Consider the following 57,443-nt stretch of genomic DNA (forward strand, 5'->3'; position numbering starts at 1 on the left):
TGCGCAGCAGCGCGATGTGCCAGTCGGGATCCCTGCCGATGTTGAACAGCACGACCAGTGTCACCGTGAAGGCGGCCTGACCCGCCGTGAAGGAGACGGCGGCCGGGGCCACACCGGCGACGAACACGGCGAGCGGCAGCAGCAGCCACAGCGCGGTGCCGTGGTGGCCGATGACCTGCAGCAGTCCCGTACCGACGAGCGAGCCCGCGATGGTGCCGGCGAGGGCACGGATCGCGTTCTGTCCCGTGCTGAGCGCGTTCGACCGCAGCACCGACAGCGTGCCGAGCAGCACCCAGAACGAACGCTGCACGCCCGTCAGGTCGGCCAGGGCGACGGCGATGCCGAGCCCCAGGGCGCCGCGCAGGCTGTTGTGCAGCCAGACCGAGTGCCGCTGGAGATGGGCGGCGGCCCGCTCCCAGGCGGCGGCAAGCGGCTCGGTCAGTGCCCAGGGCTCGCTGCCGAGCAGCCGTTCGCGCCAGCTCCGCCGCTCCGCCGCCGCGGCCACCTGGACGTTGCAGGCGATCTGCAGGGTCGCGAACCCCAGCTCCTGCGCGCGGAAGGACACGTCCAGGGTCCCGAGGAAGGCACGGACCTCGGACTCGGTGCCGGGCGGGTGGTGCACGGGCAGCCGGGTGGTGGCGCCGCGCTCCAGGTCCCGCAGGGACTTGCGGAGATCGCTCACGGCGGCGGGCAGCGCGTCCGGTGCGGCACGTGGCTCGGTGAGCAGGGCGGCGGCCAGGTCGAGGGCCGTGGCGGCGGCCCGCAGCACGGCGTGCGCCTCCGCTTCGCAGTCAGGGCAGTCGGCGGCGGGCTGTGCGCAGTGCCCCACGATGGCGGTGAGCCAGGTCAGCTCGTCGACCAGGCGGACGACGGCGCGCGAGCCGACCGACAGACCGGTGGGCCGGTAGGGAGTCGCGTCGAAGGCGGAGCGCAGTTCCGAGGCCGCCGCGGCGGTCTGCGCGCCGAGCCGGTCGTAGTGCCGCTTCGTCGGTGCCTCCGGCACCCCGGCCGACCGGGCGACACGGGCCCGCAGCTGCGCCGCCGCCGCACGGCACACCCGTGCGGCCGGCGCGCTGAGCGGGTCCGCGACCGGCCGGGGCCACAGCAAGGAGATCGCGAGCAGGGCGGCCAGCGCCGCGAGCCCCGCCCCGGCCAGCCGGACCGGAAGCTGGGACAACGGCACAGGCGAGGTCACGGGAAGGACGAACGCCAGCAGCAGCGCGGTCGTCGCGCCCGCCAGCACGGAGCTGACGACACCCGAGAACAGGATCAGGAAGCCGATCACCACCATGACGGCCACCGCGAGCCAGGTCACCCCGGCCACCAGCGTGCCCAGGCAGATCAGCACCGCCCAGGCCGCCGCCAGACCGAGCTGCGCCCGCAGCCGCTGCACCATCGGGCCGGAGAAATCGACCAGCAGCAGCATCGAGAAGGACCCGAAGGCGGCGAAGGTCGCCATCTGGGAGGAACCGATCACCTGGTTGCACAGCGCGAACAGGGCGGGCATGACCAGGGCGGCACGCCCGGCCCGACGGGTCGCCGCGAGATCCGGATCGTGCGCGCGCAGCCATGTCATGAGCCTCGTCGGCCGGGCGCCGCCCAGTGTTCCCATAGGCTCGCGCACCTCCTGCGGCCGGCCCGCCCGCCTGCCCCGTAGACGCCAGTATCGGCCACACGCTCGACGGACACCCGGTGTGCCGTGCCGGACCGCCGGGCCAGGGACCGTGCGCACCGACCGCCACGGCGGCCCCGGAAACAGCGTGCCGGGCCGTCCGCCCAGCCGGTGCACCGGCCGCTTTGCCCGCTGTCGTCGGTGCTTTCGGGCGCCGTATTTTCCGCCCGTCGCCGTCCGTACGTCCCGGCGCTGTACGTTCCCGCCCGTCATCGCCTCTACCTTTGATCTTGGCCAGTGTTCCGGCCTTCAGGCGGGATGGTGAAGGCCATCTCAAAATAGGTGTGACCCGCACTGAAGCACGGGTCAGCACTGTTTACCTCAGCCCACGGGGCGTTTCTGCCGCTCGATGTACTGCTGTACGACGGTCAGGGGCGCCCCGCCGCAGCTTCCGGCGAAATAGGAGCCGGACCAGAAGTGTCCGCCCCACAGGTACCGGCGTACGTGCGCGTCGTACTCCTTGCGCAACAGGCGGGCGGAGACGCCCTTGAGGGAGTTGACCAGCTTGGAGAGCTGGACCTTCGGCGGGTAATGCACGAGCAGGTGTACGTGATCCTCCTCTCCGTTGAACTGTTTCAGGTCGGCCTCGAAGTCCGTACAGACCTCTCGCATGATCTCTTCGCAGCGCGTCAGCATGGCGTCCGTCATGGCCTTGCGCCGGTACTTGGTGACGAACACCAAATGCACGTGCAGGTTGTAGACGACGTGACGTCCGGTGCGTACGTCAGGGTTGGGATTCCAGCGTGGTGACATAAACCAACAGTGTATAGTGATCGTTATGAGCGAACTCGGCCTGGTGACAAGGCAGTTCGGGCACCGTGCCCGACTGGCGCCCAGCCCCGCCGAGATCCGCATCCTCGATGACCAAGCGCATGCGGCCCGCACCATGTGGAACTGCCTCCACTCCTGGTGGACGATGACACCGAAGAGCGACACGAAGCTGTCTCTCGCCGATGCGGCGATCCGGCAGGCCCGCAAGGACCTCGATTACCTCGCCGTGCTGCCCGCCCAGGCCGCGCAAGCCGTCTTGAAGACATACCTGCGCGCGTGGGTCAACTGCTGGGAAGGACGAGCCGAGGAGCCCGCCTACAAGGGGCGGTTCCGCTCCGTGATGTCCGTGGACATCCCGCAGGGCCGCGACCTGAACATCACGCGGGTGCACCGCCGGTGGGGCATGGCCAGCATTCCCAAGGTCGGCCGGGTCCGTTTCCGCTGGACCAAGGATCTCCCTGTCGGGAAGAGGGCGAACAAGGAGAACCTGATCACCGGCGGCCGCCTCGTCAGGGACGCGTTGGGCTGGCACATCGCCTTCCGCGTGCAGACCCTCGAACGTGCCCCCGAGCCCCACCAGGGGCCGGAGGTCGGCATCGACGCCGGAGTCAACATCCCCCTCGCCCTGTCCAACAAGGACCACCAGGACCACGGCCGCCCGCCGCGCCTGCCGAACGGTGACTCCGACCGCGACAAGTGGCTCACCCCGAAGGAGAAAGCCAAGCTCCTCCGCCTGGAGCAGCAGGCCGCACACCGCAAGACGTTCCGCAAGCGCGGAGAGAAGCCCTCCAGGCGTTTGCAGCACACCTACGACCAGATCAAGCAGCTCCGAGCAAAAGCCACGCGACGAGCCTTGGACTGGCAGCACAAGACCACCACGTATCTCGCCCGCACGTACGGCGTGCTGGTGGTCGAACAGCTCAACATCCTCGGCATGGCCAAGAGCCCGGCCCCCAAGCCCGACCCTGAGCAGCAGGGCGCGTTCCTGCGCAACGGGGCCAGGGCGAAGGCCGGACTCAACCGCTCCATCGCCCAGGAGGCATGGGGGCGGACCGTGACGATGCTGACGTACAAGACCGCCCGGTACGGCGGCCAGCTCGTCAAGGTTCCCGCCCCGCACACCTCCCAGCGGTGCTCAGCCTGCGGATTCACCACCCCCGGCAGCCGAGAGAGCCAGGAACTGTTCGCCTGCAAGAACCCCGACTGCGGCTGGACGGCGAACGCCGACTGGAACGCGGCCCGGAACATCTTGCACCTGTACCGGATCGGCCACGTCACTGTGGAGGTCCCGGCCGCCGGAAGGCGCGGTCGCAGGGCGGGTAAAACCGTCAAGCCTGTCGCCGCAAGGTAGACAGGAATCCCCTTCCTGAGCTTGCGAAGGGAGGGGAGAGCTTCAATTCCCCGTGCTGTACGTTCCCGCCATCGTCCGTACCTCCGCCCGCAGTCCGTTCCCGCCCGCGCAACCGAGACCTCCGCCCGCACGGACCCGCACGGTCGTCAGGACCGTGTTCCGCCGACGGCCCGCATCTTCCGGCCCGCACCCACAGGAGCCCTCCGTGACGTACGACATCAGCGCCCTCCGTGCCGAGTTCCCCGCCCTCGACGCGGGGATCGCCCACTTCGACGGACCCGGCGGCACCCAGACCCCCCGGGCCGTCATCCGGGCCATCGGCGACGCGCTGGCACAGCCCCTCTCCAACCGGGGCCGCCAGACGCCGGGGGAGCGCAACGCGGACGCCCTGGTCACCGGGACCCGTCAGGCCATGGCCGACCTCCTCGGCGCGCAGCCGTCCGGGATCGTCTTCGGGCGCAGTGCCACCCAGCTCACGTACGACTTCTCCCGTACGCTCGCCGCGACCTGGTCGCCCGGGGACGAGGTGGTCGTCACCCGCCTGGACCACGACGCCAACATCCGCCCCTGGGTCCAGGCCGCCGCGCGGGCCGGTGCCACCGTGCGCTGGGCCGACTTCGACCCCGCCACCGGCGAACTGGCCGTGGACGACATCCGTGCCGTGCTCTCCGGGCGCACCCGGCTGGTCGCCGTCACCGCCGCCTCCAACCTGATCGGCACGCGTCCCGCGATCGCCGAGATCTCCCGCCTGGCGCACGACGCCGGGGCACTCACCTACGTCGACGGCGTCCACCACTGCGCCCACTCGCTGGTCGACCTGGCGCGGCTCGGCGCGGACTTCTTCGTGTGCTCGGCCTACAAGTTCCTCGGCCCCCACCACGGGGTCCTCGCCGCCCGGCCGGAACTGCTGGAGAGCCTGCGCCCCGACAAACTGGAACCCTCCACCGACGTGGTCCCGGAGCGGTTCGAACTGGGCACGCTGCCCTATGAGTTCCTCGCGGGCACCAGGGCGGCCGTCGACTTCCTCGCCGGCCTCGACCCGCATGCCGCGGGGTCGCGGCGCGAGCGCCTGGCCGCCGCGTTCGTGGCCCTGGAGGGGCACGAACGGACGCTGCGCGCCCGGATGAACAAGGGGCTGTCCCAGCTCGACGGCGTCACCGTGCACTCCCGGGCCGCGGACCGCACCCCCACCCTGCTGCTGACGTTCGAGGGCCGTAGCACGGCGGACGCCTACCACTTTCTCGCACAGCGCGACGTCCACGCACCGGCGGGATCGTTCTATGCCGTCGAGGCCTCCCGTCGCCTCGGCCTCGGCGACACCGGCGGTCTGCGCATCGGGCTCGCGCCCTACAACGACACGGAGGACGTCGACCGGCTGCTGACCGGGCTGGCCGAGTACCTGGCCGGCTGAGCCGACCCGCGGGGCGCGGGGCGACCGCGGGGGCGCGGGCGGCGTCCAGCGGCGTGGCATGCGAGGACGTGGCAGGCTCGATGGTGAGCCTGCCCGGCGTACAGCGCCGGTGCGCTGGTCGGCCCCGTGTCCCTGGAGGCGGATATGACCGTGAGCCGGATCGGCCTGGTCGTCCACGGCGGACGCGCACAGGCCGCACAAGCCGCCAGGACCGTCCGCGAGTGGTGCGCCGAGCACGATGTGCGCTGTGCGGACATCGATGTGTGGCACGACGGCGGGCGGCACAGTGCCGCCGATGAGATCGCAGCCGCAGGCGATCCCGATCTCATCGTGACCCTGGGCGGCGACGGCACTTTTCTGCGCGGCGCCCGGCTGGCGGCGAAGCACGACGCCCTGATCCTCGGCGTCGACCTCGGCCGGGTCGGCTTCCTCACCGAGGTCCCCGCCCCGGCCGTGCGCTCCGCTTTGGACGCCGTACAGAACGGGCGGATCAACGTGGAGAACCGCATGCTGCTCGCCCTGCGGGCGTCGTGCAGCCTTCAGGTGCCCGTCGGCATGGAGGCCCTGCTGCGGTACGGCCGCGGGCCCCTGCTGCCACCGCCCCGGGTGCGGATCGAGTGCGAGAGCGGGGACGAGTGGGGCGTCGCCCTGGACGTCACCGCGCTGAACGACGTCGTACTGGAGAAGCTCGCCCGGGACCGGCAGGTGTCGGTGGGCGTGTATCTGGCCGGCCGGCTCCTGGCGTCCTACTCCGCCGACGCGCTCCTGGTGGCCACCCCCACGGGCTCGACCGCCTACAGCTTCGCCGCGGGCGGTCCCGTCGTCTCACCGCGCGCGGACGCTCTGATCTTCACGCCGGTCGCCCCGCACATGGCGTTCAACAGGTCGGTCGTCGCCGCGCCCGACGAACCCATCGCGCTGCGCGTGCTCGAACGTTCGGGCCGGGCCGCCGTCAGCATCGACGGTCAACTGCGCGGCGTCCTCGACCCGGGGGACTGGATCGGCGTGTACGCGTCCCCGCGCCGCCTCCGGGCGGTCCGGCTGGGCTCGATGGACTTCTACGGCCGGCTGCGCGACCGCATGAACCTCACCGACGCGCCGGCCGCGCTCGCCGACGGCTCCGCCGCCCCGCTCTGGCCGATCACCTCGCCGCCACCTCGTGACCTCGCACATCTCGCGCTGCCGCGCGTGGCCACGAGCGGCCCGCCCACGATCGGCCCGACGTCCTGACGGTGTGTACCGTGCGCCTGCGATCGCGGAGGCCCGTCGTCCTGACGGTGTGAACCGTCCGCCCGTCTCACCGGCCCGCTGCCGCCGTCGGCTTCGGGCACGGTGACCCGGGAGCGACCACTTTCGGACCCCTGACCACGGGCAGGCCGCCGAGCAATTGCGCACCCTCGCGACGGAGGACGGCACCGGCAGCATCAGCATCACCGTCACCCAGGAGCACCCCCAGCCGTGCTGTGCCCGGCCGTGCGCGTGACGGCCGTGTCCGGCCGAAAAGTGGTGGCACGGGCGGGCGAACGGCAGTCGGGAGCGGCTAATTTGAGCCGTAAACTTGTTCTAGGCATGACAGTTCAGTGAGTGAAGTGTCACTCTGCTGAACGCACCCTCACACCTCTTCCACAGGGCACTGCCGCGAGCGGACCGCACAGTCACCGCTTTTGGCGGTGTCCCGTCCACCCGCGCGCCGCCGGACGGCCGTCCCAGGCCCGACCTGCTCTCCCGGTCTCCATCGAGGCCGACCTCACAGAAGGAGAACGCCCTTGTTCCGGCAGGACCGTCACTCAACCCGTTCCAGATGCACCGCCGCCCTGGTGCTCACCGCCGTGAGCGCCCTGCTCGCGACCGGCGTGCAGGGCACCGCCGCCGTGGCCGCCGACCGCGGCGGCCCGGCGAAGATCAAGGCCGTCCCGCGGGCCGCCGCGGCCCCCGCCCGGCTCTCGGCGGCGAAGCGCGCCGCGCTGCTCAAGAGCGCCGCCGCGTCCGCCGCGTCGACCGCGAAGGCACTCGGCCTCGGCGCCGAGGAGAAACTCGTCGTCAAGGACGTCGTGCAGGACGCCGACGGCACCACCCACACCCGCTACGAGCGGACCTACGCCGGTCTGCCCGTACTCGGCGGCGACCTGGTCGTACACGCCGACGGCGGCCGGCTGACGGTGTCGAAGGCGACCGGGGCGGACCTCGTCGTGCCGACCACCGCGCCGAAGGTCTCCGCCGCCACGGTACGGACGAAGGCACTCGCCGCCGCGGCCGAGGCCCGCACCGTGCGGCCCGGCATCGACGGCAGCCCGCGCCTCGTCGTCTGGGCCGCCGCCGGCAAGCCCGCGCTGGCCTGGGAGACCGTGGTCGACGGCGTCCAGCGCGACGGAACGCCAAGTGAACTCCACGTCGTCAGCGACGCCGCCTCGGGCAAGCGGCTGGACAGCTTCGAAGGCGTCCAGACCGGGACCGGCACCGGGCAGTACAACGGCACGGTGCCGCTCGGCACCACGCTCTCCGGCTCGACGTACCAACTGGTCGACGGCGACCGCGCCGGACACCGCACCTACGACCTGAACCAGGGCACGTCCGGTACCGGCACCCTGTTCACGGACGACAACGATGTCTGGGGTGACGGCACCCAGGGCAATCGTCAGACCGCGGGCGTGGACGTGGCCTACGGAGCCGCCGCGACCTGGGACTACTACAAGGACGTCTACGGCCGCAACGGCATCCGCGACGACGGGGTGGCCGCCTACAGCAGGGCCCACTACGGCAACAACTACGTCAACGCGTTCTGGTCCGACAGCTGCTTCTGCATGACCTACGGCGACGGCTCCGGCAACGCCAACCCGCTGACCGCGCTCGACGTGGCCGCGCACGAGATGAGCCACGGCGTCACCAGCGCGACCGCCGGACTCACCTACTCCGGCGAGTCCGGCGGCCTGAACGAGGCGACTTCGGACATCTTCGCCGCCGCGGTGGAGTTCCACGCCGGCCTCACCGCCGACGTGCCCGACTACATGGTCGGCGAGAAGATCGACATCAACGGCGACGGCACCCCCCTGCGGTACATGGACGAGCCCTCGAAGGACGGCGTGTCCCGCGACTACTGGAGCTCCACGCTCGGCAGCGTCGACGTCCACTACTCCTCGGGCCCGGCGAACCACTTCTTCTACCTGCTGTCCGAGGGCAGCGGCGCGAAGACCGTGAACGGAGTCGCCTACGACAGCCCGACCTACGACGGCCGGCCGGTGGCCGGCATCGGCATCGACAACGCCCAGCGCATCTGGTACCGGGCCCTCACCACGTACATGACGTCGTCCACCGACTACGCGGGCGCCCGCACCGCGACGCTCCAGGCGGCGGGCGACCTGTTCGGTGCCTACAGCCCCACCTACCTCGCCGTGGCCGACGCGTGGGCGGCGATCAACGTGGGCCGGCGGATCGCGCCGGGCGTCAACGTGGCCCCCGTCGGGGACCAGATCAGCGGCGTCGGGCAGCAGGTGTCGCTCCAGGCGGACGCGTTCACCACCAACTCCGGCGCGGGACTGACGTACACGGCGACCGGACTCCCGGACGGCCTGTCCCTCGGCGGCACCGGACTGATCTCCGGCATCCCGACCACGATCGGCACCAGTGACGTGACCCTCACGGTCACCGACGACACGGGCGCGAGCGCCACCGTCTCCTTCAGCTGGCGGGTGGCCGACATCTTCGCCAACGCCACCCGGGTCGACATACCGGACGCGGGCGCGGCGGTGGAGTCCTCCATCACCGTCGCCGGCCGGACCGGCAACGCTTCCGCCACCACCCAGGTCTACGTCAAGATCACGCACACCTACCGGGGCGATCTGACCGTCGACCTGGTCGGTCCCGACGGGACCGTCTATTCGCTGCTCGACCGCAGTGGCGGTGCGGCCGACAACGTGGACCAGACCTTCACCCTCGATGCGTCCGCGCAGCCCGTCGCCGGAACGTGGAAGCTCCGGGTCCAGGACCACGCCTCGATCGACGTGGGCTACCTCGAACAGTGGCAGCTCATCCCCTGATCCTGATCCGTCCCGGACGGAGGCCGTCGCCCCGGGCAGGTGCCCGGGGCGACGGCCGGCGGGAGCGGACGGCCGGCGGGGGCGGGGCCGTGGTGCCCTGGCCGCCACCGGGAGCCCGGCCCGCACGCCGGCGCGGGACCGTGCTTTGGGGGCCGGGCCGCCGTCCCGGGCGTTCCGCGGATCCGGTCGGCGAAGGGATCAGCGCCACTCGTAGCGGCGCCCGGCGACCGCCTTCAGCGTCGTCTCACCGTGTCTCAGCAGGGCACTGCGCACGGTCAGCCGGCGGGTGCGGGTGGCGGTGAGCGCCACCCGCGTCGGCTTGCCGTCCACCCAGTCGATGTCGACGACGGCACCGCCGCGGGCGCGCAGCCCGCGCACCGAGCCGTCCGGCCAGGCGGCGGGCAGCGCGGGGAGGATCTCGACGACGCCGTGCTGGCTCTGCACCAGCATCTCCACCACCCCCGACGTGGCACCGAAGTTGCCGTCGACCTGGAACGGCGGATGGGTGTCCCAGAGGTTGGGCAGCGTCGACGACTTCAGCTGTTCGCCGAGCATCCGGTGGGCGTGGTCGCCGTCGCTCAGCCGCGCCCAGAAGTTGATCTTCCAGGCTTTCGACCAGCCGGTGCCGCCGTCGCCGCGTGCGGTCAGCGACACCTTGGCGGCCTCGGCCCAGGCGGTGCCCGGCTCGATCTGCCGGCCGGGGTGCAGCGCGAACAGATGCGAGACGTGCCGGTGGTCGTCGGCCGGGTCGTCCAGGTCCTCCTTCCACTCCTGCAACTGGCCCCAGGAACCGACGCGCAGGCCGGGGTCCAGAGCGGCCAGGGCCTGTTCGACCCGCTGCCGGAAGGCGGGCGAGTCGCCGAGTATGCCGGCGGCCTCCAGGGTGTTGGTGAGCAGATCGTGCACGATCTGCTGCGACATGGCCGCCCCGACCGTGAAGTCGCCGTGCTCGGGGGAGTAGCTGGGGGTGACCACGAGCCTGCCGTCGCGCGGGTCGGCACGCAGGTTGTCCAGCCAGAACTCGGTGGCCTCCTTCATCGCGGGGTAGGCCGTGCCGCGCAGGTAGTCCGTCGAGCCGCCGAACCGGTAGTGCTCGTAGAGCTGCTGGGTGAGCCAGGCCGCCGCCTCCGGGAACCAGAAGGAGGTCGCCCAGTCGTGGACGCCGGTGAAGCCGTAGGGGTTGGTCTCGTTGTGCACGACCCAGCCGGCCGAGCCGAACATCTCCTGCGCGGTGCGGCGACCGGGCGCGCGCATGGCCTCGACGAAGCGGTCGTACGGGGCGGTCGTCTCGGGGAGGTTGGCGGCCTCGGCGAGCCAGTAGTTCATCTGCAGATTGATGTTGACGTGGTAGTCGGCCGACCAGGGTGGCGTGGTGCTCTGGTTCCAGACGCCCTGGAGGTTGGCGGGCAGCGAACCGGCCCGCGAGGAAGCGATCAGTAGATATCGGCCATATTGGAAGAAAAGTGACTCCAGGGTGCGGTCCGCGGGGCTCGCGCCGCCGGTGTAGGAGCTGAGCAGCCGGTCGGTGGGGACGTCCGGCGGGGACGACTGACCGATGTCGAGTGCGACGCGGCCGAACAGCGCGCTGTGGTCGGCGATGTGCCGGGCCTTCAGCGTGTCGTACGGGTACCCGCTCGCCTGGTCGACGGCGCGGGTGACGGCAGCGTGCGGGTCGGCGCCGCGGTAGCCGGGGTGGGTGTCGGCGTAGTCGGTGCCGGCCGCGAGCACGAACCAGGCGCTGTCGGCTCCGCTGACGGTGACCGTGCCGTCGGCGCCGGACGACACGGTTCCGCCCGAGCTGAGGACCTGGATCTGGGCCTCGAAGCGCAGCCCGTTGTCGGCGAGCGCGCCGCGCACGGTCAGCCGTCCGCCGGACGAGGCGGCCGTGAAGTCCGCGCGGGGCGAGGAGTAGCGCAGCGTGAAGCCCACCTGACCCGGCTGGTCCGCGGACAGCCGCCCCACGATCACGCCGTCCGGGTACGAGGCGAAGAACTCCCGGCGCCGGCGCACCTGCCCGTCGGTGTGGGCGACCGTCGCGACGGCGTTGTCGAGGTCGAGTTCGCGGCGGTAGTCGTTCGCCGCCGGGGTGCCGGGGAGGTCCAGATAGAGGTCGCCGAAGGTCTGGTAGGCGCCGAAGCCGACGCGCGACTGGCCGAGCCGGCCGGCGACGGCCTCCGGTGTGAGCCGTCCTTGGCGGTCGAGGTCGTCCTGGACGGCCTGGATGGCGCCCGGGCGCGGGGTGCGCCAGTCGCCGTGGTCGTAGCCCTGCACGGAGCCCGGGCCGCCCGTCCAGAGGGTCTTCTCGTTGAACTGGAGATGTTCGGAGGTGACGGTGCCGAACACCATGGCGCCCAGCGCGCCGTTGCCGATGGGCAGCGCTTCGCGTTCCCAGTCCGCGGCCGGTGCCGTGTACCACAGCACGGAGGGCGGGACCGGCCGGACAGCCGCTGCCGATACATCCGATGACTCTTGGGGAGCAGCCTGGGCTGAGCCGGTGGCCGCCCCACCCAGCGCTGCGCTTCCGGCCGCTATGGCGCTGGCCTTCAGAGTGGTTCTACGGGAGATGAATCGCGACTCTTCAGACATGCCTGGGAAATTAGAGGTCCGACCATCTCTCGGCAAGGTCCATGACAAGCCGAACAGCTCCCGGGTGGCTGACCGGTGGCCCGTGCCGTCGGCGGGCGGCCGACGGCATCGCGTCGGCCGCCCACCGACGGTCTCCTCGCCTACTGCTTGGGGGTCCCGAAGTCCTGGGTCCAGTAGCTGCCGGGCTGTGAGAGACCGACGCCGATCTCCTTGAAGCCGCAGTTGAGGATGTTGGCCTTGTGGCCGGAGCTGGACATCCAGGCCGACATCACCTGCTCGGGAGTCGAGAAACCGTAGGCGACGTTCTCGCCGTAGGCGCTCCAGGTGTAACCGGCCTTGGTGATGCGGTCGCCGGGGGAGGTCCCGTCGGACCCGGTGTGCGCCATGTTCTTGTGGGCCGCCATGTCGTCACTGTGTGCCTGCGCGGCCTTCGACAGGGTGTCGTTGAGCTTGAGATCCGAGCAACCCGCCTTGCCTCGTTCGGCGTTGACGAGTTTGAGGATGCTGTCCGCGGTCTTGGACCCGCTGTCGGAGGCCGACGGGCTGGGCGAGTCCGAGGCCGACGGGCTCGGTGCGTCCGCGGGCGGGTCGCTCGGGGCGGGCGCGGCCGTCGACGAGCTGGGTTCGGGTGCCGGCTCGCTGGGCGGCTTGGGCTTCCAGTGGTGGTGCCGCGTCGGCTTCGACGGCGGCCCGCCCCAGGGCTTGGGGGCGCCGGTCTGCGACGTGTCCGGTGCGGTGGTCGGCTGCCCGTGCGCACCGCCCGGGGCCTGCGGGGCTCCGGCCGGGGGCCCGCCCGCCGCCGAGCCCTGGCCGTCGGCTCCGGGGGCGGGCCACTGCTGGTTCGCCCCTTGGTTCCAGTCGCGGTGCCAGTTGCTGTTGCTCCACCAACCCGTCGTCGCGGCGTTCGCCGCGTCGCCGGACTGCTGTCCCGAGCCGCCTGGACCCGGCCAGTCGGCGCGGGCCAGGGCGGCGGACGGCACGCCGACCACGCCTACGGCGAGGGCGGCGATGAGTATGCGCCGATATCTGTTGTTCTTGCGGTGGTTCCCCATGCGTGACCTCACTCGGTGATCGCCGGGCGCCCCTTGCGCGGCTGGCTCGCTGCGTAGACCCCGCCCTCGGACGGCGACGATGTCGTGCGGGTTGATTCTCAGGACGGATTCATTTGCGGCGCAAAGGGCCTGGGTACTACCGCACCTCGTAGGACGCAGACCTCTTGTCAGGGCATTACGACCGTGCAGGCCCGCATTTCGTGATCGGTTCCGACGTCTGTCGGGCCGTCAGAAGTCATTTGCTGCAAAGGATTCAGTGCGTGTGTGGAGTGGGTAGCGGGAACCCGTTTTCGGGCCGCGGCACACACAGGGACCAAGACGGACAAATCCAGAATGTTGCCGCACTGGTGCCTACTATCCGCGAGGGTCAATTCCCCGAGCGGCTGTGATACATATCACGGAACAGTGGGTCTCCTGCCCCGTCGGCAGTGCCCGATCCGGGTCCGCGCGGTCAGTCCCGGCGGCCCGTCGCGGCCACGGTCACCCCGAGTCCGATCATCGCGAGCCCACCGATCCCGCCCACCAGTGAGAGCCGCCGCGGAGAGCGGGCGAACCAGTCCCGCGCGGTGGCGGCGACCAGTCCCCAGATGCTGTCCGAGGCGATGGCGATGACGTTGAAGACCAGCCCGAGCAGCAGCATCTGGGCCGGCACATGGCCCCGGCCCGGTTCGACGAACTGCGGCAGGACAGCCGCGAAGAACACGATGGTCTTGGGGTTGGCCACCCCGACTGCGAAACCCTCCCACAGCGTGCGCAGGCTCCCCCGGCCGGCGTCGTCCGCGGCGAAGACCGCCCGCAGGGAGCCGCGCCGCCGCCACGCCTTGACGCCGAGATACACCAGGTAAGCGGCGCCGGCCAGCTTCAGCACCGTGAAGACGACGACGGAGCGTTCCACGACGGCGCCGATCCCCAGCGCCACGGCCAAGACCAGCACATACGCCCCCAGGGTGTTCCCGAGGACGGTCGTCAGTGCCGCGCGCCGCCCGTGCGCCAGCGCCCGCCCGATGACGAACAGCACGCTGGGCCCGGGAATTACGATCAGCACGAACGACATCGCGGCGAAGGCGAGCAAGCGGTCGGCAGGCACCATGACGCCCATGCAAGCACGCACCGCTCGCCGCGGTCAGCCGGGTTTTCCCGTTGCCGGGGCTGTGGCAAGGGCTGGTTACGGGGGCGGTTGTCGGCGGGAGCGAGTGGCCAGGGCTTCCCGCAGCCGGGTCGCCGTCTCCGCGTTCTGCTCCGGGGTCGGGGACAGCACGCCGTGCTCCGACATCAGCGCGTGGAACTGCTGCCGCTCGTAGGGCACCCCCGGCGGCAGCCCCGCGATGTGCCAGTGCAGATGGGCGTTGCCCTGTTGGCTGCCCAGGGAGAGCAGATACGTCCGCTCCGGCCTGAAGACAGCCTCCACGGCCGAGGCGACCTGGTGCACCACGCCCATGAGCCGGCCGAACGCCGCTTCGTCCAAGTCCCGCACCACATGCTCGACATGGGCCTTCGGCGCCACCAGCACCTTGCCGGGCAGGGTGGGCCACCGGTCCAGGAAAGCGAGGTGGGCCTCGTCCTCGTACACCACCTCGTGCCGGTACGCCGGATCCCCGGCCACCTGTGCGCAGACGAAGCACGGCCCGGTCCGGACCCGGACCGCATACGTCTGCAGGTCCATCGCTGTCCGCTCCATCCGGGCCCCCTCCTCGACCGTCCGCACACAGATGACGAGATCCCGGACCGCGCGGTTCCCGTGGCCGAGTCCGCCGTCGGTCCGGTGTGGACCCGTGCGGCGGTCAGAAGGAGTCGCCGAACCAGTGGACGGCGCCGGGCGCGGTGACCGTGGCCCGGACGGCTGTACGCGGGGCGAGCAGGGGACGGGCCATGCCGGTGTACTCGGCGATCGCTTCCGCCGCGGGCAGCAGCCGGTGCACCGCGTCCCGTACGGCCGGGATGTCGGGCAGTCGCACGACGACCTCGGTGCGGCCCGCGGCCTGGGCGCGTGCCGCCACCGCGGCCAGCAGGGCGTGGGCGGTCGTGGCCGGCGCGGGGCCGGCGAGGGCGATCTCCACGACCTCGGCGCGCTCCGCGGGCAGCCGGGCGACCACGAAGCCGCCCGGCTCCGACGCGTCGCCCCCTCCGGCGGGTTCGGTGACCAGGGTGAGGCACGAGTCGTCGTACCAGTGCGGGATCCGGCAGCGCCAGTCCTCCTCGGTACGGACGGTGGTCAGCGGCCGCTCCCGGTCGAACCGCTCGCGCAGGGCCATGAGCCGGGGCAGGTCGTCGGGGGCCGCGGCCCGGACGCCGGGATGCCCCGGGGCGGCGACGGCGGCCGGGAGGACACCGTGCCAGGTCGGCGAAGGGAAGGTCTCCCAGCCGGCCGACCGGTAGACCTCCGGCGTCCCGGTGAACAGCAGTGACCAGGCGCACCCCTCGGCCGTCATCGCCTCGGCCGCCTCCGTCATCAGCCGTCGGACCAGGCCGCGACCGCGGGCCCGGGGGAGCGTGGCGACGCTGCCGGCACAGCCGACCCGCTCCACCGTGCCCGCGGCGGACCGGACCGGCCGGGGCAGCCAGTGCACGGCCGACAGGACCCGGCCGTCCTCGGCGGCGACGAACGTACGGTCGTGCCGGCCCGGGTCGCAGCGCCAGAGCGCGAGCACCGGGGCGGCGCCGAAGGCGGTGTGCCACAGATCTGCCAGCGACGCCTCGTCGTCCGGGGTCGCGGTCCGGAACTGCATACGGGGCCTTTCTCGGGTGCAGGGAAGTGCGGCGTACCGCTCAGACGACGAGGTTGTCCGCCACCCGGATGCGCGCGCCGTCGCCGGGCAGCGCCTTGCGGGTGACGTTCCGCTCGGTGCAGGCGGTGTGCAGCAGGGTGGAGTCACCGGCGAACGCCTCCGGGCCCAGTTCCAGCGTGCCCCCCTCGAAGCGGGCGCCGACCGCCGCGTAGTGATTGGTGCCGGAGCCGATCCGCACGTGCGCGACGCCCGCGGCCGCGGTGCTGCGCAGGCCGTCGAGGTCCCAGACGACGGTGGCGGTGTCCTGCCCAGGGGCCCGGTCGAGCAGCGCCCCGCCGGAGTTGCCGCCGTCCAGCCGGGCGCCGCCGCCGGCACTGATCCGCTGGTCGCGTACGGCGGTCAGCACGATCCCGGTGCCGCTGAGGGTGCCGCCGTCGATGCGCAGCTCCGACGCGCCGACCTGGAGCGGGGCCGCGGCGTGGTCGTCGGCTCCGGTGAGGGTGCAGTCGGTGAGGACGACGGGGCCCGGGCCGCGCAGGATGTTGCCGTCCAGGCCGGTCAGGACGCAGCGCACGAAGTGCACCGCACCGGTCACCGGGGTCTGCACCAGCACACTGCCGGCGGGCGGGGTGAAGACGCAGTCGGTCACCGTGGTGGGGCGGGCGGAGCGGCTGGAGCGCTGGGCGAGCGCGAAGGACCTGGCGCTGCACCCCCTGAGCTGCGCGCCGTCGGCGTTGACCACGAGAGTGCCGTCCGTGTCGAAGGTCGGACGGGGGACGACCTTGACGTTCTCCAGCGTCAGATCGGTGATCCTGGTGTTCGCGGTGAACCAGGAGCAGACGTGGTCCCGCACCGTGATGCGTTTCGCCGACATACCCCACTGGGCACCGGAGTTGGCGATGTCCATCAGACCGGAATTGCCCTCGAAGACCAGGTCGTGCTCGTACTGCCCGTGGGTGGTGAAGGGGTTCCCGCCCTCGTCGTCGCCGTCTCCGTGGCAGTTGACGACGTGGCAGTAGGCGGAGGCGGTCAGGTCGTTGAGGTGCCGGACGTTGCTCGTGGTGCAGTCGGCGACCCGGCCGTAGAGGCAGTAGATCTGCTGGGTGAGATAGCCGGCCCCACCGTACATCACGGTGGGCGGGTTCTTCAGCGAGCAGCTCTCGGTGCGGAACCGGGTGCACCAACGCCGCATGATCACCGGCCAGAAGGTGCCGGTGGCGTGGATCCCGGACACGTCGCAGTCCACCGCGTACTCGTACGCGACCGGATGCGAGCCGGAGTACTCGTCGTCGACGGCACCGGTGTCCTGCCCGGCGCCGAGGAAGACCATGTTGCGCACATGCACCCGCTCCACCGGGCGGACCCGGGTCCAGGTGACGGTACGGCCCGCCGCCAGTTCCCAGCCGTTGAGGTAGTTCACCCGGACCCGCGTGGCGTCGACGATCTCGGTGATCTGCACCAGTTTCTGCAGTTCGCGTTCGTCGGCGCCGCCACCGGACACCTCGTCGCCGCGCAGGCTCCACCATTCGCCGACCGTGAAGGCCGCCGAGTCCGGGACGGGGAAGCAGTCGGTGAGCTCGACGACCTTTTCGGCCAGGGCGTGGCGGACGACGGTGCCGGTCGGGGTGCCCGCGCAGTACAGCAGCGCGCCGAACGGATTGTCGTGGGTGTTCTTCTCCATACCGCCGGTGTGCACCTCATGGCCGCCGAAGTCGAACTCCAGACGGGACCGGCCGACCGTGTGCCGGCGCCGGAACAACAGATCCGTGTGGGCCTCGATCCGGTGCACCGTGTCGTCGTGGAGCAGCGCGTCCAAAGCGTCGTCGGCCGGACGCGACGGGTCGAAAAACCCGAACCGGCGGAAGTCCAGGACACCGTCGTGGAGTTGGAGCCAGCGACCGCGGGCCGGACGGTCGTCGGGTGTCAGCACGGTCCCGCCGTTGTGGGCGGCGGTGGACCGGGCGTCCCAGCGCAGCGCCATGCCGCCCCCGTCGCCCGGTGCGTGGTAGCCGGCGACCACGGCCGGCTCGCCGTCCGTACGGGTCCGGGAGGGCAGGGCGAGGAGAGCGGCCACGGTGTCCGTGCCGGTCACCCCGGCCGCCCCCGTCGTCCCGCGGCCCGCGTGCGCGGTGCCCGGCGCGGCGAGTACGGCGGTGGCGGCGAGGACCGCGCCCAGTCCGCCCGCGCTCAGCAGGCTGCGGCGCGAGCCGGGTGCGGGGCGCGGCCGGTCGGCGGTGGCGGCGTTCGGGACCGGAACTGCGGGTTCCTGGGCCATGCCGTCGGGTCTCATCGCGGTGGAAGCCTTCCTGTCCGGCGCCGTGCCCAGGTGGGGCACGGCTCGGCCGTCGCGGAGCACTACTCGGTGGACTCGGAGGAGAGAGTGGAGCGGTAGGGCGGCATGAAGCGGGTGCGGGGCATCTGGTCGGCCAGCACGCCGCCGTCGACGACGATGCGGGTGCCGGTGAGGTAGGCGCCGGCGTCCGAGGCGAGCAGCAGCAGCGCCCCGGCGCACTCCTCGGGGTCGGCGTACCGGCCCAGCGGGATGCGCTCCCGGTACGCGGCCTCGAAGGCCTCGCGGTCGAAGGGGAACTCTCCGTCGATGGGGGTGTGCACCATGCCGGGCGCGATGCTGTTGACGGTGATGCCGTGTGGCGCCAACTCCACGGCGAGGGTCTGGGTGAGCAGGTCGACGGCCGCCTTCGAGGCGTTGTAGTGGGCCAGCCCCGCCTCGGCGACCAGGGCGTTCTTCGAGGTGACGTTGATGATGCGGCCGACCACCCGGTCGGCCGCCATGTGTTCGGCGATCCGCTGGCTGAGGAAGAAGACGGCGTCGAGATTGACCCGCATCACCCGGTACCAGCTCTCCGGTGTGATCTCGTTGAAGCGCTCCAGGGCGGCGACGCCGGCGTTGTTGACGAGGATGTGCACCGGCCCCGCCGCCGCGCGCACCCGGTCGGCGAAGCCGTGCAGTTCGTCGGTGCGGCTCAGGTCCTGGGACAGGACCTGGACCGGACGGCCCAGCGCCTCGATCCGCGCCGCCGTCTCGGCCAGGTCCGCCGTCCCGGGCAGGTCGGTGAGGACCAGGCCGGCGCCCGCCTCGGCGAGCGCGGTGGCGAAGGCCCGGCCCAGGCCGCGAGCGGCGCCGGTGACCAGCGCGGTGCGTCCGGTCAGATCGAAGCGGTCCATGAGTGGTCTCCTGTCGTGCGGCGGCCCCGGCGCGTCCGGTGTCCGGTCAGTCGAGGCCCAGCAGGTCGAGCGACGGGCGGTGGATGAGTGCCTCCACCGCGTCGCGGTCCAGAGGGTCGAGCCCGGGGATGCCCGGGATCGCGGCGATCCGGCGCAGGCCCTCGATCGAGGCGTCGACGGTGGTGAACGGGTAGTCACTGCCGAACAGCAGCTTGTCCCAGACCCCGTAGTCCTGGACCAGGCGCAGACTGTGCCAGAGCTGGAAGGGCCGGTAGTGCAGCGCGCTGATGTCGGCGTACACATGCCGGTGCTTGCGGATCACCGCGATGCACTCACCCTCGAAGGGGTGGCCCAGGTGGGCGAGGACCATCCGCAGCTCGGGGTGACGGATAGCGACCTCGTCCAGATGGCGCGGCATCGCGTACTCCAGGCGGGCCTGGGAGACGAAGGTGGTGCCGGTGTGCACCAGCAGCGGCAGCCCGTGCCGTTCGGCGTACGCGTACAGCGGGTCGTACTCCTCGGCGGCCGGGTCGAACCCGGCGTACATCGGCATCAGTTTGATGCCGCGCAGTCCCAGCTCCTGGTGGCCGTGGCGCAGTTCGTCCTGCCAGCCCGGCTGGGTCGGGTCCAGCGCGAGGTAGCCGATGAGCCGGTCGGGCCGCTGCGCGACGTACGCGGCGACCGCCGCGTCGTCCACCCACAGGCCGCTGCGCCGCGCCTTGCCGCCCACCACGATGGTGCGGGTGCCGGGCGGTGCGGTCGCCGCGTACTCCTCCCAGCGCACGGTGAGGTCCACCTCGCCGGCGTGTGCCCGCGCGGATTCGGCGCGGAACGTGTCGTCGAAGTCGTGGCTGTGGCGGAACAGATGTGAGTGGACGTCGACGATCACGTGCGGTTCCTCTTCTCCCAGCCCTCGGCGAACATGTTCCAGAACAGATGGGTGGGCGGGTGCTCCGCGAACACCTCGTCGACCAGCTCCACACCGAGACCGGGCCGGTCGGGCAGCCCGATGTGTCCGTCCACGACGGGCAGCGCGCCCTTGACCGCCTCGAAGACGTACGGCTCCAGCAGACCGTCGAAGGTCTCCAGAACGGTGAAGTTGGTGAGGCCGAGCACGGCGTGCACCGAGGCGGTGGTGCACAGCGGGGAGTTGGAGTTGTGCGGCGCGACCGTCATGCCGTGCGCGTCCGCCTGCGCCGCGATCTTGCGGAGTTCCGTGAAGCCGCCCGCCATGGACAGGTCCGGCTGGATGATGTCGACGGCGTTCGTGGCGAACAGCGGCTTGTACTCGTAGCGGTTGTGGAAGTGCTCCCCGCCGGAGATGGGGAACGGCGCCTGGGCGCGCAGTTCGGCGTACCGCTCGATGTGGGTCCACGGCAGGGGTTCCTCGAACCAGCCGATGTCGTACGGCGCCAGTTCGTGCACCAGCCGGCGGGCGGTGCCCATCGCGAACCGGGCGTGCCCCTCGATGTACAGGTCGACGTCCGGGCCGATCGCCTCGCGCACGGCCTCGACCAGCGCCAGCGAACGGCGCAGCTCGAAGCGGTCGAGTTCGTGCAGCCCGGCACCGAACGGGTCGAGCTTGAGGCCGGTGTAGCCCTTGGCGACGGTGGCCTTGGCCTTGGCGGCGAACACCTCGGGGGTGCGCTCCCCGTTGTACCAGCCGTTGGCGTACACCCGTACCCGGTCCCGGGTCGCGCCGCCCGTGAGGCGGTAGGCGGGCACGCCGAGGGCCTTGCCCATCAGGTCGTACAGCGCCTGGTCGATGCCCGAGACGACGATCCCGCCGATGTCGCCGCCGCGCAGGAAGTCGCCCTGGTACAGGCGCAGCCACAGCTCCTCGACGTCGAAGGGGTCGGCGCCGACGAGGTGGCGGTGGCCCATCGCCTCGGCCAGGGCGCAGGTCTCCTGCAGCCGGTAGGGATGGGTGATCTCCCCGACGCCGGTCAGTCCCTCGTCGGTGTGCAGGCGTACGTAGCCGAAGTCGCGCCACGCGGTGCCCAGGGCCAGGGTCTCCACCCGGGTGATGCGGCCCGCGGGGCCGGCCGGACGACTGGTGTCTACGGTCAGCATCAGCGCAGCGCTCCGCCCATGGTCGTGGCGTTCTCCAGGTCAGCGGCGCCGCCCTCGGCGAGGGTGTGCCGTACGGCGGTCTCGGTCGCCTCCAGCAGCCGGTCCACGTCCGCGTCGGTGTGCGCGTACGACAGGTGGCTGCGTTTGAGGTTCAGCGGCAGTTCGAACACGCCGTGGTCGATCAGGCGGCGCCGGTAGCCGACGAAGAGGGAGGTGTCGTTGGCCAGCAGGTCGTCGTAACTGCGCGGCTCGGGGCCGGACATGAAGTAGCTGACGAAGACGGAGCCGTAGCCGGTGACCACGGCGGGCACGTCCAGGGTGCGGTACAGCTCGGTGAGTCCGGCCCGCACCTTCTCGCCGAGCCGGAAGACGTGCTCGTGCACCGGTTCCTCGCGGAGCTTGCGGATGGTGGCCAGCGCGGCGGCCACCACGTCCGGATGGCCGTTGTAGGTGCCGGCGAAGAAGACCGGGCCGCCGGGCCGGGAGCTGAACTGGTCCATGAGGTCGGCCCGGCCGCCGATCGCGCCGACCGGGGCGCCGTTGGCGATGGCCTTGCCCAGGGTGGTGAGGTCGGGGACGACACCGGCGATGGACTGGTAGCCGCCGAGCGCGTGCCGGAAACCGGTGATGACCTCGTCGAAGACCAGGATGCTGCCGGCCTTGGTGCACTCCTCGCGCAGGGTGCGCAGGAACGTGTCGGTGGGCAGCAGGGCGCCCACGTTGTGCGGGACGGGCTCCAGGATGACCGCGGCGATGTCCTGCCCGTGCTCGGCGAAGGCCCGGCGGACAGCGTCGACGTCGTTGAACCGCAGCACCAGGGTGGCCGCCAGCACCTCAGGGAGGATGCCGGTGGAGGTGGGGTCGGGGCTGCCGACCCGTTCCGGCGCGGAGATGACGTTGAGGCTCACCGAGTCGTGCCAGCCGTGGTAACAGCCCTGGAACTTGACGATCAGCCGGCGGCCGGTCGCCGCGCGCGCCAGGCGCAGCGCGTGGAACGTCGCCTCGCTGCCGGTGCTGGTCAGCAGCACCTTCTCCATCGACGGGATGAGTTCGACGAGCTGGTCGGCGAGGGCGACCTCGCCCTCGGTGACGGCCACGCCGGTCAGTCCGAGCGAGGTACGGGCGGTGCCGACCGCGGCGGCCACGTCGGGGTCGTTGTGACCGAGCAGTGGGGGACCGAAGGCGGCGTGGTAGTCGGTGAACTCCCGGCCCGTGGTGTCCCAGAAGCGGGACCCCTCGGTACGGGCGATCACCAGGTCGGTCAGTCCGGGGATGCTGCGCTGGCCGCTGTTGACCCCTCCGGGGATGACCCGGCGGGCGCGCTCGGCGAGCGTCATGTCGCTGCTCCAATGCGTTGAATGCGGGTGAAGTGGGACAGGGCCCTGCCCGGCCGCTGTTCCCGGTGCGCCATCCGCCCGGCAGTCATCGCAGGATTTTCGTTTTTTCAGAACGCTGTTTCGTATAGCAAAACAATGTGGATGGTAGATCTCGTGATCCGCGCCCGTCAAGGGCCGACAGATGGATAGACTGTTCTGCTATGCGGAACAATGTGGGTGAGACTCTCGGTGAGGAGGCTTCTCACCAGCCGAAGTACTGGGTCAAGACCGTCGGCCGCGCGGCCGAGATCCTCCAGGTCCTCGCCTCGGGAGCGCCTGGACAGGGGATGAGCGTCACCGAGATCGGCCAGCGGTGCGGCATCTCCAAGAGCGCGGCCTTCGGGATCCTGCAGACACTGCGGCACTACGGCCTGGTGGCCGACGAAGGCGAGGGCATGAGCCGGCGCTACCGCCTGGGCATGGGCCTGGCCCGGCTCGGCGAACGCGCCCAGGAGCAGGTGTCGCTGCGCGACGTGGCACGGCCGGTGCTGCGCGAGCTGAGCGCGCGGTCCGGGCTCGCCTCCCGGGTCGCCGTGCTGGAGAGCGGCCACGCCGTGGTGATCGACCAGATCGACCTGGACGCCGGCCCCCGCCTCGACCTGCGCATGGGCACCCGCGAACTGCCCCACTGCTCGGGGTTGGGCAAGGCGCTGCTCGCCGCGATGCCCGAGGGCGAAGCCCGCGCGCTGATCGCGGGCGCCGGACTGCCCCGCCGCACCACGCGCACCATCACCGACGTGGAGACGCTGTTCGCCCACCTCAGGGACGTGCGTACGGCGGGCTACGCGCTCGACGACGAGGAGGACGCCGAGGGGATCTTCTGCATCGGCAGCGTCGTACGCGACCACGCGGGCCGCACGGCCGGCGCGATCAGCGTCACCGGGCTCAAGCTCGACCTGCCGGGCTGGCGCTTCCAGGAACTGGGCCGCCAGGTGCGTGACGCGGCAGACGGCATCAGCCGCGCACTCGGCGCAGCGGGGGAGGCGACGGAGGCGACGGGGGTCCTGACCTGACGGAGCGGCGGCTTCGTCGGGGCGCGGGGGAGGCCCCGAGTGCGGTGGGGCCGGTCGGCATGCCGTGTGCGGCGTGCCGGGTCCCCCGGTGTGCACGACGAGGTCCAGGTGTGCCCGACGGGTCACAGGTGTGCGCCACGGGCCCCACGGGTGTGCGCAGCACCGTCGTCCGCCGGGCTCGCTGGACGTAGACAGAGGGACACGGACACCTGCCGCACCTGCCGCACCTGCCGCAGCGGCGTTCAGACGGGTGCCGTCACATGCCGTCCGTGTGTGCCGGCCTGAGACCGCGATTCCGGCGCCTGCCGGCGGCCCGCACACCCGGCCCTGCCGCACATCCGCCGGAGGCCGAACTCGGTGCGGCGACGGCGACGTGGCACGGTCAGCGGCCGTCCATCCCCCTTTGTCCCTCCGTTACTTTCCTGTTTCATCGGTGAAGTGTCTTGACGGCATCCTGTCGAGCACATAGCTTCCTCGCACAAGTCCGGTGGCAGGTTCCACCGGCTCATCGGTCGCCGCTGTCCCTGCCCGGGGCGCGCATCCCCACGACCCGACCCCCAGCCATCCGCCCGACGCACGGCACCTACGTCCGTGCGTGACCGGTCCGGTCCGTCCGGCCGCCGGTCGACGCCATCGCGGGAACTCCTCACCGCCCATCCGATGAAGGCCTGAGGTCCCGTGAGCGTTCCCACCCGTCCCGGTACAGAGCCCTGTCCCCTTCCACCTCCGACCCAGCCCGCCGCCACGACGGGCCGCCGTGCTCTGCTGCGGGCCGGCTCGGTGACCGGCCTGCTGGCCGCGGTCACCGCCGCCACCGCGGCGACGGGCACCGCCGAGGCGGCACCGGCCGCCGACTCCCCGGCGTCCGGTGCCCGGGCCGTTGACACCGTCGCCCGCCTCCGCGCCCTGAAGCCGGAAGGACTGCGTGACGGCACGACGGCCGTCGTCGCCGGTTACCGCACCCCAGGTGACGGCGGCGGCATGGTCGTACGCTGGGACGCCGCCTCGACCGCCGCCCACAACGGCGGCACGGTGCTGGCACCCGACCCGGCCGGCCGCAGCGGACGCTGGCGGCAGGTGCACGACGGCGTCATGGACTTCCGCAGGTTCGGCCTGTTCGACGACTTGGAACCGGCCGACGCCGCGCTGGACGCGATGGTCACCGACGACGCGGTGCACCGCGTCGAAGCCCACACCGACCTGCTGTTCACCAAGCGGCACACCTTCCGCCGTTCCCGCGTCGAGCTGGACTTCGGCGGCCACCGGGTCAGCACCAGGGGCATCGAGAAGAACTCCCACGACAACCCCTTCGGCGCCGTCCTGTACTTCCGCGGCGAGGTCACCGGCACCGTGGTGAAGTCGTCCCTGACGAAGGCCATGCCCGACCTCGCCGACGTCTTCGAGGTCCCCGACTCGGGCCGCTTCCGGGCGGGCGAGTGGTGGACGGTGGAGATCGACGCCCCCGCAGGCGGCGGCACCTACCAGAAGGAGGTGCAGAAACTCGTCCAGGTCACACAGGTCGTCGACGCGACACACATCCGCGTCAACTACAAGATCGGCTGGGAACTGGCAGCGGGCCGCACCTTCACCTGGACCAAGGTCGAACCCGTGGAACGCGCCCATGTACGCAACATGGTCTTCGAAGGTGTGCCCGACGGCGACACCTACACCGGATCCCACCCGGTGGCGTACGAGTACGCGGTGTCCTGCGACGTCTCCGGCATCGACGCGACCGGCACGTTCTGGCCCGTCGTCATGCGCCGCTGGTGCACCTACTTCCACACCTACCAGTGCCAGTTGAAGAACCCGGCCTCGGTCACCTGGGGCGGCGCGGGCTACCTCACCCAGCAGATCTACTGCCTGTACGGCCACGTCGAGGACTGCCACGTCGCCAACGCGCGCCACCTGAACGACTGGACCGCGTCCGCCTACGGCTACGTCACCAACTGCCACGGCGACGGCGACGACCAGGGGCCGTTCGTCACCCACGGCCAGTTCGAACACGACCTGGTCTACACCGGCAACTCGGGCCTGATGACGTTCGCCAACTCCGGTGCCGCCTGGGGCTCGGCCGCGAAACGGATCACCGTCCGCAAACACGTGTGCTCGTGGTTCGTCGCCCGGGTCGCCATCACCGACCTGACGCTGGAGGACCTGCACGTCATCGGCAACGCCCAGGCGGGCTCCGGCATGCTGTGGGTCAACGCCGACGGTGTGCAGATCCGCGGCTGCACCGCCTCCGGACCCCTGGTGATCAGCCAGGCGTCCAGCCGCTCCCGCCGCCCCAACGTGATCGCCGACTCCGCCTTCACCCAGGGCGACGCCAACCCGGTCACCGCCGCCACCGTCGCGTCGGACCTGCACCTCCAGCGCGTCGTGCTGAGCGGCCTGGACGGCAGCGCCTTCGACGGCACCGGTGCCCTGGTGCTGGAGGACTGCACCCTCACCGGCGACCCGAAGGCCGGCCCCACCACGGTCGCGCACCGCGACACCACCGTGCGCGGCGGCACCCTCACCGACACCGGACTGCGGCTGGACTCCGCGCACGACCAACGGCTGCGCATCGATTCCGGCACCCGGATCACCGGCACCAACAGCGACTCCGCCCTGCTCGGCCGCACCGGGGGAGAACGCACCGTCACCTGGCACCTGGACGGCCTGGTGTCCGAGGCGGCCGACGGCCGGACCGCCCACCTGCTGATCACCGACGGCCCCAACCGCTACCAGGCCACGGGCTGCACCTTCACCGGCGGCCGGCTGGAACTTGCGGCCGGGGCGTTCCAGGCCGGCAGCCACCTGCTGCACAGCGGATGCGTGGAGGACGGCACCGAGCGGACCGCGCTGCCGCCGGAACGGACCGAGATCCAGTACACCACCGCAAACCTGCTGATCTGAACCGCCCGGCCCGGCCGGCGACACCGCTCGCAGGCACCGGACCGCAACCGAACCTGGACGACACCATGCCCGAAACCCACTCCACGGCAGCCACCGCGCCGGGCGCGCGAGCCGACAGCGGTCCCGTCCGTATCGCGCTCGTCGGCGCGGGCAACCGCGGCCTGACCTACGCCGGCTGGATCCACGAACACCCCGACCGGGCACGGCTGGTGGCGGTCGCCGACCCCGACCCAGGGGCGCGCGCGGCAGCCCGCGCCGAGTCCCAGTACCCCGGGTGGCGGGAACTGCTCGCCGCCACCGAACGCGAGGGCCGGATCGCCGACGGCGTCATCCTCGCCACCCAGGACCGGGAGCACGTCGAACCGGTGCTCGCGCTCGCCCGCGCCGGATACGCCATCATGACCGAGAAGCCGCTCGCCCCCACCGAGGAGGAGTGCCGCACCCTGGTGGCGGGCGTAGAGGCGGCGGGCGTGCCGTTCGCCGTCTGTCACGTCATGCGCTACACCCCGTACACCGACCTGGTGCGCGAGGTCGTCGCCGAGGGGGTGCTCGGCCGGATCACCGGGGTCGAACACCTGGAACCGGTCGGCTGGTGGCACTTCGCCCACAGCTACGTCCGCGGACCCTGGCGGCGCGAGGACCAGTCGTCGCCCCTCGTCCTGGCCAAGTCCAGCCACGACCTGGACTGGATCGCCTATGTGACCGGGCGTCGCATCGAGACCGTCGCCAGCTTCGGGGACCTCGTCCACTTCCGGCCCGAGAACGCCCCGGCCGGAGCCACCGACAACTGCCTGACCTGCCCCGTCGAAGCCGGCTGCCCCTACTCGGCCCGCAAGCTGTACTACCCCGCGCTGCGCAGGACCGGCGGCGCCTGGCCCGTCAGTCACGTCACCGATGCGGCCCACGGACCCGCCGACGAACCGGTGCTCACCGAGGCACTGCGCACCGGCCCGTACGGACGCTGCGTCTACCGCAGCGACAACGACGTGGTCGACCACCAGGTCGTGGCGATGCGGCTGAGCGGCGGGGTGACCGCCACCCTCACCGTGTCCGCCTTCACTGAGCAGACCCACCGCCAGACCCGGATCTTCGGCAGCCACGGCTGGCTGCGCGGCGACGGCGAACAGGTCGTCGTCCACGACTTCCGCGACGACACGGTGGCCGTCCGCACCACCGGACCCAGCGGCTCCAACGCCGCCGACGGCCACGGCGGCGGCGACACCGCGCTGACCGAGGCGTTCGTCACCGCCCTCGCCACCGGCGACCGGACCCACATCCGCTCCGGTCCCGCCGAGTCGCTGGGCAGCCACCTCGCCGCGTTCGCCGCCGAGCGCTCCCGTCACCGCGGGACGGTCGAGACCGTCCCGCAGCGCTGAGCCCGCGGTCCGCCGCACGGACCGGCCCGGACATTCCGTACACCGCCGCATCCACCACCCGAGGAGTCCCCCATGAGAACCCGCACCACGCGGCTCGCCGCCGCGGCGACCGCGGTCGCGTCCGCCTTCACCCTCGCCGCCTGCGGCGGCAGCGGCACGGCCGGCGGCAAGGGCACCGTCACCGCCTGGGTCTATCCCGTCATCAACGACGAGAAGGCCAACGCCGCCTACTGGAACGGCCTGGTGAAGAAGTTCGAGAAGGCCAACCCGGACATCCACGTCAAGGTCTCCACCTACCCCTGGGCCGACCGCGACACCAAACTGACCACCGCCCTCGCCGCCGGCAAGGGACCCGACGTGGCCTATCTGATCCCCGACCAGCTGGCCTCCTACCAGCGCAACCTCGTCCCCGCCGACGAGTACATGCCCGCCAAGGCCAAGGCCGCCTACCGCCCCAGCGCCATGAAGGCCGTCACCGTCGACGGGAAGGCGATGGCCACCCCGGTGCTGATGTCGGTGTACCCGCTCCTGTGCAACAAGAAGGCCCTCGACGCCGTCGGCGCGCACACCGCGCCGACCAGCTGGGACGACCTGGCCGCGCTGGCCCCCCGGCTGAAGGAGAAGGGCTACTACGCCATCACCTACAGCGGGGACACCACCGCCACCCTCAACATGACCTACTACCCGCTGCTGTGGCAGGCCGGCGGCGACGTGTTCGCCACCGACGGGAAGAAGGCCGCGTTCAACAGCGACGCCGGGGTCACCGCCCTGACCTGGCTGAAGACCTTCGCGGACCACGGCTGGACACCGAAGGACCTGATCACCAAGACCCCGTCGATGGAACAGACCGACCTCGCCAAGGGCAAGGTCGCCTGCACCTGGCAGAACACCGCCGCGGAGGTGGCGGGTTTCTGGGGCAAGGAGAACATCGTCATCGGGTCCGCCCTCACCCAGCAGAAGCCGGTGGCCTACGGCACGGTCGGCACCCTCGCCCTGTTCAAGGGCGGTGACACCAGCGCGGCCGGCAAGTGGATCTCGTTCGTGGCGCAGCCGGAGAACGCCACCGGACTGGTCAAGCCCGGCGGCTACTTCGGCGCCCGCACCGACGGCACCGACCTCTACCCGGGCGACACCATGCAGCAGGCCACCGAGAAGGTCCTCGACGTCGCCGACGTGGGCCCGCTGAACACCGCCGCCCGCGATGTGATGGGCGTCCTCGCGCCGGAGATCCAGTCCGCGCTCCTCGGCAAGGAGAGCCCGAAGCAGGCACTGGACAAGGCCGCGTCCGCGGCCGACCAGATCATCGCCCGCAAGCGCTGACCACGGGCGGATCCCGGCGCCCGGCACACCCGCACCGGGCCCGCCGGGGCCCCCGCCGCAGTCGTTCCCTCCCACCCGCCGCGCCGCCGCGCGCGGCCCCATCCACCCAAGGAGGTCCCGTGGCCGCAGTCGCGGAACGCCCCCGACCCGCCCGGACCGTCCGCGGGTCACTGCGCCGCAAGGAGGCATGGGCCGGGCTGTTGTTCGTCCTGCCCTGCCTGGTGCTGTTCGTCGTCTTTCGGTTCGGCCCCGGACTGGCCGGCCTGCTGCTCGCCTTCACCGACTACGTTCCCGGTGACGTCACGCACTTCACCGGCCTGGAGAACTTCCGGCGCCTGCTGGCGGACCCGCTGTTCTGGTCCGCGCTCAAGGTCACCGTCATCTACACCGTGCTGGCCGTCCCGCTCGGCGTAGGTGCCTCGCTCGGGCTCGCCCTGCTGACCCGGCGTGCCTTCCGCGGCAGCAAGCTGTTCCGCTCGGTGTTCTTCCTGCCCGTCGTCACCAGCCTGGTCCTCGCCTCCACCGTCTTCGTGTGGATCTTCTCCACCAAAGGCCCCTGGTCGGCCGTGATGGGTTTCCTGGGGCTGCCCGACCAGTCCTGGCTCAGCGACTCCGTACTGGTGCTGCCCGCCCTCGCGCTGGTCGGCATCTGGTCGCGCTGCGGGTACGGCATGCTCATCGTGCTCGCCCGGCTCCAGGACCTCCCGGCGGAACTGGAGGAGGCGGCACTGGTGGACGGCGCCGGCCCCTTCAAGCGCTTCCGCTACATCGTCGCCCCGCAACTGCGGCCGGCCTTCTTCTTCCTCGCCGTCATCGAGACCACCAACAGCTTCCAGGTGTTCGACGCCATCTACATGATGACCGGCGGCGGCCCGGCCAACGCCAGCTACTCCCTCGTCTTCCAGCTCTACGACACCGGCTTCAAGTACTTCGACCTGGGCTACGCCAGCGCCATCGGCTGCGCGCTGTTCGTGCTCACCGTCGTCGTCGCCCTGGTCCAACGGATCGTCCTCGGAAAGGAGAAGTGACATGGCGCCCACGACTCAGGCCCCCGAAGCCCCCGCCGCACCGCCGTCCGCCCCCGGCAGGACCACTCCGGCACGGCCCGGCCGCGGCCGGCGCCGCGCTCCCGCCTCCGGGGTTCCGGCCGGGCTGCGGCCCACCCGGACCGGCAAGCTCGTCCGGGGCGTCCTGCTCGCCCTGGCCTCGGTGGCGACCCTGTTCCCCTTCTACGCCATGGTGGTCCTCTCGCTGCACCCCCAGGGCGCGGTCGACCTGCCGGGCAGCCTGTTCCCCTGGCACCTCACCGGCGGGGCCTACTCCCAGGTCCTCGGCTCCCGTGACGTGCCGCGCTGGCTGCTGAACACCCTGGTCTACTCACTGGTCTCGGTCGTCGGCGTCCTGCTGCTCGCCGCGCTCGCCGGATACGCCTTCGCCAAGAAACGCTTCCCCGGCCGGGAGACCATGTTCTGGTCGTTCCTGTCGATGGTCATGGTTCCCTACCACGTCACCATGATCCCGACCTTCATCCTGATCTCGAAGCTCGGCGGCGTCGACACCTACTGGGGCCTGATCGTGCCCACCCTCGCCAACGCCCAGGCCGTCTTCCTGATGCGGCAGTTCATCCTCGGGCTGCCCGACGAGATCTTCGAGGCGGCCCGCCTCGACGGCTGCGGCGAGCTGCAGATCTTCTTCCGCATCGTGCTGCCGCTGCTCAAACCGGTCCTCGCCACCCTGGGCACCTTCGTCTTCCTGTGGCACTGGAACGACTTCCTGTGGCCGCTGATCGTCGGCCAGAGCGCCGAGATGCGCACCCTCACCGTCGGCATCGCCTCGCTCCAGCAGGAGCAGGTCCCGCTCAACCAGGTCCTCGCCGGTTCCGTCATCGCCTTCGTACCGATCTTCAGCGCCTACCTGGTGGGCCAGCGGTACTTCACCGAAGGCGTCGTCGGATCCGCCGTCAAGGGCTAGTCACCAAGGAGCAGTATGCAATCCGCACCCCCCGCCCCCGCCCTCGAACGGCCCCGCGACTTGGCGGAGTTGGAGAACCTGCTGGCCACGCCGTCGCCCGCCCTCGTCGCCGACCTGGCCGGCCTCGACGGAGACCTGCTGGTCCTCGGCGCCGGCGGCAAGATGGGCCCCAGCCTGTGCCGGCTCGCCCGCCGGGCCCTGGACGCCGCCGGACGCGGCGACCTGGCCGTGCGCGCCGTCTCCCGCTGGTCCGACCCGCAGGCCGCAGCCGCGCTCGCCGAAGACGGCGTCGAAACGGTCCCCTTCGACCTGATGGACGGCGACCCCGCGCAGCTGCCCGACGCCGGCAACGTGGTCTTCATGGTCGGCGCCAAGTTCGGCAGCGCCACCGACCCCACCTCCGCCTGGGCGGTCAACGCCGCGCTGCCCGACCGGATCGCCCGCCGCTACCCGCACGCCCGCATCGCCGCCTTCTCCACCGGCAACGTCTATCCGCTGGTCTCCGTCCTCGACTCCGGCAGCGCCGAGGACGATCCCACCGGACCCGTCGGCGAATACGCGATGTCCTGCCTGGGCCGCGAACGGGTCTTCGGCCACCACGCCCGGCGCAGCGGCACCCCGGTGTCCCTGATCCGGCTGAACTACGCCGTCGACCTGCGCTACGGCGTCCTCGCCGACATCGCGGACGCGGTCCGCTCCGAGGCGCCCGTCTCGCTCGCCACCGGCCATGTCAACGTCGTCTGGCAGGGCTACGCCAACGAGGTCGCGCTGCGCTCCCTCACCCGGGCCGCCGCCGACCCCTTCGTCGTCAACGTCACCGGGCCCGAGACCGCGTCGGTGCGGCGCCTCGCGCACCGGTTCGCCGCCGAGTTCGGCACCACGGCACACTTCGCGGGCGAGGAGTCGGGCACCGGCCTGCTCTCCGACGCCTCGCTCTGCCACGCGGAGTTCGGCTATCCCGCCGTCCCGCTGGCCACCCTGGTGTCCTGGCAGGCGGGCTGGATACGCGACGGACTGCCGCTGTCCGGCAAACCCACGAAGTTCGACGTCCGCGACGGAAGGTTCTGACCCCCGTGACGCACCCCGACCCACTGCCCCGCCCCGAGGCGCACCGCGAACCGCACCCCGTGCCCACGCCCACCCCGCTCGACCTGCTCGCCCGCGGGACCGTCGTCCCCGCCCACCCGCTGGCCCTGAACGCCGAACACCGACTCGACGAACGCCGCCAGCGGGCCCTGACCCGCTACTACCTCGCGTCCGGCGCAGGCGGCATCGCCGTGGGCGTGCACACCACCCAGTTCGAGATCCGCGAACCGTCCGTCGGCCTGCTCCGTCCGGTGCTGGAACTCGCCGCCGAGACCGTCGACCGCGAGGCGGACCGCCCCGTCGTCCGGGTGGCCGGCGCCTGCGGCTACACCGCACAGGCCGTCGCCGAGACGGAACTCGCGGCCGAACTCGGCTACGACGCCGTGCTGCTGAGCCCCCAGGTGCCCGGCGCCGACGAAGCCGCCCTGCTGGACCGGGCCCGCGCCGTCGGAGAGGTGCTGCCGGTCATCGGCTTCTACCTCCAGGAGGCGGTCGGCGGCCGCTATCTGTCACCGTCCTTCTGGCGGGCCCTCGCCGACATCCCCTCCGTCGTCGCCATCAAGACCGCGCCCTTCGACCGCTACCGCACCGCCGAGGTCGTCGACGCGGTGGCGAACGCCGACCGCGCCGCGGAGGTCGCCCTCTACACCGGCAACGACGACGCCATCGTCACCGACCTGCTGACCCCCTACCGGACCCGCGACGGCGCCCTGCGCTGGTTCGCCGGCGGGCTGCTCGGCCAGTGGGCGGTGTGGACCCACACCGCGGTACGGCTGCTGGCGGAGGTGCGCCGGGCCCGGGCGGGCGACCACGCCCTCACCGTCGAACTGCTGCGCCGCGCGCCGCAGCTCACCGAGGCCAACGCGGCCGTCTTCGACGTGCGCGGCGGCTTCCGCGGCTGCATCGCCGGGGTGCACGAGGTACTGCGCCGGCAGGGCCTGCTCGCGGGCACCTGGTGCCTGGACCCGGCCGAACAGCTCTCGCCCGGACAGGCCGAGGAACTGACCCGGGTCTGCAAGGCGCATCCGTGGGTCACCGACGACGCGTTCGTGGCGGAGCACCTCGATGACTGGCTCCGCTGACCTCACCGCCGGGCTCGCTCCCGGCGTCCGGGTGCCGACCGTGGTGGCGGTGCCCGAAGCACTGCTCGCCCAGCTGTTCACCCCCGCCGCCTGGCAGCGGCTGTGCTCCGTGGCGGACGTGACCGTACTGGAGGACCACACCGACCGGGACGCGCTCGCCGCTGTCCTGCCGTCCGCCCGCGTCCTGGTCACCGCCTGGGGCACCGCCAAGGTCGACGCCGACCTGCTCGCCGCGGCACCGCGGCTGGCGCTGCTCGCGCACACCGGCGGCGCGATCAGCCCGTACGCCGGGGAGGAAGTCTTCGCCCGCGGCGTCCAGGTCACCCAGGCGGGCGCCGCCATGGCACGCTCGGTCGCCGAGGTCGCGCTCACCTTCACCCTTGCCCTGCTGCACCGCGTCCACCGCTTCGACCACGCCCTGCGCGGCGGCGCGCACTGGGACCGGGCCTCCGCGGCGCCACCGCGGCACGAGATCAACGGCTGCCCGGTCGGCGTGATCGGCGCCTCCCGCACGGGGCGTGCCTACCTCGCGCTCGCCACGGCCCTCGGCGCCCGGGTGAGCGTCTACGACCCGCTGCTCACCGAGGCGGAAGCCGCCCGGCTCGGCGTGCGCAAAGCCGCGCTGGACGACCTGCTGGAGTCGAGCCGCATCGTGGCCGTGCACGCCCCCGCGCTGCCCGAGACCCACCACCTCATCGGTGCCCGGGAACTCGCCCTGCTGCCGGACGGCGCGGGTCTGGTCAACACCGCCCGCTCCTGGCTGGTCGACGAACAGGCCCTGGTCGCCGCGGTGCGCACCGGCCGGATCGACGCGGCGCTCGACGTGTACGACACCGAGCCGCTGCCCCTCGATCATCCTCTGCGGCACCTGCCCAACGTACTGCTGACACCCCATCAGGCGGCGGCCACGGTGGAGTGCCGCAGTGCCCTGGGCGACCACACCGTGGACGAGATCGTACGGTTCGCGACCGGGCAGCCGCTGCTGCACACCGTCGACCGCACCGCCCTCGCCCGCGTGGAGTGAACCCCGGCCCGGGGCGGACCGCGCACCGGGCCCCGTCAACCCGCCAACCCCGCACAACCACTTGGAGCCGACACATGCGACTGATGAGGATCGGCGCACCGGGCCGCGAACGCCCGGTGGCAGCCACTCCCGACGGCCGCTGCTTCGACCTGTCCGCACTCACCCCGGACATCGACGCCGCCTTCCTCGCCGCCGACGGCATCGCCCGCGCCGCAGCGGCCCTGGCCGACGGCGCCCTGCCCGCGACCGACATCGCCGGCGAACGCGTCGGACCGCCCCTCGCCCGGCCCGGCGCACTGCTCTGCATCGGCCAGAACTACGCCGCCCACGCCGCCGAATCGGGCTCCGCGCCGCCCACCGAGCCGATCCTGTTCTACAAGGGGACCAACACCGTGGTCGGCCCCGAGGACGATGTGCTGATTCCGCCCGGATCGAAGAAGACCGACTGGGAGGTCGAACTCGCCGTCGTCATCGGCCGCACGGCCCGCTATCTCACCGCGGCGGACGATCCACTGGCGTACGTGGCGGGCTACGCGCTCAGCAACGACGTCTCCGAACGCGCCTTCCAGCTGGAGCGCTCCGGCGGCCAGTGGTCCAAGGGCAAGAGCTGCGAGACGTTCAACCCGCTGGGCCCCTGGCTGGCCACCCCGGACGAGATCCCCGACCCGCAGCGGCTCTCGCTGCGGTCCTGGGTGAACGGCGAGGCCCGGCAGGACTCCAGCACCGCCGACATGATCTTCCCGGTGGCGGAACTCGTCCGGGAGCTGTCCCAGTTCCTGGTGCTCGAACCGGGCGACGTCATCAACACCGGCACCCCGCAGGGCGTGGCCCTGTCCGGCCGGTTCCCCTACCTCGCCGAGGGCGACGTGATCGAGCTGGAGATCGAGGGACTGGGCCGGCAGCGCACCCGGTGCGCCGCCGCCCAGCTCGCCTCGCGCTGAGCCGGCGTACGGCCGGCCCCGGCGGTGGATCAGTTCAGCGCCGGCGGGCCGGCCTCGGCGGACGTCCCCCATCCGGACGGCTCGGCGCCGACCGTGAAGTCCAGCGCACGCGTCGCCCGAAGGCCGTCCGTCGTCAGGTACGTCCGGCCGTACGCGGCACCGTCGATGCGGGCCGACTGGACGTAGCGGGTGGCGTCGGAGGTGCCCGGCGCCGTCACGGTGAGCGCGCCGTGCGGGTAGTAGCGCCGGTCGAGGGTGAGGTCGACGCGGTCGAAGACGGGCGTGGACAGGCCCCAGGTGTCGTATCCGGGCTGCACCGGGAAAAGGCCGATGGACGACAGGACGTTCCAGGCCGACATGGTGCCGAGGTCGTCGTTGCCGGTCATCCCGGTCGGGGCGTCGGTGAACAGGGTCAGCGCCGCGTGCACCACGTCGGTCGTCTTCCACGGCTGGCCGGTGGACAGGTACGTGTACGGGGCGATCAGGTCGGGCTCGTTCTGCGGGTTGTACTTGTCCGCGTTGTAGTAGGCGTATGGACCGTTCACCCACACCTCGCGCGCCGTCTTCGCGGGGTCCTGCACCAACTGGTCGTAGGCGAAGAAGGAGTCCAGCCGCTCGTTGGCCGCCCCGGTGCCGCCGATCAGGTCCACCATGCCGGGCAGGTCCTGCGGGACCAGCCACTGGTACTGCCAGGCCGTGCCCTCGTGGAAGCCCTCGCTCTGCGCCGGGTCGGCCGGTCCGGTGAAGGCGCCGGAGGCGTCCCGGGCCCGGAAGAAGCCGGTCGAGGCGTCGAAGATCCTGCGGTAGTTCTGGGCGCGGCCGGCGTAGCGCGCGGCGTCCGCGGTGTGGCCCAGGTCGCGGGCCATCTCGGCGAGCATCGCGTCGGACAGGGCGTACTCCAGTGTCGCGGACGCCCCGTGGTCGTAGTCGGAGTCACCGGGCTTCGCGTGCGGGCGTCCCTTGACGTAGGGGGCGAAGCCGTCGGCGAGGTACTCCTTGTTCGCCTCGCGGCCCACCGCCGGGGAGCCGGTGGGCGGCACGCCGTCGGCGTTCTTCTTGAGCGCACGGTAGGCCCGCTCCTCGTAGCCCTTGAGCAGACCCTGCTGGTAGGCGTTGGTCAGGAACGGGGTGACCGGGTCGCCGGTCATGATGTTCGTCTCGACCGTGCCGTACCCCCACTTGGGCAGCCAGCCGCTCTCCTCGTCGATCTTGATGACGGAGATCGCCATGTCGCGGGCCTCGCTCGGCGCGAGCAGCGACAGCAGTTGGGACTGGGTGCGGTAGGTGTCCCACAGGGACCAGTTCTGGTAGTAGGTGAAGCCCTGTGCGCGGTGGATCTTCTGGTCCCAGCCGGTGTACCGGCCGTCGGCGTCGCTGCCGACGTTGGGCGCGAGGAAGGACCGGTACAGCGACGAGTAGAAGGTACGGCGCAGGGTGTCGCTGCCGCCCTGCACGCGGACGTCGTCGAGCCGGTCCTCCCACGCCCGCCGGGCCGCGTCGCGCACCTGCTGGAAGGAGCGGCCGCCCTCGGCACGGAGGTTCACCTCGGCGCCGCGGGCGTCGGCGTAGGACAGTGCGGTGGTCGCCTCGACGGTCCGGTCCTTGCTCGTGTCGAAGCGGACGTACGCACCGCCCTGACCGGTCCTGGACCCGTCGGTGACCGTGCCGCCGTCCCAGGTGCCGTACGCGGTGAACGGCCGGTCGAAGCGGGTGACCGTGTACACGGTGTACGGCTCGGTGTCCTCCCCGAGCACGTTGGACAACGTTGTCACAATGCAGCGGGGTCATTCTTTGTGTTGTACGTGTACTCGTCAAGAGTGGGTGCGCACGTGTCCGGCGTACCGCATCGTGGTGCGTCCGCACCCGCTGTCCGGGGCCGGCCTGACTTGCCGGCCGCCCCGAACGGCCTCGCCCCGGTCAGCTCTTGCCGCCGCCGGCCTTCTCGTCGCTCTCGGGGACGAGAAGGATCGGTGTCCGGCTGGCGTGCGCGACGGCGTCGCTGACACGGGGGTTGAAGAAGGCGTCGAGCGAACTGCGGTGGTGCGGGCTCAGGATCAGCAGGTCCGCCTGGAAGTCCTCCGCGGTGCCGGCGATGGTGGGGGCGATCTGGGTGGTCAGGCCCACGGCGAGGGTGCCCTGAGCGTCGACACCCTTGTCACGCAGCTCGGCGACGGACTCGTCGAGCACGGCCTTGGCCTCCGCCTCGTCCTCCAGAGGGACGACGGCGGCGAGTGTGGCCTCGGACGCCGCCACGTGCAGGACGTTGACCTTGGCGCCGGTCAGTCCGGCCAGCTCAGCGGCCAGCCGGAGAGCGGTGTGCCGGACGGGGCTGGGGTCGACGGCGACAAGGATGCGGTGGAACATTGCTCTCTCTTTTCTTCTTCCGGACACCTGACGAAGTGATCAGTCGACGGCAACAACAACGGAACGGCGCGAATGTGTTCCGCCTGACCGGCCGGTTTCCCGGATCGTGACCTGAGGCTCAGCCGGATCCGTTGCCCGGAGGGCGGTGTCGTGCCGAGGGCCGGTCGTCGCTCATCGGCCGTGCCGGCGGACCAGGAGGTCGGCCACGACCGGCCGGTGGTCCGACGCGGTGGTCACCGCCTCGCGCACCCCGGTGACGCTGATCCCGGACGAAACGGTCACGAGGTCGATACGGGAGACCGGGTCTACAGCCGGGTAGGTCTTGCCCCCGTTCGGCGCGGCGTCGGCCAGCGGGCCCCACAACCTGGCCAGCTCCGGCGCGGTGGCGTCGGCGTTGAAGTCGCCGACGAGGATCTTCGGTCCGGAGTCCGCGGCCAGGATGCCCAGCATGTCGTCCACCTGTGCCCGCCGGATCGCGGGATCGGTGCGGTAGTCGAGGTGGGTCGAGTAGATGTGCACCAGGGTGCCGCGGGCCCGGACCGTCACCTCCGCGAAACCGGGGGCGGGGGCAGGTGCGGGGTGGGGGTCCTGGGTGGAGAGGCGGGTGATCTCGTGGTTCTCCGCGCTGACCACCGGGAGGCGGCTCAGGACCGCGACCCCGAACTGCCGCTGCTCGGTGTTCTCCGTGGTGGGCGGCAGGTCGTAGATCGGGGCGAAGAAGACACGCATGTGCAGTCGTTGTGCGAGTTGCCCGGCCTCGTCCACGAAGTTGCTGCGAGCACCCCAGTGGACATCGACCTCCTGGAGCCCGATCACATCGGCATGGAGATCCCGGATCGCCTCCGTGGTCCGGTCGAGGTCGAAGACATCGTCCTGCCCGGCTCCGGCATGGATGTTGTACGTCGCCACCCGCAATGGGACGGCAGGCGCGGCCGAACCCGCCGAAGCGGTTCCGGGGGAGGCCGCGCCGAGCGTGGCGGCGGCGCCGAGCAGGGCGGCGATCAGGGCGCGACGAGTGGACCGTCGGATGCTGCGATTCACACAAACCTCCGGATCAGAGTGCGGTGGGCCCGCGTCGGACGAGGCAGGCCGTGTCCGGGGCGAGCGGGGGAGAGCATGCCCCGGGAAACGTGTGGCAGGCCCGGCCGCCGGCCGATTCCCGGAGTGTGTCGCCCACGGGGGGTGGGGGAGGCCCGGGGCGATCAGCCACGGTAGGCAGCGGCCGTGAACCCCGCGCTCCCATCCGATGACGGTTCACGGACAACCGGACAATTGGGCTGCGCCGTCGTTCCGGTGCTGCGTGCTGGGTGCTGGGTGCCCGGTTGTCTGGTGGCGCTCGGCTCGCGGGGACCCACGGGTGTGGTGGCGTACTCGGTGTGACGGCAATGCCTGGGACAGCGTCAGCCCGATCGGGTCGTTGCCCACGTACACGACCCGCGCCACGGGCACCGTGGACTGCGCGTTTTCATGCGAGTTCGGTGAGGCGGGGATACCGGCGCCGATGTCCAAGAACTGCCGTATTCCGGGCTTCCTCGCACAGCCAGGGCGCCACCCGGTTCGTGAACCGACGGCTGGCCCGCAAGTGCACCGGCAATGCGGGCCATTTCTGCACCATGGCGTCCCGGCCTCTTTGTCCGCGGAACAGAAGCCCCTGCTGGAATTGCTTGTTGGAAGTCCTTGCCCCCGCCAGAATGCCGGTGGCGTGCTGCCGCGTACGTCAGAGCGTATTGCGCAGGGTGGTGAGGAGTGCCTCGGTCCGGCGTGCCGAGACGGCCTGCGCGCCGAGCCGGTCCAGAGCCTCGCGGTGGGCGACGACGTCCTCGGCCTTGTCGAGGCTGGCGGAGCCGGTCAGACCGAAGCGCCAGACGATGTCGGGCAGCTCCCTGGCCCGGAACCGGAAGAGATGGAACGCGCCGGCGTGCATCGCCGGATGCGGTCCGTTCTGGAACGGCATGATCTGCACGGTCACATGGGGCAGCCGGTTCACCTCGATCAGGTGGTCGACCTGGGCGCGCATGACGGCCGCCCCGCCGGTCGGCCGGCGCAGGACCGTCTCGTCCATGATCACCCACAGGTGTGGTGGTGCCTCGCGGGACAGGAGCTGCTGGCGGCGCACGACCAGGGCGACCCTGCGCTCCGTCGTCTCCTCCGATTCGTGCGGGGCGTCGGAGCGGGCGAGGGCCCTGGCGTAGTCCTCGGTCTGGAACAGCGAATGGACGAACTGTGCTTCATAGCCGCGGATCTGCTGGGCCGCCTGCTCCAGACTCAAGTAGGAGGGCAGCCAGTCGGGGAGGACGTCCCGGAATTCGTGCCACCAGCCCTGCCCGTTGGCCTGGCGCACCGACTGCAGGAATTCCTCGATCTTCTGCGGGTCCGTCACCCCGTAGATCCGCAGGAGCTTTTCGGATTCGGCGAGACGCAGTCGTGCCACCTTCGCCGCCTCCATGCGACGAATCGTCGAGTGGCTCACCCCGATCGCGGCGGCGGCCTCCTCGAAACTCAGGCCGGCCCTGCTGCGCAGTTCCTCCAGCTGCTTTCCGAGGATCATCCGCAGTACGGAAGGTGCTCCGCTCCAGTCGGTTGCCGACGGCATGCCATTCCCCTCAGGGGTGAAACCGAAACAGATCGGTCTCTCCACGTCCAGTAAAGCACGTTCTGTCATTCTGAAATGTGCAGAGTGCTGGTTGCAGAAATGATTCGCCGGTGCGAAGGTGGTCCGGTCATATGTGACCGCCGAGGGCCGGACAACGACCACAGATCAGCCCCGGCTCCGCGTCGGACCGACGCGATGAGGATCCGTCCGGCAACGGCGCAGTCAGGCGAAGGGTGAACTGCGATGGTCTTGGTTCCGCTCCCGCATCCGGACACGGGACGTGCGGCGCATGGGCCGGCCCCCCGCTCCGAGGAGTTCGGCCTGCCGGCCGGCGCCGCCTGTGTCGCACAGGCCCGCTGTCTGGTCGGCACCCTGCTGGCCGGGTGGGGACTGGCGGACGAACCGGCCGACGACGCGATCGTGGTCCTGTCGGAACTCGTCACCAATGCCCTCGCCCACTCAGGCGGCAGCCGGATCGTCTGCCGGGTGCGCGTGCTAGGTGACCGGGTGCGGATCGAGGTGCAGGACGAGCGGCGCGGCGCGAGCTTCCCGGCGATGCGCGAGCCCGGCACCTACGATCAGGGCGGACGCGGGCTGCTGCTGGTGAACGGGCTCAGCGACGCCTGGGGGGTGGACGAGGCGGCGGACGGCACGGGCCGCGTCGTCTGGGCGGATCTGTCCTGCTGGGGGAGCGGAGCACACGGCTGAGTGCCGGACCGGCGTACGCGACCGCCTGAGGAGCCCGACACCGCGGTAGCCGCGGCCCGGCCGGGAGAGCAGGCGACCGTCCGGCAGGGCGGCGGGCCGCAGCCGGCCCGACGGGGTGCTTCCCTTCCCCCGGCCCGGTACTACACGGGACTCCGGTTTCCCTTCACCTGCGCGGCGAACCGCAGAGCCACCGAACGCCACACCCGGGCGGCGGCCGGGTCCTGCTCGGTGGCCACCCGGTGCAGCTCCGCCCGGTCCATCCCGTACCGGCGCATTCGTTCCTCGGACCACTCCGGTATGCGTTCCGGTGTGGCCTCCGGGTGGAACTGCACGCCCCAGGCCGCCTGACCGACGCGGAACGCCTGGTACGGGCACCGTTCGCTGCTGGCCAGCCAGTGCGCCTGAGGGGGCAGCTGGACGACCGCGTCCACGTGGTTCTCCAGCGCGGTCGGGTGCTCCGGCAGCCCCTGGAACAGCGGGTCGTGTGCCGCCTCCGGCCGCATCGTGAGGACGGTGCTGCCGAACTCCGGCTCGCCCTGCTCACCGGCCACCTTGCCGCCGGCCACCTGCGCGAGCATCTGTCCGCCGAGGCAGATGCCGAAGACCGGCACCTCGTCCTCCAACGCCTGCCGCATCAGCTCACGCGTGCCGGCCAGCCACGGGGCCCGCTCGTCGTCGTCCGGGAGGTACCCGCCGCCCAACACCACCAGTGCCTGGTGCGAGAGCCGAGGCGGCACCGCCGCGCCCGTGTCGCCACGCACGACCTCGACCTCGACCCCGGCCTCCGCGAGCCACCCGCCCCACCGTCCGGGTCCCCCCTGTGCGCTGTTCTGTACCACCAGCACCGTGGCCGCACCGCTCATGACCGCCCCGCCCCTCTCCGGCTTCCGCCGGTCCGACTGATCGTCCGGGTCATTGTCGCTCCCGGTACCCGGTGGTGCCGGTGCCGGTCGGCCCTGGTGCGCGCGGTCAGTCGCCGGCCGGGGGCTGATGGGCCTTTCGGCGGGAGGCGGCCCCGTGGCCGTCGGAGGCCGACGACCACTGCAGGAGGAAGCGCAGCGCGTCGTGCGAGGGCGAGCCGGGTTCGGCGGTGTAGGCGACGAGCTGCTGGTCGGGATGGGTCTCGACGGAGAACTGCTGGACGTCGAGAGTGACGGGGCCGACGACGGGGTGGCGGTAGGTCTTGGTGAGCTGTCGCGGCCCGCGTACCTGGTGGCTGGCCCACCAGGTCCGGAAGTCGGGATCCTGCACGCTGAGTTCGCCGACGAGTGCGTTCAGGGCCGGGTCGTCGGGGGTACGGCCGGCTTCCATCCGCAGGACGGCGACGCATTCGCGGGCCGCCCTCGGCCAGTCGTCGTAGAGGGCGCGGAAGTCGTCGTCGAGGAAGGTGAGGCGGATGAGGTTGCGCGCGGCGGGGGCCAGGGCGGCGAAGTCGGTGAGGAGGGCGGCGGCCGCGTGGTTCCAGGCGAGGACGTCCATGCGGCGGCTGAGGACCATGGCCGGGATGTCGGGCATGGTGTCGAGGAGCTGCCGCAGACGCGGTGCCACCTCGGGCCGCCCGGGGCGCCGGGCCGGGGCGGTGGGCGCGACGTCGGCGACCGTGAGCAGGTACTCGCGTTCGTCGGAGGCCAGCTGGAGCGCGTCGGCGAGGGCATCGAGGACGGGCCGGGAGACCCGGCGGGTCCGTCCCTGTTCGAGGCGGACGATGTAGTCGACGCTGACGTGTGCGAGCTGCGCCAGTTCTTCGCGGCGCAGGCCGGGCACCCGGCGCAGCCGGCCGTCGTCCGGCAGACCCGCGTCCCGAGGGTCGAGGGCGGCGCGGCGGGAGCGCAGGAATTCGCCCAGTTCATGGGTTCCGGAGTGGTGGGTGCCCTGTTGTTCCATGACTCCAGTGTCCGTGCCGTGCCCGTTGTGTGCCTGGTACTGGAATACACAGGCAGGGTCGTCCCCGGTGGCCGGGCAGGGCCGACGCAACGGTGTGGGGCGGCCGGGCGCCCCGGAGGGCCACCGGACTCGTGCCGACCCGGGTCGGTGCGCCGCCGATACCGGCTCTGTGCGCCGAGCCGGCCGGTTTCCACCGCGCTGACCTGGGCGGGACCCGGTGGCGGACCGGACGAAGACGGCCCCCGGCAGCCCCAGCAGCCCCGGCTGTCCGCACCCAACGCGGGCCCCCGGGGCGGAGCCGCACCATGCGTTCTGGCACCTGCGGGGGTGTGCCAGACTGCGGTGATCGCCAGTGCTCACTGGCCCACCGAGCGACGGAGTCCGTGATGACGACCGGCACCCCCGGCCCCCGCAAGATCGATACCAGCAAGGCGCATCCCGCGAGGGTCTACGACTGGCTCCTGGGTGGCAAGGACAACTACCCCGTGGACGAGGCGGTCGGAGAGAAGCTGCCGCTTGAGGCTCGTGCCGCCGCCCGGCAGAACCGTGAGTTCATGCACCGGGCCGCGGCCTGGCTGGCCGAGCAGGACATCGACCAGTTCCTCGACATCGGTACGGGCATCCCCACGGAACCCAATCTGCACCAGATCGTCCAGGGGATCGTGCCGACCGCGAAGGTCGTCTACGCGGACAACGACCCGATCGTGCTGGCGCATGCCGAGGCGTTGCTGGTCAGCCGTCCCGAGGGCGCGACCGACTACATCGAGGCGGATGTGCGCAAGCCCGAGGAGATCATCGAACACGCGCGGGGCGTGCTCGACTTCGAGCGCCCCATAGCCGTGTCACTGATCGCGCTGATGCATTTCATTCCCGATGACCAGGACCCGTACGGCATCGTGCGCAATCTGCTCGACGCGCTGCCCTCGGGCAGCTACTTCGTGCTGTCGCACGCCGCGTCGGACCGTTTCGAGGAGCTGGCCCGGCAGGTGACCGAGGAGTACGCCAAGGGCGGCATCCGGCTCGGTTTCCGCACCCATGGCGGGGTCGAACGCTTCTTCGACGGGCTGGACCTGGTGGAGCCGGGCGTGGTCACCGCCGCGGAGTGGTTCAAGGCCGCGCCGCCCGCGCCGGAGGAGAGCGGAATCTACGTGGGTGTGGCACGCCTCCCCTGAGCAGGGTGGCCGGCTTCGCGGGGGAGCCGTTTCGGCCGAGAGCGACCTGAAGCTCTCGGCATCTCTCGGTCTGCAAGCCTGACCAGCGGGGTCTGCCGGGCACCTGTGCGACGCACGGGCGGTCCGGCGGGCCCTCGTACGCATGTCCGCGCCGGGGTGCCCGGGGCCGGGGCGGGCCGTCAGGCGGCTGCTTGGGGCGCCTCGTACTTCCAGAAGCCGGAGAAGGTGATGCGGTCCTTCGGCAGGCCCGCCCGGCGCAGATGCCTGCGTCCCCCGGTGGCCAGGGCCGACTCGCCGACGACGAAGCCGTATCCGGCCGCGTCGGCGGGGGTGTGGCGGCGGAGTTCGCCGAGTGCCGCCGTGCCGGGTACGGACGTGTCGCCCTCGCGGACCTCGCGGACAACCCAGGTGACGGTCAGACCGGCGGGCGCGTCGAGGTCGCGAACGTCTCCGGCGGTGGGCACTTCCTGGATGAGCCGCCCGACGGTGTCGCGCGGCAGGGAACGCAGGATGCCGGTCGTGGCGGGCAGGCCGGTCTCGTCGGCCGCGATCAGCACCTCGGAGGCGTCCCGCGGGCAGTCGAACAGGACACCCTGGTCCAGCAGGGCGAGCCCGTCGCCGGGCCGGGTCCGGCACGCCCAGATCGCCGCGCCGCCTTCGCGTTCTCCCGTCGGGCCGAGGTGTACGACGAAGTCGATGTCGATCTCCGCCGTACCGGGGCGGAAGCCGGCGACGGTGTAGTTCGCGCAGTGCGGCCGCTCCGCCTCGGGGATGGCCAGATACGGCTGCCACCAGCGGGTCCCGGTGAACTCCGGCAGTCGCAGCCGGTGTTGATGGGGGAGTTGCAGGAAGAGGCGGAACCAGTGGTCGTAGCCCTGCCAGGGGAACTCGGCGAGGTCCGGACCCGTGACGGTCACCCGGTGCACGGAGGGGGAGACGCGCTCGGTGCGCACGACCTCGGCGCGGAACATCCGGGGGTGCTGCGGCATGAGCCGAGGGATCTTCGCCATGTATGAAGGTTAGCCTAACTTTAGTTGTGGTCCGTGGTGTGGCGCGGCCCGCGTACTGCGGGCCGCGGGCATGACCGCACCGGGCGGGCCCGCCCGCCGCAGCCCCCATCGGCATCTCCCCGCCCGCACCGGCCCGTTCGACGCGACGCGAAGCCCCCGGCTCGTCCGCCGCTTCCACCTGCGGCCCGCCTCTGCCGGGCGCCCCGCCCGCTGCGGTGCGTCCTGTTCATCGGCTGTCCATCCGACATAGATCGCGGTCCCGGAATATCAGCTCGGACGAAGGTGGCATCTTGCGTCACCACATGCAGAAGGGTTCACTTCATGATCGGGAGCACCAGCGGCGAGGTCTCGGCTCGGCGCAGGGCAGGCGCCGTGGCGGCGCTGGCGTTGGCGCTGGCCGCAGGTGCGGGCACCGTCGCGCACGAATCCTCGGCAGGTGACCGCGTCTCCACCCCTCAGGCCACGGGCTACGGCGACACGCACTGGAACAACACCATCTCCACGGAGCAGCCCTCCAGCTGACATCCGCCGTGGACCGGTCGGGTGCTTCACGCCGGACCGGTCCATCGCATCCGGTACCGGGCACCGCGCCCCGGTCGGCTGCCCACGCACGGGACATACCCGGGTCGGCGCCGCGTGCTGCCGGGCGGCACCGGTGGTACCCCACGTCGCGGGCCGGCCGTGCACCGTCAGGCGGGCCGCTGGTTCACGGACAGCAACCGGGGTGGCTGCGAGACCGTCTCGGCCAGCCGGGCGGCCTCTTCCGCCTCGGGCAGCCCGAGCGCCACGTACAGGCCCCGCGCCTGGGTCAGCCGCTCGACGGCCTCCGCGGACCGGCCGGACGCGGCGAGCGCACGGCCCAGCACCATCAGGGCGTGCGCCTGGTCCCGGGCGACGCCCAGCTCCTCGCAGCGCAGCAGCGCCTGGCCGGCCTGGGTCAGGGCATCCTCGTGCCGTCCGAGCGCGAGCAGGGTGTCGGCGAGCCGGTAGCGAGCGTGCGCCTCGCGGTCCCGGATGCCGACCGCAAGGCAGTGTTCCACGCACGCGGTGAACCGTTCGACGGCGGCCTCGTGCAGCCCCTGGGCATGGTGCGCAAGCCCGAGGACGTAGAGCGCGAACCCCGTACCCGGTGCGTCGTTCAATTCGCGGGCGAGCGCGAGGGCGGACTCGCAGGTGGCGACGGCCGTGTCGGGATCGCCGCCGCGCAGCCCGGCAAGCGCCGCGTTCACGCTGCTCGCCACCTCGCCCGAGCGGTGGCCCAGCTCGCGCGCCAGCTCGACCGCCTGGTGGAAACAGGCCGACGCCAGGGCGTAGTCGTGCCGCAACTGCGCGACCAGCCCGAGGTCGTTCAGCGCCTGCCGCAGGATCACCGGGTCCTTCCCGGCCGAGGCGGCGGCCACCGCGCGGCGCGCGTGCCGTTCGACCTCGTCCGGCCTGGACGTGTGCAGCGCGACGGTGCTGCACAGGAACTCGGCCCGGCCGACGGTCCGGTGGTACGCGCACTGGTCCGTCGCCGGTTCCGGGATCCGGGCCACCGCGTCAGCCAGCTTCTGGGCGGTCGCGGCCAGCCGGCTGGAGCGCAGCTCGTCGGCGAACGGGCTCATCGCGATGAGCAGGTCGACGGCGTTCCGCAGCAGCGGCGGGGCACCGAGTTCGACGGCATGGGCGCAGACCGCGACGACGGTGTCCGCGGAACTCGCCGCCCACGCCCGGGCCGAACGCAGATCGGCCATCTCGATCCCCGGCACGTCCGAGATCCCCGTGCCGAGCGCATCGCCCGTGGGATCGCCCGGCACGGCGAGGGCGAAGGCATTGCGGGCCGTGGCCAGCAGCGAAACGAGCAGCCGGCTGAGCGCGGCCCGCTCCTGCGCCCGGTTGCGCCCGCGGCTGAGAGCGAAGGAGCGCAGCAACTGGTGATAGCGGAAGCGGCCCGGTATCGGCTCGTCGAGCATGGCCGCGTCCACCAGGCTCTCCAGCCTCAGCTCCGCCTCGGCCGGGTCGAGATCGAGCACCGCGGTCGCCTCGGGCAGGCCGAACTCGGCTCCGGCGACCGTGGCGAGCAGCACGAAGTCGTTCGCCTGCTGCGCCGCCAACTGCCGGTAGCCGTCCTCGAACACCGCCTCGACGGCGAGCGGCCCGGAGCGCAGCTCCGCTATCCGGCGTTGCTCGTCCTCCAGCCGTTCGGCCACGGACCTCAGGGTCCAACGGGGCCGGGCCGCGAGCCGGGAGGCGACGATCCGGATGGCCAGCGGCAGCCGGCCGCACGCGGCGACCAGAGCCAGGGCGTCGCTGCGTTCGGCTGCCAGGCGCTGGGTGCCGATGCCCTGTTGCAGCAGGTCGAGCGCCTCCTGCGGTTCAAAGACCTGGAGGGCCAGCTGCGCGTGCAGCGGGAGCCCGTCCAGCCGGGTCCGGCTGGTGATCAGCACGGCACAGCCCGGTGTGCCGGGCAGCGAGTCACGGATCTGGGCGGCCTGGGAAACGTTGTCCAGGAGCATCAGGACCCGGCGGCCGTCCAGGAGCGACCGCAAGAGTCCCCGGCGCTCGGCAAGGCTGTCCGGAGCCCGGTCCGCGGGGACACCGAGGCTCGCCAGCAGCAGACCCAACAGGTCGGTGCCGCTCAGTGGTTCGCCCTTGCCGTCCGGGTCACCGAGGTCGACATGCACCTGCCCGTCCGGGTACTGCTCGCGCACCCGGTGGGCCAGATGGACCGCCAGGCTGGTCTTGCCGACCCCGCTCATCCCGGTGAGGGCGACGATCGCGGGGGAGGTGCGGTTCGGGGCCGTCAGCACGGCCTCCAGCTGTGCGTACTCCGCCGCCCGGCCGGTGAAATCGGGCAGGTCGGGCGGCAGCTGGGCGGGTACGGGCGGACAGAGGCCGGCCTGCTCGGGCACCGCGGCAAAAACGGCCGGGACGGGATGTTCCGCGCGGGCCGGGGGCGGGGCCACGGCACTGTCGCCACGCAGGATCCGCTCATGGACCTGGGTCAGCTCCACACCCGGCTCGACGCCATGGGCCTCCACCAGCAGCCGCCGGGCATCGTGGAACACCTGCAGCGCCTCCACCTGCCTGCCCATGCCGTAGAGCGCGCGCATCAGCAGCACGTACGGGCGTTCCCGCAACGGGTGCTCCGCTATCACCTCGGTGAGCCGGGGGAGCGCCTCCTGGTAGTGGCCGAGCTGGAGTTCGGCCTCGAAGTGCTGCTCGGTGATCGCGGTGTGAAGCTCGGTCAGTCCGTCCCGGGCGCGCTCCGCGAACGGGCCGGGCACCCCGGCCAGGGGCTCACCGGCCCACATCACGAGTGCGTCGGCCAGCGCCTGCCGGGCCGGGCGCGGTTCGCCCGCCGCGAGGTGCCGGCGTGCCGAGGCGGCCAGTTCCTCGGCGTGCAGGGCGTCCACGACCGACGGCGCCACCATGAGCCGGTAGCCGTCGCCGACCGAGACGAGCATACCCGCGCCCGCGCCCGCACGGGCGAGCAACTGCCGTAGCCGCCAGGCGTAGGTGCGGATCGTGGACACGCTGCTGGCCGGCATGTCCGCGCCCCAGAGCGCTTCCGTCAGCCGTGACATGGACAGGGCACGACCGGGCGACAGTGCCAGCGCGGCGAGCATCGCCTGTTGCTTGGGCGGGCCGGGCGGCAGCGCCGTGCCGTCCTGCGACACCAGCCGCAGCGGTCCCAGGAGGGTGAACCGCATGCCGGCTTGTCCTTGGTTCATTCCGCTCCGTCCCTCCTGCAACACCTGCACCCTGAGTACCCCAACGTATCGGTGCTCCACAGAATTTCTGACTGCCGCGACAGCTCTGGAAGGACATCCGGACACGCTCGTGACCTCCGGGACCTTTTGGGCAACCGGACGTGCCGGACGGGCCGTCGAACCGCGACCGTCACCGATGCCCGGCGGCCGGTCCGGCCCCGTGCGCCGGACCGGGCCGGGGCGCACGGGTCCGCAACCGCGGACGGCATCCGTACGAGGCCCGCCCATGTCAGTGACGGTTCGTACGGTGACTGCGTGGCGATCTTCAAGGGCCCCACTTCAAACTGCTCGTTGTGGAAAGCGTCATGTACCAAGACGAGATCCTGATCCCGGGGTTCCACCACATCGGCCACCTTGGCATCATCCGGTACGGGGCAGCGCGCCCGGGGCAGGGGTTTGACTGCCCGAATCCTCCCCGAATCCACGCTCGTGCCGAGGCGCCGGAGACGCACGACGACCTGCTCGCCGCGGCCGATCGGCCGGAAAGCCGAGGGCGGACTTCGAGGTCGTCGGGAGTCCGCCCGCTGTGGGACGGCGAGGACGCCCCCGTGCGCCGTGGGATCGTCGCACGACCTGCGGGCACGGGGGCGAAGTATTCTGGCGGGGCGGGCACCCTGGGCGCCCGGAACTGGAGGACATCAGTCGTGAGAGGGGACATATGACGGCCGCTGCCGCGACCGGATCCCGGACCGCCGAGGCCGCCCCGGCCTGCGGCGTACGGAGCCCGCTCGTCGCGGTCACGGCTCCCGGCGACACCGCAACCGAAGGCGCCGCCCGGACGGACCGGTGGCCCCGGTGACACACCATCACGACCTCCGCTCGCCCGGGGGCACCCCGGGAGCGCGCGACGGGACGGCTTTCTCCACCCTGTACGAACGCGCCCGGGCCCTGGCGGAGAGTGGCCGGCGGGCGATCCTGGGCATCGTCGGGGCGCCCGCTTCCGGAAAGTCCACGCTGGCCGCCCACCTGGCCGGCGCACTCGGCCCGGACACGGCCGTCGTGGTGCCCATGGACGGCTTCCACCTGGCCAACGCGGAACTGGAGCGGCTCGGCCGGCGGCAGCGCAAGGGCGCCCCGGACACCTTCGACGCCGCGGGGTACGCCGCCCTGCTCCGCCGGCTGCGCGAGCCGGGGGAGCAGAGCGTGTACGCCCCGCAGTTCCACCGCGATGTGGAGGAGGCCGTCGCGGGCGCCATCCCGGTCCCGGCGGAGACACCCTTGGTCATCACCGAAGGCAACTACCTGCTGCTCGACGACGGTCCCTGGACGGGCGTCAGGACACTCCTCGACGAGGTGTGGTACATCGCCATCGACGACGAGACACGGCTCGACCGGCTCGTCCGACGCCATGTGTCCTACGGCAAACCCCTTGCGGAGGCCCGCGCCTGGTCGCTCGGCAGCGATCAGCGCAACGCCGAACTCATCGCCGCCACCCTGGGGCGAGCCGACCTGGTGGTCTCCCTGCCGCTCCTCGGCCCCTCCCCGGACGGTTCCGGTCATGACCCCGTGTGACCACCGTGCCAACACGGTGAGGCTCGGTGGTCCGACCACTCGGCTGCTTCGGGCGGTCGACCACCGGCTGTTTCGAGCGGTCGACTACTCGGCCTTGCCCAGGCCGGTCCGGAAGAACTCCGACAGCTTCTCGACGGCCGGGCCGACGTAGACCTCCTTGTCGTAGAGGTCGACGTGGCCGGCGCCGTCGATCCAGTGCAACTCCTTGGGGCCACCGGCGTGCTGGAAGGCGTGGACGCTCATCCAGGAGGTGACGGCCCTGCTGCCCGCGATCAGCAGCAACGGGCGCGGGGCGATCAGGCTGACGGAGGCGAGCCCGTCGAAGAACGCGATGCGGTCGATGCTGGACCAGGTGAGGGTCTGCGCCGAGCGCGGGTGCCGGGCTCGGTCGGTGCGGTAGTAGTCGAAGCCGTCCACCGCGTGCTGACCACCCAGCGCGCGGGCCTGCTCCGCCGTGTCCGGAAACAGCGGGAAGGACTGTACGCCCTCGCCCCGGGCTTCCGCGGTGCGGGCCGTGGCGGCCGCGTCCAGCATGCCCTGGAAGACGGCCGGGTCCTGCGTGCCGTCGGGGCCGACCCGGAACTGACGGCCAATGTCGACGGCGGAGACCGCGCCGACCGCCTTGATGCGGTGGTCGGACGCCGCCGCCGTGAGGGCGTACCCGCCGGAGGCACAGATGCCCAGGGCGCCGATGCGGTCGGGGTCGACCTCCGCGCGCGTGGTCAGGAAGGAGACCGCGGCCTTGATGTCCTCGACCCGCTGCGCAGGGTCTTCCAGGCCGCGCGGCTCACCCTCGCTCTCGCCCTGGTGGGCGGCGTCGAACGTCAAGGTGACGAAGCCCTGCTCGGCCAGGCGTCGCGCGTACAGGCCGGCGGTCTGTTCCTTCACGCCGCTGCCGGGGTGGCCGACGACGACCGCCGGACGCGGACCGGCGGTCTCGCCATCCGGGACGTACAGGTGCCCGGCGAGCTCGATACCGGCACTCGGGAAGGTGACGTTGGTCATCACGGTGGTGCTCCAGTCGCACTGAGGGGGAGATCGGGCTCGCAGGGGCGGGCTCCGGCGACCGTCTTGCTCCCGGCCGCACCACCACAGTGCCGTGGGCAGCTGCGGGGTGCCAGGGAAGGAGTTGCCTATGGAGGCTGGTACCAGGCACACCACATCGGCTCCGCCCGCACACCCTCGCCCCGGAGACGTGACCCGACGGGGCACCCGCGCCGTATGGCCGTCGCGGCGAGCGGAGCGGCGGTACGTGTGGGCCCGCGTCCAGCCAGGAACCGGGGGTGAGGCCGACCGTGTGCAGGTCGATGTCGCCGGTGCCGGGGGTACGGCCCGTGGCGAACAGGACCTCGTCCGCCGCCAGACCGGACGGCTGCCGGTGGCGACGGCCACCGCGTGCCGGGCCGTGCGGGTCTGGCGGACACCGTCGTCCCTGGTGACGGTGACCCGGCGGGGGCCGTCGAGGCGGCCCTGGCCGCGGAACAGGACGGCGCCGATGGACTTTGACCCACAGGGCCTGCCCGGAGTCGTCCCAGTCGGTGACGTACCGGTTGCGCCGGGCGAGCACGTCACCCGGTGTCCAGCCGGCCCGTGACGGCCCGCCGGGCACCGTGCACGCGGCGCGCGTCGGCGACCGCGATGACCGGCCGCAGCAGCGCCTTGCTGGGGGTACAGGCCCAGTAGGAGAGCACCGCCGCCGGCTGGACCCGAGGAAGCACGGTGGTGGGGGACCCGCGCGTCGGCCACGCCCGGCTGCGACCGCCGCCGAAAGAACACTCTCCGCGACAGGACATCTCCGGACGGTTAAGTTCTCTGCTGCGTCGACGTCGCCGGCGCGGGAGGGCGCGGCATGCGTACCCCGCGCCGGGTCCCCGGCACCTTAGCCGAGGTCACCGGCGCCGACGTGGAGCGCTTCTTCGCCCCGCCCGGTGATCCTGAATTGGGGCTCGACGGGCCCAAGTGGGGCCCCGAAGCGCCCCGGTGAACCAGGCATCCGCCGTGAGACCGGGATCACCTCGGGCGGGTGCGGTCTTGGCCGGGCACGCGCCGCGCGGTACGGTCTGTGCGATATCGACGACGGTACGACGGAAGCCGGTGGGAATCCGGCACGGTCGCGCCACTGTATGCGAGGGCCCCCGGGCCGTTCGTGAGTCAGACCCGTGGCTGTCGTCCTGTGCACCACCGAGATGGGACGCGAACTCCCAGAGGAGGTCCTGCCATGGCGCAGACCGTCGCCCGGCCGACAGCCACCACTCCGGTCGTACCCGCCAAGGTGCCGCTCAAGGCGATAGCGCCCTGGGCGGTCTTCTTCGGCCTACTGATGCTGGTCCTGCTGTACTTCGTCGGCGCCGAGCAGGGCGCCACCTCCGTGTTCAGCGGCACGGACGTCCACGAATGGGTCCACGACGCCCGCCACCTGCTCGGCTTCCCCTGCCACTGACGCGAGGGGAAACCGCACACCCATGAACTCCGCAACCGTACGGAACCTTCTCGTGCGGGGCATGCTCGCCGGTCTCGCGGCCGGTGTACTCGCCCTGATCGTGGCCTACTTCCTCGGCGAGCCGAGCGTCGACAAGGCGATCGGCTTCGAGGACGCCCACGCCCACGAACACGAAATGGAGGTCGTCTCCCGCTCCCTCCAGTCCACCGCCGGGCTCGCCACCGGCGTCCTCGTCTACGGGATTGCTTTCGGCGGCATCGCGGCGCTCGCCTTCTGCGTCGCCCTCGGCCGCGTCGGGCGCCTCGGCCCCCGGGCGACCGCGCTGCTGCTGGCGAGTTGCGCGCTGCTCGCCGTGTACGTCGTGCCGTTCCTGAAGTATCCCGCCAATCCGCCGTCCGTCGGAGATCCCGGCACCATCGGCAGGCGAACCGCCCTGTACTTCCTGATGATGCTGCTCAGCGTGCTCCTCGCGATCGGTGCCACGATCCTCGGCAAGCGGCTCGCCCCGCGGCTGGGCACGTGGTACGCGACCGTCGCGGCGGTGGCCTCGTTCGCCGTCGTGATCGGCCTGGCGTACGCGTTCCTGCCGGCCGTCAACGAGCTGCCGGCGGATTTCCCGGCCGCCCTGTTGTGGCGGTTCCGGCTGTCCGCCCTGGCCGTCCAGGCCGTGCTGTGGGGCGGGTTCGGCCTGGTCTTCGGGGAAGTCGCCGAGCGGCTGCTGAACCCGAGACGCGCAAGGACCGCGGCCGGAAAGACGGTTCCCGCCGCACACTGAGCCGGCGCGAACCAGCGCACCGGATCATTACCGCGCGAGGCTTCCGTGCTGCAGGGTGAGGCGTTCGACGCCGACCCGGTGGTACGGGAGCCTCGGTGTTCTCCCGGGTTCTACGTGTGTGCGGCGAAGTCACACACACCTGGAGAGTTTTTCACGGGCCTGCTCCGCCCGCCACTCCAGCCGCTTTCCGGCCTCCAGTTGCAGGGTGGCCTCCGGCTGCCTTCCGGACGTCGCTCGCTATCCGGCGTCCGGCCGGGCAAGCGGGTGTCCCAGCCGGACATTCCAGCGTCCGGCCCGTCCGCTCAGCTCGGTCGCCGTCAGCGGGGCGACATCGAGGCGCCAGAAGGCCGTCACGGGCATGTCCAGCGCGTGGACGACGGCTGCCCGTACGATCTCCGGTTCGACCACGGCGAGCGTGCGGCCGTCCGTGCCCGCCACGGCGGTCAGCCAGCCCGCGACCCGCCCGCACAAGTCCCGTACCGATTCACCCCCGTGCGGCGCCGACTCCGGATCGGCGAGCCAGCGGCTTACCGCCTCCGGCTCGGCGGTCCCCACCTCGTCCAGCGTGCGCCCACGCCAGCGCCCCACGTCGAGACCCGCCAACTGGGTTGCCACCGCGGCGTCGAGGCCGAGCGCAGCGGCCGTCTCCCGGCAGCGCACGCTGGGCGGGACGAGGACGCGGGCGGCGGAAGGCAGTGTCCCGGCCGCCGAACGGGCCTGCGCCGCACCGCCGTTGCCGATCGAGCGGCCGTCGTCGAAGCGCGCCTGCCGCAGCGAGGCACCCATGGCGGCGGCGACGAAGAACACCCGAGTGGTCACGCGATCTCTCCTGCTCGTGCCGTCAGAGTGCACCGGGGCGACCGGATACGGCACACATGTGGCCGCGAACATAGCATCCGCACCACCATGTGGTGCCGGGCGGAGGACGGCCGCCGCCGAGCGCCCCGCCCGCTCCAGATGCAGCCCCAGGTCTTGCCTCGCAAGCTGGAAGGGGGAACCACCCGATGTCGAAAGGCGAAGAAGGTGTGTGCCATGCGCAGCCGAACCATACGAGTCCTGGGCGCGGGGGTCACCACGGCGCTGCTGGCCGGCGGAGCTGTCCTCACAGGCGTCGGTACGGCCAGTGCGGCCCGGACGTCTCCGGCGGCCGGCGAAACCGCCCGCGCGCGCTGTGGAACCGTGACCGGGCACTGGGTGACCGTTGAGTACAACGATTACAAACATCGGTTCTGGGTGACCGAGCACCAGGTCTGTTGGAAGAGGTAGCTTCCCCGGCGAGGGTCGGTCTTTCCGGAGCCCGACCCTCAACCGCGGCTGCTGCCCTCCGCCTTGCGGTGCGGACCACAGGTGGTGCAGGAACCACGGCATGCGGCGGGGGAACCGACCGCTGACTGCGTGCCGGTTCAGCGCGTGGCGAGGAGTTCGAGCGTGTCGATCACACGGTTCGAGAAACCCCACTCGTTGTCGTACCAGGCGACCACCTTGACGTGCCGGCCGTCCACCCGGGTGAGAGCCGAGTCGAAGATGGCCGAGGCCGGATTGCCGGTGATGTCGGACGACACGAGCGGGTCCTCCGAGAATTCGAGGATGCCGGCGAGCGGCCCCGACGCCGCGTCCCGGTAGGCCGCCAGCACGTCGTCGCGGGTCACCTCACGGCTGACGGTCGTGTTGAGTTCGACGATCGAACCCACCGGCACCGGCACCCGGATCGAGTCGCCCGACAGCTTGCCGTCGAGGTTCGGCAGCACGAGGCCGATGGCCTTGGCGGCGCCCGTCGTGGTCGGCACGATGTTCACTGCCGCGGCGCGGGCCCGGCGGGCATCACGGTGCGGACCGTCCTGCAGGTTCTGCTCCTGCGTGTAGGCGTGCACCGTCGTCATGAAACCGTGCTCGATGCCGGCGAGTCGATCGAGCACCGAGGCCAGCGGGGCGAGCGCGTTCGTCGTGCACGAGGCGTTCGAGACGATCGTGTGCGCGGCCGGGTCGTACGCGTCGGTGTTCACGCCGAACGCGAGCGTCACGTCGGCCCCGTCCGACGGCGCGCTCACGAGTACCTTGGCGGCGCCCGCGGTGAGATGGGCGCGGGCCGCGGCGGCCGAGGCGAAGCGGCCCGTCGCCTCCAGCACGATGTCCACCCCGAGTTCACCCCACGGCAGCTTCGCCGGTTCGCGTTCGGCGAGCACCTTGATGCGACGGCCGTCGACGACGAGGGTGTCCCCGTCGACGGTCACGGGCCGGCCGAGCCGCCCGGCCGTCGTGTCGTAGGCGAGGAGCCGCGCGAGCGTGGCGGGCTCCGTGAGGTCGTTGACCGCGACGACGTCGAGGTCGCTGTCGCGTTCCAGCAGCGCACGCAGCACATTGCGTCCGATGCGGCCGAATCCGTTGACGGCGATACGGGTCATGTGGGATTCCCTTCGTCTCCCGCTCAGCGTCGCCCGGGGCGGCCCGCGGCGACAGCGGCCGAAGTGCCACGGTCCGCAAGGATCACGCCATGGGCACCGGGCTACTCGCCCTGGGTGAAGGTGCGCCGGTATTCACTCGGCGTGGTGCCGAGAATGCGCTGGAAGTGCAGCCGGAGGTTGGTACCGGTGCCGAGACCGATGTCGGTGGCGATCTGCTCGACGCTCCGCTGCGAACGTTCGAGCAGCTCACGGGCGAGGTCGATGCGGGCGCGCAGGACCCACTGCATCGGCGTGTACCCGGTGTCCTCGACGAAACGCCGGGAGAACGTACGGGGGGACACCGCCGCGTGCCGGGCGAGCACATCGAGGGTCAGGTGCTCGTCCAGCCGGTGCAGGGCCCACTCGCGGGTGGCGGCGAACCGCTCGCCGAGCGGTTCCGGCAGGCTGCGCGGCACGTACTGGGCCTGCCCGCCGCTGCGGTAGGGGGCCGCGACCAGCCGTCTTGCCGCGTGGTTGGACGCCGCCACTCCGAGGTCGCGGCGCAGGATGTGCAGGCACAGGTCGATGCCGGAGGCGGCGCCGGCGGATGTCAGCATGTCGCCCTCGTCGACGAACAGCACGTTCTCGTCGACCTGGACGAGCGGGTGTTTCGCCGCGAGTGCCCGCGTGTAGTGCCAGTGCGTCGTGGCCCGTTTGCCGTCGAGCAGGCCCGTGGCGGCGAGCGCGAAGGCGCCCGTCGAGATGGCGGCGAGCCGCGTGCCCCGGTCGTGGGCGGCGACCAGGGCGTCCACGACGGCCCGCGGCGGATCGTCACGGTCCGGGAAGCGATAGCCGGGGACGAAGGCGATGTCGGCCCAGGCGAGCGCGTCGAGGCCGTGCGCGACGTGGTAGGACAGGCCGTCGCCGCCCCTCACGAGGCCCGGCTCGGCGCCGCACGCCCGTACCTCGTACGGCATACTCGCGCGGGTCGTGAACACCTGCGCGGGAATCCCGACGTCGAGCGGTTTCGCGCCGTCGAGCACGAGGACGGCGACGCGATGCAGACGGGAGGGCGGCACGGGGCCAGGGTACGCGGGCGGGCGGGACCGTTCCGGCACCGCGGCCGTGCGGCGCCGCGCCGGCCACTACGGACGGTGGGCGGCCAGCACGTCCTCGATCGCGCCGCGGAGGAAGACACGTGTGAGTTCCGCTCGGCGGGCGGCCCACTGCGTGGGGGCAGGAGCAGGCGCACCGTAGCGGCGCTGCCTGATGTCCCGTACCACGTCCGGCGGGGCGTTCAGGTCCGCCAGGACGTCGAGGGCCTCGGACTTGGTGATCAGCCGTCCGGTGCGCAGTGTGACGCTCGCCCGGGCCAGGGTGAGCAGGCCCAGGTCGACCCAGACGTCCCGCAGCCACCGGTCCGGATGGTCCAGGGCGGGACGCCAGAAGGCCGAGAGGTCGTCGACGACGAAGTCGGCGAGCCGGCGGTCGGTGACGGGCGGCAGCAGTCCGGCCGGCGGCGGCCCGTACAGGACCTTGCCGAACCGGAGCAGTTCGCACCGGGTCACCGCGGTGACCGGGCGGTGCATCAACTCCTCATGCGCCCAGGTGAGATGGCGCCGCGTGTGGTCGTCCCACGCGTCGGCCACGACGTAGGTGCAGTGCAGCCCGGAGGCCCGTGGGATGGCTTTTGCCAAGTCCTGGTGGAGGTCGACCAGTTGCTCCTCCTCCTGGGCCGTGCACGGCTCGGCGAGCACGGCGATCAGGTCGAGGTCACTGACCCCCGGCCGGTAGTCGCCGCCGGCCAGTGAGCCGTGTGCCCATACGGCGATCAGCGACGGCAGGGCGCGCAGGGCGCCGACGAAACGGTCGAGAAGCCGGTGGGTCACCTCATCTGTCACCAGGC

46 protein-coding genes, 2 pseudogenes and 1 riboswitch (1 of these 49 running past the window's edge) are annotated in these 57,443 nt (G+C 71.8%); of the genes and pseudogenes, 21 read left to right on the forward strand and 27 right to left on the reverse strand.

The window, feature by feature from the left end; genetic code table 11:
* Both ACFYPJ_RS24590 and tnpA read right to left on the reverse strand, forming a co-directional pair.
* Positions 1–1,612 carry the 5' portion of an FUSC family protein gene (locus tag ACFYPJ_RS24590; protein WP_389020978.1) on the reverse strand. The gene continues 674 nt to the left of window position 1, outside the view, so the window shows 1,612 of its 2,286 coding nt (coding positions 1–1,612); it begins with the start codon at positions 1,610–1,612; its stop codon lies off the left edge, out of view.
* Positions 1,613–1,993: 381 nt separating this feature from the next.
* On the reverse strand, positions 1,994–2,425 hold the full coding sequence (gene tnpA, locus ACFYPJ_RS24595; protein WP_389020981.1) for an IS200/IS605 family transposase: 432 nt from the start codon (positions 2,423–2,425) through the stop codon (positions 1,994–1,996).
* Positions 2,426–2,450: 25 nt separating this feature from the next.
* Between tnpA and ACFYPJ_RS24600 the strand changes: the two genes are divergently transcribed.
* The 4 genes from ACFYPJ_RS24600 to ACFYPJ_RS24615 all read left to right on the forward strand — a co-directional run bounded on the left by ACFYPJ_RS24600 (position 2,451) and on the right by ACFYPJ_RS24615 (position 9,239).
* Positions 2,451–3,794: an RNA-guided endonuclease InsQ/TnpB family protein gene (locus ACFYPJ_RS24600; RefSeq protein ID WP_389020984.1), complete on the forward strand. Its 1,344-nt coding sequence runs from the start codon at positions 2,451–2,453 to the stop codon at positions 3,792–3,794.
* A gap of 205 nt (positions 3,795–3,999) precedes the next feature.
* The gene (locus ACFYPJ_RS24605) at positions 4,000–5,205 is read left to right on the forward strand and encodes a cysteine desulfurase-like protein (protein WP_389020987.1); all 1,206 of its coding nucleotides are present in this window, start codon (positions 4,000–4,002) and stop codon (positions 5,203–5,205) included.
* Positions 5,206–5,349: 144 nt separating this feature from the next.
* Complete coding sequence (locus tag ACFYPJ_RS24610) at positions 5,350–6,435, forward strand: NAD(+)/NADH kinase (RefSeq protein ID WP_389020990.1); 1,086 nt, start codon at positions 5,350–5,352, stop codon at positions 6,433–6,435.
* Positions 6,436–6,971: 536 nt separating this feature from the next.
* The gene (locus tag ACFYPJ_RS24615) at positions 6,972–9,239 is read left to right on the forward strand and encodes a M4 family metallopeptidase (RefSeq protein WP_389020993.1); all 2,268 of its coding nucleotides are present in this window, start codon (positions 6,972–6,974) and stop codon (positions 9,237–9,239) included.
* A 198-nt stretch (positions 9,240–9,437) separates the two neighbouring features.
* Here the strand turns inward: ACFYPJ_RS24615 and ACFYPJ_RS24620 are convergent, their stop codons facing one another.
* The 10 genes from ACFYPJ_RS24620 to ACFYPJ_RS24665 all read right to left on the reverse strand — a co-directional run bounded on the left by ACFYPJ_RS24620 (position 9,438) and on the right by ACFYPJ_RS24665 (position 22,199).
* Entirely contained in the window at positions 9,438–11,660 is a 2,223-nt protein-coding gene (locus tag ACFYPJ_RS24620) for a glycoside hydrolase N-terminal domain-containing protein (RefSeq protein ID WP_389020997.1), read from the reverse strand.
* Between the two features lie 305 nt (positions 11,661–11,965).
* Positions 11,966–12,877: a CAP domain-containing protein gene (locus tag ACFYPJ_RS24625; RefSeq protein WP_389021000.1), complete on the reverse strand. Its 912-nt coding sequence runs from the start codon at positions 12,875–12,877 to the stop codon at positions 11,966–11,968.
* Positions 12,878–13,328: 451 nt separating this feature from the next.
* Positions 13,329–13,967, reverse strand: a complete 639-nt coding sequence (locus ACFYPJ_RS24630) for a LysE family translocator (protein WP_389021003.1) — start codon at positions 13,965–13,967, stop codon at positions 13,329–13,331.
* Positions 13,968–14,042: 75 nt separating this feature from the next.
* Positions 14,043–14,555, reverse strand: a complete 513-nt coding sequence (locus ACFYPJ_RS24635; protein WP_389021006.1) for an HIT family protein — start codon at positions 14,553–14,555, stop codon at positions 14,043–14,045.
* Positions 14,556–14,658: 103 nt separating this feature from the next.
* Complete coding sequence (locus ACFYPJ_RS24640) at positions 14,659–15,603, reverse strand: GNAT family N-acetyltransferase (protein WP_389021008.1); 945 nt, start codon at positions 15,601–15,603, stop codon at positions 14,659–14,661.
* Between the two features lie 40 nt (positions 15,604–15,643).
* On the reverse strand, positions 15,644–17,893 hold the full coding sequence (locus ACFYPJ_RS24645; protein ID WP_389021011.1) for a peptidase C14: 2,250 nt from the start codon (positions 17,891–17,893) through the stop codon (positions 15,644–15,646).
* A gap of 65 nt (positions 17,894–17,958) precedes the next feature.
* Positions 17,959–18,789, reverse strand: coding sequence for an SDR family NAD(P)-dependent oxidoreductase (locus ACFYPJ_RS24650; protein ID WP_389021014.1), 831 nt, complete (start codon positions 18,787–18,789; stop codon positions 17,959–17,961).
* 46 nt (positions 18,790–18,835) lie between these two features.
* Positions 18,836–19,678: an amidohydrolase family protein gene (locus ACFYPJ_RS24655; protein ID WP_389021017.1), complete on the reverse strand. Its 843-nt coding sequence runs from the start codon at positions 19,676–19,678 to the stop codon at positions 18,836–18,838.
* The gene (locus tag ACFYPJ_RS24660) at positions 19,675–20,862 is read right to left on the reverse strand and encodes a mandelate racemase/muconate lactonizing enzyme family protein (RefSeq protein ID WP_389021020.1); all 1,188 of its coding nucleotides are present in this window, start codon (positions 20,860–20,862) and stop codon (positions 19,675–19,677) included. Before ACFYPJ_RS24660 ends, ACFYPJ_RS24655 begins: the two co-directional genes overlap by 4 nt.
* On the reverse strand, positions 20,862–22,199 hold the full coding sequence (locus tag ACFYPJ_RS24665; protein ID WP_389021023.1) for an aspartate aminotransferase family protein: 1,338 nt from the start codon (positions 22,197–22,199) through the stop codon (positions 20,862–20,864). The genes ACFYPJ_RS24660 and ACFYPJ_RS24665 overlap by 1 nt, the downstream gene beginning before the upstream one ends.
* A 200-nt stretch (positions 22,200–22,399) precedes the next feature.
* Between ACFYPJ_RS24665 and ACFYPJ_RS24670 the strand changes: the two genes are divergently transcribed.
* The 10 genes from ACFYPJ_RS24670 to ACFYPJ_RS24715 all read left to right on the forward strand — a co-directional run bounded on the left by ACFYPJ_RS24670 (position 22,400) and on the right by ACFYPJ_RS24715 (position 34,946).
* Complete coding sequence (locus tag ACFYPJ_RS24670; protein ID WP_389021025.1) at positions 22,400–23,251, forward strand: IclR family transcriptional regulator; 852 nt, start codon at positions 22,400–22,402, stop codon at positions 23,249–23,251.
* 1,092 nt (positions 23,252–24,343) lie between these two features.
* The gene (locus tag ACFYPJ_RS24675) at positions 24,344–26,146 is read left to right on the forward strand and encodes a peptidase C14 (protein ID WP_389021194.1); all 1,803 of its coding nucleotides are present in this window, start codon (positions 24,344–24,346) and stop codon (positions 26,144–26,146) included.
* Positions 26,147–26,211: 65 nt separating this feature from the next.
* The gene (locus ACFYPJ_RS24680; protein ID WP_389021027.1) at positions 26,212–27,522 is read left to right on the forward strand and encodes a Gfo/Idh/MocA family protein; all 1,311 of its coding nucleotides are present in this window, start codon (positions 26,212–26,214) and stop codon (positions 27,520–27,522) included.
* A 72-nt stretch (positions 27,523–27,594) separates the two neighbouring features.
* Positions 27,595–28,842, forward strand: coding sequence for an extracellular solute-binding protein (locus ACFYPJ_RS24685; RefSeq protein WP_389021029.1), 1,248 nt, complete (start codon positions 27,595–27,597; stop codon positions 28,840–28,842).
* Positions 28,843–28,961: 119 nt separating this feature from the next.
* On the forward strand, positions 28,962–29,870 hold the full coding sequence (locus ACFYPJ_RS24690; protein WP_389021032.1) for a carbohydrate ABC transporter permease: 909 nt from the start codon (positions 28,962–28,964) through the stop codon (positions 29,868–29,870).
* Position 29,871: 1 nt separating this feature from the next.
* Complete coding sequence (locus ACFYPJ_RS24695; RefSeq protein WP_389021035.1) at positions 29,872–30,813, forward strand: carbohydrate ABC transporter permease; 942 nt, start codon at positions 29,872–29,874, stop codon at positions 30,811–30,813.
* Between the two features lie 15 nt (positions 30,814–30,828).
* Positions 30,829–31,881 carry an NAD-dependent epimerase/dehydratase family protein gene (locus tag ACFYPJ_RS24700; protein ID WP_389021037.1) on the forward strand — a complete coding sequence of 351 codons (1,053 nt, stop codon included), beginning with the start codon at positions 30,829–30,831 and terminating at the stop codon, positions 31,879–31,881.
* Between the two features lie 59 nt (positions 31,882–31,940).
* Positions 31,941–32,981: a dihydrodipicolinate synthase family protein gene (locus ACFYPJ_RS24705; RefSeq protein WP_389021197.1), complete on the forward strand. Its 1,041-nt coding sequence runs from the start codon at positions 31,941–31,943 to the stop codon at positions 32,979–32,981.
* Complete coding sequence (locus ACFYPJ_RS24710) at positions 32,965–34,005, forward strand: hydroxyacid dehydrogenase (RefSeq protein ID WP_389021040.1); 1,041 nt, start codon at positions 32,965–32,967, stop codon at positions 34,003–34,005. The genes ACFYPJ_RS24705 and ACFYPJ_RS24710 overlap by 17 nt, the downstream gene beginning before the upstream one ends.
* 74 nt (positions 34,006–34,079) lie before the next feature.
* Entirely contained in the window at positions 34,080–34,946 is an 867-nt protein-coding gene (locus ACFYPJ_RS24715) for a fumarylacetoacetate hydrolase family protein (RefSeq protein WP_389021042.1), read from the forward strand.
* A 29-nt stretch (positions 34,947–34,975) separates the two neighbouring features.
* Here ACFYPJ_RS24715 and ACFYPJ_RS24720 read toward each other — a convergent pair.
* The 5 genes and pseudogenes from ACFYPJ_RS24720 to ACFYPJ_RS24740 form a co-directional block, all read right to left on the reverse strand.
* Positions 34,976–36,691: pseudogene (locus ACFYPJ_RS24720) on the reverse strand (GH92 family glycosyl hydrolase); the annotation flags it as partial.
* Between the two features lie 172 nt (positions 36,692–36,863).
* Positions 36,864–37,310, reverse strand: a complete 447-nt coding sequence (locus ACFYPJ_RS24725) for a universal stress protein (RefSeq protein WP_389021045.1) — start codon at positions 37,308–37,310, stop codon at positions 36,864–36,866.
* 171 nt (positions 37,311–37,481) lie between these two features.
* Positions 37,482–38,351 (reverse strand): endonuclease/exonuclease/phosphatase family protein, encoded by an 870-nt coding sequence (locus ACFYPJ_RS24730; protein ID WP_389021047.1) that lies wholly within the window; start codon positions 38,349–38,351, stop codon positions 37,482–37,484.
* A gap of 342 nt (positions 38,352–38,693) precedes the next feature.
* Positions 38,694–38,931 (reverse strand): annotated as a pseudogene (locus tag ACFYPJ_RS24735) (SAM-dependent methyltransferase); the annotation flags it as partial.
* Between the two features lie 96 nt (positions 38,932–39,027).
* Positions 39,028–39,903 (reverse strand): helix-turn-helix domain-containing protein, encoded by an 876-nt coding sequence (locus tag ACFYPJ_RS24740; RefSeq protein ID WP_389021050.1) that lies wholly within the window; start codon positions 39,901–39,903, stop codon positions 39,028–39,030.
* Positions 39,904–40,146: 243 nt separating this feature from the next.
* Between ACFYPJ_RS24740 and ACFYPJ_RS24745 the strand changes: the two genes are divergently transcribed.
* A complete protein-coding gene (locus ACFYPJ_RS24745) occupies positions 40,147–40,611 on the forward strand; it encodes an ATP-binding protein (RefSeq protein WP_389021053.1) in 465 nt (154 codons plus the stop codon).
* A 140-nt stretch (positions 40,612–40,751) separates the two neighbouring features.
* Here ACFYPJ_RS24745 and ACFYPJ_RS24750 read toward each other — a convergent pair whose 3' ends face one another.
* Both ACFYPJ_RS24750 and ACFYPJ_RS24755 read right to left on the reverse strand, forming a co-directional pair.
* A complete protein-coding gene (locus tag ACFYPJ_RS24750) occupies positions 40,752–41,474 on the reverse strand; it encodes a type 1 glutamine amidotransferase (RefSeq protein WP_389021056.1) in 723 nt (240 codons plus the stop codon).
* Positions 41,475–41,580: 106 nt separating this feature from the next.
* Positions 41,581–42,495, reverse strand: a complete 915-nt coding sequence (locus ACFYPJ_RS24755; RefSeq protein WP_389021059.1) for a helix-turn-helix transcriptional regulator — start codon at positions 42,493–42,495, stop codon at positions 41,581–41,583.
* A 386-nt stretch (positions 42,496–42,881) separates the two neighbouring features.
* Here ACFYPJ_RS24755 and ACFYPJ_RS24760 point away from each other — a divergent pair, with 386 nt between their 5' ends.
* Positions 42,882–43,667 (forward strand): SAM-dependent methyltransferase, encoded by a 786-nt coding sequence (locus ACFYPJ_RS24760; protein ID WP_389021062.1) that lies wholly within the window; start codon positions 42,882–42,884, stop codon positions 43,665–43,667.
* Positions 43,668–43,846: 179 nt separating this feature from the next.
* Here the strand turns inward: ACFYPJ_RS24760 and ACFYPJ_RS24765 are convergent, their stop codons facing one another.
* A complete protein-coding gene (locus ACFYPJ_RS24765; RefSeq protein ID WP_389021064.1) occupies positions 43,847–44,677 on the reverse strand; it encodes a siderophore-interacting protein in 831 nt (276 codons plus the stop codon).
* A gap of 321 nt (positions 44,678–44,998) precedes the next feature.
* On the opposite strand from ACFYPJ_RS24765, the gene ACFYPJ_RS24770 reads away from it, so the two are divergent.
* On the forward strand, positions 44,999–45,199 hold the full coding sequence (locus tag ACFYPJ_RS24770; protein WP_389021067.1) for a hypothetical protein: 201 nt from the start codon (positions 44,999–45,001) through the stop codon (positions 45,197–45,199).
* Between the two features lie 167 nt (positions 45,200–45,366).
* Here ACFYPJ_RS24770 and ACFYPJ_RS24775 read toward each other — a convergent pair whose 3' ends face one another.
* Entirely contained in the window at positions 45,367–48,369 is a 3,003-nt protein-coding gene (locus tag ACFYPJ_RS24775; RefSeq protein ID WP_389021070.1) for a BTAD domain-containing putative transcriptional regulator, read from the reverse strand.
* An 855-nt stretch (positions 48,370–49,224) separates the two neighbouring features.
* On the opposite strand from ACFYPJ_RS24775, the gene ACFYPJ_RS24780 reads away from it, so the two are divergent.
* Positions 49,225–49,941: a nucleoside/nucleotide kinase family protein gene (locus ACFYPJ_RS24780; protein WP_389021073.1), complete on the forward strand. Its 717-nt coding sequence runs from the start codon at positions 49,225–49,227 to the stop codon at positions 49,939–49,941.
* A gap of 84 nt (positions 49,942–50,025) precedes the next feature.
* Here ACFYPJ_RS24780 and ACFYPJ_RS24785 read toward each other — a convergent pair whose 3' ends face one another.
* Both ACFYPJ_RS24785 and ACFYPJ_RS24790 read right to left on the reverse strand, forming a co-directional pair.
* Entirely contained in the window at positions 50,026–50,946 is a 921-nt protein-coding gene (locus tag ACFYPJ_RS24785; protein WP_389021076.1) for an alpha/beta hydrolase, read from the reverse strand.
* A gap of 563 nt (positions 50,947–51,509) precedes the next feature.
* Positions 51,510–51,659, reverse strand: coding sequence for a hypothetical protein (locus ACFYPJ_RS24790; protein ID WP_389021083.1), 150 nt, complete (start codon positions 51,657–51,659; stop codon positions 51,510–51,512).
* Between the two features lie 131 nt (positions 51,660–51,790).
* Between ACFYPJ_RS24790 and ACFYPJ_RS24795 the strand changes: the two genes are divergently transcribed.
* From ACFYPJ_RS24795 to ACFYPJ_RS24805, 3 genes are all read left to right on the forward strand, one after another.
* Positions 51,791–51,925 (forward strand): hypothetical protein, encoded by a 135-nt coding sequence (locus ACFYPJ_RS24795; RefSeq protein WP_389021086.1) that lies wholly within the window; start codon positions 51,791–51,793, stop codon positions 51,923–51,925.
* 56 nt (positions 51,926–51,981) lie between these two features.
* A riboswitch (cobalamin riboswitch) is annotated at positions 51,982–52,123 on the forward strand.
* Between the two features lie 36 nt (positions 52,124–52,159).
* Positions 52,160–52,381 carry a CbtB-domain containing protein gene (locus tag ACFYPJ_RS24800; protein WP_389021089.1) on the forward strand — a complete coding sequence of 74 codons (222 nt, stop codon included), beginning with the start codon at positions 52,160–52,162 and terminating at the stop codon, positions 52,379–52,381.
* Positions 52,382–52,403: 22 nt separating this feature from the next.
* Positions 52,404–53,156, forward strand: coding sequence for a CbtA family protein (locus ACFYPJ_RS24805; protein ID WP_389021092.1), 753 nt, complete (start codon positions 52,404–52,406; stop codon positions 53,154–53,156).
* Between the two features lie 237 nt (positions 53,157–53,393).
* Here the strand turns inward: ACFYPJ_RS24805 and ACFYPJ_RS24810 are convergent, their stop codons facing one another.
* The 4 genes from ACFYPJ_RS24810 to ACFYPJ_RS24825 all read right to left on the reverse strand — a co-directional run bounded on the left by ACFYPJ_RS24810 (position 53,394) and on the right by ACFYPJ_RS24825 (position 57,438).
* A complete protein-coding gene (locus ACFYPJ_RS24810) occupies positions 53,394–53,975 on the reverse strand; it encodes a histidine phosphatase family protein (RefSeq protein ID WP_389021095.1) in 582 nt (193 codons plus the stop codon).
* Between the two features lie 584 nt (positions 53,976–54,559).
* On the reverse strand, positions 54,560–55,558 hold the full coding sequence (gene gap, locus ACFYPJ_RS24815) for a type I glyceraldehyde-3-phosphate dehydrogenase (protein ID WP_389021098.1): 999 nt from the start codon (positions 55,556–55,558) through the stop codon (positions 54,560–54,562).
* 101 nt (positions 55,559–55,659) lie between these two features.
* Positions 55,660–56,616 carry a GlxA family transcriptional regulator gene (locus ACFYPJ_RS24820; protein WP_389021100.1) on the reverse strand — a complete coding sequence of 319 codons (957 nt, stop codon included), beginning with the start codon at positions 56,614–56,616 and terminating at the stop codon, positions 55,660–55,662.
* Between the two features lie 66 nt (positions 56,617–56,682).
* Positions 56,683–57,438, reverse strand: coding sequence for a nucleotidyltransferase domain-containing protein (locus ACFYPJ_RS24825; RefSeq protein WP_389021103.1), 756 nt, complete (start codon positions 57,436–57,438; stop codon positions 56,683–56,685).
* Between the last annotated feature and the right edge of the window lie 5 nt (positions 57,439–57,443).

Origin of the sequence: Streptomyces sp. NPDC006012, assembly GCF_042871185.1 — a bacterium.
In the GTDB taxonomy this organism is placed as follows: Bacteria; Actinomycetota; Actinomycetes; order Streptomycetales; family Streptomycetaceae; genus Streptomyces.

What these genes read in the sequence shown, in the direction of transcription:
- tnpA (WP_389020981.1), bottom strand. Translation starts at nt 2,425, where the DNA reads ATGTCACCACGCTGGAATCCCAACCCTGACGTACGCACCGGACGTCAC.
- ACFYPJ_RS24600 (WP_389020984.1), top strand. Translation starts at nt 2,451, where the DNA reads ATGAGCGAACTCGGCCTGGTGACAAGGCAGTTCGGGCACCGTGCCCGA.
- ACFYPJ_RS24610 (WP_389020990.1), top strand. Translation starts at nt 5,350, where the DNA reads ATGACCGTGAGCCGGATCGGCCTGGTCGTCCACGGCGGACGCGCACAG.
- ACFYPJ_RS24625 (WP_389021000.1), bottom strand. Translation starts at nt 12,877, where the DNA reads ATGGGGAACCACCGCAAGAACAACAGATATCGGCGCATACTCATCGCC.
- ACFYPJ_RS24630 (WP_389021003.1), bottom strand. Translation starts at nt 13,967, where the DNA reads ATGGTGCCTGCCGACCGCTTGCTCGCCTTCGCCGCGATGTCGTTCGTG.
- ACFYPJ_RS24635 (WP_389021006.1), bottom strand. Translation starts at nt 14,555, where the DNA reads ATGGAGCGGACAGCGATGGACCTGCAGACGTATGCGGTCCGGGTCCGG.
- ACFYPJ_RS24640 (WP_389021008.1), bottom strand. Translation starts at nt 15,603, where the DNA reads ATGCAGTTCCGGACCGCGACCCCGGACGACGAGGCGTCGCTGGCAGAT.
- ACFYPJ_RS24645 (WP_389021011.1), bottom strand. Translation starts at nt 17,893, where the DNA reads ATGAGACCCGACGGCATGGCCCAGGAACCCGCAGTTCCGGTCCCGAAC.
- ACFYPJ_RS24650 (WP_389021014.1), bottom strand. Translation starts at nt 18,789, where the DNA reads ATGGACCGCTTCGATCTGACCGGACGCACCGCGCTGGTCACCGGCGCC.
- ACFYPJ_RS24660 (WP_389021020.1), bottom strand. Translation starts at nt 20,862, where the DNA reads ATGCTGACCGTAGACACCAGTCGTCCGGCCGGCCCCGCGGGCCGCATC.
- ACFYPJ_RS24665 (WP_389021023.1), bottom strand. Translation starts at nt 22,199, where the DNA reads ATGACGCTCGCCGAGCGCGCCCGCCGGGTCATCCCCGGAGGGGTCAAC.
- ACFYPJ_RS24670 (WP_389021025.1), top strand. Translation starts at nt 22,400, where the DNA reads ATGCGGAACAATGTGGGTGAGACTCTCGGTGAGGAGGCTTCTCACCAG.
- ACFYPJ_RS24675 (WP_389021194.1), top strand. Translation starts at nt 24,344, where the DNA reads ATGGACTTCCGCAGGTTCGGCCTGTTCGACGACTTGGAACCGGCCGAC.
- ACFYPJ_RS24680 (WP_389021027.1), top strand. Translation starts at nt 26,212, where the DNA reads ATGCCCGAAACCCACTCCACGGCAGCCACCGCGCCGGGCGCGCGAGCC.
- ACFYPJ_RS24685 (WP_389021029.1), top strand. Translation starts at nt 27,595, where the DNA reads ATGAGAACCCGCACCACGCGGCTCGCCGCCGCGGCGACCGCGGTCGCG.
- ACFYPJ_RS24695 (WP_389021035.1), top strand. Translation starts at nt 29,872, where the DNA reads ATGGCGCCCACGACTCAGGCCCCCGAAGCCCCCGCCGCACCGCCGTCC.
- ACFYPJ_RS24700 (WP_389021037.1), top strand. Translation starts at nt 30,829, where the DNA reads ATGCAATCCGCACCCCCCGCCCCCGCCCTCGAACGGCCCCGCGACTTG.
- ACFYPJ_RS24710 (WP_389021040.1), top strand. Translation starts at nt 32,965, where the DNA reads ATGACTGGCTCCGCTGACCTCACCGCCGGGCTCGCTCCCGGCGTCCGG.
- ACFYPJ_RS24715 (WP_389021042.1), top strand. Translation starts at nt 34,080, where the DNA reads ATGCGACTGATGAGGATCGGCGCACCGGGCCGCGAACGCCCGGTGGCA.
- ACFYPJ_RS24725 (WP_389021045.1), bottom strand. Translation starts at nt 37,310, where the DNA reads ATGTTCCACCGCATCCTTGTCGCCGTCGACCCCAGCCCCGTCCGGCAC.
- ACFYPJ_RS24740 (WP_389021050.1), bottom strand. Translation starts at nt 39,903, where the DNA reads ATGCCGTCGGCAACCGACTGGAGCGGAGCACCTTCCGTACTGCGGATG.
- ACFYPJ_RS24745 (WP_389021053.1), top strand. Translation starts at nt 40,147, where the DNA reads ATGGTCTTGGTTCCGCTCCCGCATCCGGACACGGGACGTGCGGCGCAT.
- ACFYPJ_RS24750 (WP_389021056.1), bottom strand. Translation starts at nt 41,474, where the DNA reads ATGAGCGGTGCGGCCACGGTGCTGGTGGTACAGAACAGCGCACAGGGG.
- ACFYPJ_RS24755 (WP_389021059.1), bottom strand. Translation starts at nt 42,495, where the DNA reads ATGGAACAACAGGGCACCCACCACTCCGGAACCCATGAACTGGGCGAA.
- ACFYPJ_RS24760 (WP_389021062.1), top strand. Translation starts at nt 42,882, where the DNA reads ATGACGACCGGCACCCCCGGCCCCCGCAAGATCGATACCAGCAAGGCG.
- ACFYPJ_RS24765 (WP_389021064.1), bottom strand. Translation starts at nt 44,677, where the DNA reads ATGGCGAAGATCCCTCGGCTCATGCCGCAGCACCCCCGGATGTTCCGC.
- ACFYPJ_RS24770 (WP_389021067.1), top strand. Translation starts at nt 44,999, where the DNA reads ATGATCGGGAGCACCAGCGGCGAGGTCTCGGCTCGGCGCAGGGCAGGC.
- ACFYPJ_RS24775 (WP_389021070.1), bottom strand. Translation starts at nt 48,369, where the DNA reads ATGCGGTTCACCCTCCTGGGACCGCTGCGGCTGGTGTCGCAGGACGGC.
- ACFYPJ_RS24785 (WP_389021076.1), bottom strand. Translation starts at nt 50,946, where the DNA reads ATGACCAACGTCACCTTCCCGAGTGCCGGTATCGAGCTCGCCGGGCAC.
- ACFYPJ_RS24795 (WP_389021086.1), top strand. Translation starts at nt 51,791, where the DNA reads ATGCGTACCCCGCGCCGGGTCCCCGGCACCTTAGCCGAGGTCACCGGC.
- ACFYPJ_RS24800 (WP_389021089.1), top strand. Translation starts at nt 52,160, where the DNA reads ATGGCGCAGACCGTCGCCCGGCCGACAGCCACCACTCCGGTCGTACCC.
- ACFYPJ_RS24805 (WP_389021092.1), top strand. Translation starts at nt 52,404, where the DNA reads ATGAACTCCGCAACCGTACGGAACCTTCTCGTGCGGGGCATGCTCGCC.
- gap (WP_389021098.1), bottom strand. Translation starts at nt 55,558, where the DNA reads ATGACCCGTATCGCCGTCAACGGATTCGGCCGCATCGGACGCAATGTG.